This is a genomic window from Massilia sp. GCM10023247, from assembly GCF_042653325.1.
In the GTDB taxonomy this organism is placed as follows: Bacteria; Pseudomonadota; Gammaproteobacteria; order Burkholderiales; family Burkholderiaceae_D; genus Telluria.
Genome location: NZ_JBHSIB010000007.1, coordinates 569,303 through 626,973, shown reverse-complemented (window position 1 = coordinate 626,973; position 57,671 = coordinate 569,303). Strand labels below are relative to the sequence as shown.

Here is a 57,671-nt window from a genome sequence, read left to right as displayed (position 1 = left end):
ACACGCGCAGCGCCGCCATGCGCTCGGCATTGAGTTCGACCCGCACTTCGCGGTCGGCGCCGCCGACCCGCTTGATGGCGCCCATGCCGGGCACCGAGAGCAGGCGCTTGGCGACCGCATTGTCGACGAACCAGCTCAGTTCCTGGTCGCCGAGCCCGCCAGTACCGGGTTTTGGCATGACCGTAAAGGTCAGGATCGCGCGCCCGGCGGTCGCCGTCTTGGTCACGCTCGGCTCGCGCATCTCGGCCGGCATGTCGGAGCGCACCTGGGAGACGGCGTCGCGCACGTCGTTGACGGCGTCGGACAGGTTCTTGTCGAGGATGAATTCGACGGTGACCGTGGCCACGCCGTCGAGCACCTTGGTATAGATGTTCTTGACGCCCTGCAGCGTGGCGACCGAGTCCTCGATCTTGCGCGCGACCTCGGTTTCCAGCTGGGCCGGCGCGGCGCCGTCGAGGGTGGCGGTGACGGTCACGATCGGCAGTTCGATATCGGGGAAGAACTGGACCTTGTTGGCGTTAAAGGCGAGCAGGCCGGCCAGCGTGAGCAGGGCGAACAGCAGGATCGCCGGAATCGGATTCCGGATGGAGAGCGCGGAGAAATTCATGATCGATCCTTAGCGTGCCGCCACCTTGGCCGGCGCCGCCGGGGCTGCAGCCGCCGCAGGTACATTGCGTACCAAATCCCCGTCGTTGAGGAAGCCCGCGCCGCTGACGACGATCTGCGCGTCCGGCGCCAGGCCCGTCACCACTTCGATGCGCTCGCCCAGGCGGCGTCCCGTGTTCACCTTCAGCTGGCTCACGCGCCCGTCGGGATTGAGGCGGAACACGTAGCTGAAGCCGTCGCGTACCGCGATCGCCTGCTGGGGCACGGTCAGGGCGTTCGACTCCCCGAGCGCGAACTCGCCGCCGGCGAACATGCCGGCTTTCAAAGGGGCGCTGCTCGACAGGGCAGGCGGCAGGTCGACGTACACCAGCGCCGTGCGGGTTTGCGGGTCGATCGTCGGCGCCACCATGCGCACCTTGCCGGCGACCTCGCTGCCGTTGGCCGCTTTCACCGTCACGCGGGTGCCCGGCTTGATGCGGGCCAGTTCGTTCGCCGTGACTTCGGCGCGCCATTCCAGGCGGCCCTGGCGGATCAGGCGGAACAGTTCGGTGCCGACGCCGACCACCGCGCCCACCGTCGCGCTGCGCGCGGAAATGATGCCGCTGTCGGGCGCGACGACTTGCGTGTATTTCAGGCGCAGGTTCTGCTGGGCCAGGGTGGCCTTGGCCGCCGCCACCCGCGCCTGCGCGGTGCGCTCGGCGGTGACATATTGCGTCACCTGCTGCTCGCTCATGGCGCCCGAACTCTTGAGCGATTGGGCGCGCCTGGCGTTGGCGGAGGCTTCCGCGGCGTTCGCCTGCGCTTCCTGCAACGCGGCGCGCGCCTGCTCGACATCGGCGTTGACGGTGTCGGCCGAGAACACGGCCAGCACCTCGCCCTTGTCGACCACGTCGCCGACGTTCACCCGCACCTCCGTCAGGCGCAGCCCGGCCGACTCGCTGCCGATGATCGCTTCCTGCCAGGCGGCGACGTTGCCGTTGGCGCCCAGGCGCAGCGGCAGGCTGGCCGAGCTCGGGCGCGCCGTGGTCACGGTCAGCGCCGGCGTGGCCGGTGCAGCCTGTTTCTCTTCCTTGCCGCAGCCGGACAGGGCAAGAACAAACAGGGGAAGGAGCAGATAGGCCGAACAGGCGCGCGGCGGGTTACGTGGTGTCGAGGAGGGCATGTGCGTGGATTTCCAGGGTGCGGGTTCGGGCCAGGCGCTCGCTGCGAGCGCAGCGATGCAGTTTATCAAATTGCACGAAACGTTGATGCGAGTTCAACGATGCTGGCGGCAAAGGCCGGGGCGGCCACCCGCGCGTGGCGCCGCCGGCCGCGCGCGAGGACTAGAATAGGGGGCTCGACGGAGGTCACGATGAACAAGCCATTCCTGATTGCTGCCGTATGCGCCGCCCTGCCGGCCTGCGCCGCGCCCGACCCCGCCGGGCCACCGGCCGAGGCCGCCATGGCCGCGCACTGCGCCATGCCCGAGCAACCCCCCGCATCGGGCGCCCTGCCGGCGCGTGCCGCCACCCGGCCCGCGCCGCAGATGGGCTCGGTCGCCCCGAATACCCGCGTGCCCTCGCATGTGATGACGCCCTCCATGCGTGCCATGGAACAGGCCATGGCGGAGCAGGGCGGACAGATGGCGCAGATCGACAAAAACGGACAGATGCACTGCGGGAAGATGCCGGGCCGGCCCGCGTCGGAAGCGGGCGCTGGCGGGGCTGCGCCGCAGACAGGCGACAAGCACTGATTGCGTGCGCGGCGCAGGCCCGAAGCACGCTTATGGTGCGGTGCGTCATAAAACTGCGGCGCTTACATGGATCGTCGGAGGAGTCTTACGCAGACAGAGCGTCTAGTCTCAGGAGTGCGGTAGTTTTACTGTATTGCGACGCACAATAAATCCGGTTATATTGAACCTGTCTCCTCCAGTTTTTCTCCGGAATACTGGATTACCGCCCGCTACCCCCAGGTAAGCGGGCGTTTTTTTTTGCGTGATGGCGCAACCTGAAACGCAGGGAGGTAGGGTGGGCGGCTCCACCCGGGCAGCAGATGTACCCGTGTGCTTGGGCGCCGCCCACGCGTTCAGCCGGCGGGGATAATGCCGTAGTGGTGTTTCTGTCGTGCGTTGAACGCGTGGGCGGCGCGTACGTTACGTGAATGCAGAGGTTCGGGTGGAGTCGTCCACCCTACGGTGTGCGACCAATCACACTCCCTCGCCCTGGAAACTTCCCGCACGCCAGGTCAGCACCAGGGTATCGCGATAGCCGTGCTCGCCCAGTGGCTGGATCGGCGTCGACTCGTGGATCACGCGCGCGTCGTCGAGCAGCAGCAGGGTCCAGGGCTCGAGCATGGTGAAGCGCAGGCCGCGCGGGCCGTCGGCTTCGAACATGCGCGTCTCGCCGCCTTTGATGTCCTTGCGTCCAATCAGGATCACGGCGACGAAGTCGACGCCGTCGCGGTGCGCGCCTTCCGGGGTCGGGCGGCCGATGCCGTCGGCGGTATCGATGCGGAACTGGTGCGCTTCGACATACCAGGGACGCGCTGCGCGCACGCTCGAGCAGACCGCGCCGAGCGCGCGCAGCAGGCGTTCCCACGCGCCTTGCGCGATCGTGGCCGGTTCGATCGGCTCGAACAGGCGGTGCATGCCGCCGTGCAGGGCGTTGTACTCGACCGGCTGCCAGTGGGCGCGGTGCGGCGTCTGCGCCAGCGTGCTGCCGTCGTCGATGAAGCAGGAGTGGCGGCGGCGCCGGTAGCGGCCGCCGTCCTTCAGGTAGTTATCGAGTTCGAGGCGGTCCCAGCTGGGCACGAGTGCCGCCAGCTCGTCGAGCGAGCAGCCGGCCAGCGCGGCAAGGTCGGCAGGGCGCAGCAGGCCGTAACCGTCGCCCTGCAGGGCTTCGTGGAGACGGGAAGGATCGGTGTAGAGTGGTTCGGGTGTGGTCATCCCGAGAGCGTAGCACTTTTTGCGCGGGGCGGTCAGTGCCGCCCCCGCGCAGACTCCTGGTCCCTACCAGGTCTTGGTGACGCTCACGCGCAGGGTGCGCGGCTCGATCGGATGGAAGTGGATGTCCTCGCGCGGCCCCGCTTCGCCGGCCAGTTGCGAGGCATAGTAGTAGTCGATGGCCGAGTCGCGCCGGTTGGCGAGGTTGAAACCTTCGATCTCGAGCTGCAGGTCGCGCCCGATCCGGTAGCCGATGCGGCCGTTGAGCGTGGTGCTGGCCTGCGAGCGCACGCTGTTGTCTTCGACCAGCGGGCGCGGGCCGAAGTAGCGCAGGCGCAGCGCGCCCGACCACGGGCCGAGCTTGTCCACGCCGAGCGCGAGCTGGCCGACGCCTTCGACGGCCCCCGGTATCCGATCCGCGTTGATCGAACGGGCCCGCGCAAAGGCCGCGTCGAAGTCCACCGACAGCCATTTCAGCGGCCGCCAGTAGTGCGAGAACTCGATGCCGACGCGGCGGCTGGCGTCGCCCGCCTCGGTCATGCCGGCGTCGCCGATATAGGTCAGCTCGGAGTCGAAGTCGAGCCGGTACAGTGCCACCGCCGTCTGCATCTTCGGAATGGCCTCCGTGCGCAGGCCCACTTCCATGCCGCGCGAGCGCACCAGGCCCGGGGCGCGTTCGATCGCTTCCAGGCTGGCCGGGTCGATCGCCGCCACCGTGCCGCGCGCGTCGTTGCTGTGGAAGCCGTGGCCATAGTTGACATAGAACTCGCTCGTGGCGGTCGGCGCGAGGATCAGGCTGAACGAAGGGCTGAGCTGGGTGTCGTAGGCGCGGCCCGTATTCGCCGCCAGGTCGCTCGCCACGTCGAAGCGGTAGCGGTCGGCGCGGACCCCGGCCATGGTGCGCACGACCTGGTTCCAGCGCGTGGCGCTTTCCACGAACAGGGCGCCGCTGGTCTCGACGATGTGGTCGGCGCGCGTGGTCGACAGCACCTGGCGCGCGCGCGTATTCTGCAGGGCGTTGAAGATGTTGTCGTTCTGCAGGCGCGCGCCGAATGTCAGGTCGGACGCCATGGTCTCGCCGCGGTGCACGTGCAAGGTGTGGGCGGCATCGACGCCGCTGGTGACGCGCCGGTCCGGCTGGGCGAACTGGTCGCCGTTGACCGGGTCGTTGAGAAAATAGGTGAAGTTCGAGAACAGCGCGAGCTGGTTGCGGATCACGTAGGCGCTCAGCTTCGAGGCCGAATCGGCGCCGGTCTGGCGCCAGACCCCGGACAGGCTGTATCGGCGCGCACTGCCGCCGTCGGTGGCGTCGATCGCATCGAAGCGGCCGAGCGAAGCGCTTTGCACCGCGCGCAGCGGGATCTGGTCGGTGGCATTCCACCGGCCGCGGTAGGCCATCGCGGTGACGCTCCAGCCGTTGTTGGCGTAGCCGCGGCTGTAGCGCAGCACGCCGTTGGCCTTGCGGTAGTCGTCGGGCCGGGTCCAGGGGCCGTCGTTGCGCATGCCCTCGAGCGCGTACAGCAGGGTGCCGCCGGCCAGGTCGGGCGAGCCGGCCACCAGCGCGCGCGCAAAGCCGTCCTCGCCCAGCGTGAGGCTGCCGACGTCCTTGACGAGGCGGCTGGCGTAGCCGATTTCGGCGCTGCCGGCCGACGAAAAGTCGCCGCTGCGGGCCGAGTAGGGGCCCTTCTTGTAGTCGAGGCGGCCGACCAGTTCGGGAATCACGAAATTCACGTCGGTCCAGCCCTGGCCGTGGGCGTGGCTGCGCTGGTTGACCGGCATGCCGTCGACGAAGGTCGACAGGTCGGTGCCATGGTCGAGGTTGAAGCCGCGCAGATAGAACTGGTTGGCCTTGCCTTCGCCGCTGTGCTGGCTGGCGATCAGGCCGGGCATCGCCTCGAGCATTTCGCCGGGGCGGTAGGCGGGACGCGCGGCGAGCTCTTTCTGGCCGACGCTGCCGGCGCCGGCCGAGTCGGCCAGGCCGAGCTGGCTCAGGCGCGCGCCTTCGACCAGCACCCGTTGCAGCACCAGGTCGTCGGCGTGCGCGGCGGCACAGGAAAACAGCGCCGCGATCGCGCAAGTCAGGGGTCGAATGGTCAGCATCGGTCGATCAGCGCGTCGGCTGCTCCAGGTTGTTACGCTCGAAGGTCAGGGTGCGCACGGCATTGCCGTCGTTGAGGTTGACGGTATTGACCTGGTCGGGCAGGAAGTCGATCAGCACGGCGTTATGGAGGGCGGTTGCCTTCCACAGCGGGGTCTGTTCGATCTCCTGGTAGATTGTGACGTTGGTCGGGTCGATCGTGACCCCGACCCAGCGTACCTTGAGGGGCGCATTGTCCATACCGCGCAGCACGAAGCGCGGCTCGACATATTGGCGCAGCGCTTCCTGGTCTTCGGGATCGGTGAGGTCGAACTGGCGCCCGTACAGGTTGGCCAGCAGCGCCTCGACATCGTGCGCCATGTAGGTGTGCACGATCTCGGTGCTGCCGGTGCGCGCGTTGAACGAGATGTCGGCAATGCCCGCATGGAAGCGGTGCGCGCAGGCTGCCGTACTGCCGAGCAGCAGCAGGACGGCGATCCAGGCCTTGAGTAACAGCTTCATTCGGCCGCCTTCGGTGCCGCAGCCTCGGGCTTCGCATCAAGCTTCTTCAGCGGCGCCTGGAAGTCCTTCATCATGTCGTTACCCGGCGGCTGGGACTTGAACAGCTCCAGGCGCGACGGGGTCAGCTTGCGCGGCCAGGCGTTGTTGTCGACGTTGATATCGGCCGTTTCCCAGTACGGGTCCTGGGTCAGCGCCACCATCGGCTCGTCGGTGACGATCAGCTTCGTGATCTTCTTGGGCGAGTAGCGCCACACTTCGGCCGGGATGCGTTCAATGTACTTCTTGCCGCTCTTGAGTTCGATTTCCAGTACCAGCGGCGTCACCAGCCCGCCGAGGTTGGAGAAATCGACCAGGTACAGGTGCTTGCCCGATGCCAGCAGCGCCTTTTCCCAGTCCTCCAGCTTTTCCTGGGTCTCGTTGAACTTGTTGCGGTCGGCATTCGTGACCGTGAACTCGTCGTGCTCGTTATAGAAGTCCTTCAGCTCCGGGTGCGCATCGACGCGGCGCGGCATGCCCTGGTTGCGCTGGTCGGAGAGCGAGACCGGCTCGGCCTGTTTCAGCTTGCGCCGCCAGGCCTTTTCGATTTCCGGATTCTGCGAGCTGACCGTGTATTCGCTGATGCCGTCCACGCTCACGTCGACTGCATCGGTCGTGTAGAACCAGCCGCGCCAGAACCAGTCGAGGTCGGTGCCCGAGGCGTCTTCCATGGTGCGGAAGAAGTCGGCCGGGGTCGGGCGCTTGAACTTCCAGCGGCGGCCGTATTCCTTGAACGCGAAGTCGAACAGCTCGCGCCCGAGGACCGTTTCGCGCAGGACGTTCAGGGCCGTGGCCGGCTTGGCGTAGGCGTTCGGGCCGCGCTGCAGCACCGACTCCGAATTGGTCATGATCGGGTTCTGGTTCTTGCTGCGCATGTAGTCGACGATGGCGCGCGGCTCGCCGCGGCGCGACGGGTAGTTTTCTTCCCAGGCCCCTTCGGCCAGGAACTGCAGGAAGGAATTCAAGCCCTCGTCCATCCAGGTCCACTGGCGCTCGTCGGAGTTGACGATCATCGGATAGTAGTTGTGGCCGACCTCGTGGATGATCACGCTGATCAGGCCATACTTGGTCGCCTTCGGATAGGTCAGCTCGCCGGTCTTCTTGTCCTTGGTCGGGCGCGGGCCGTTAAACGAAATCATCGGGTATTCCATGCCGCCTACCGGACCGTTCACGGAAATCGCGGCCGGATACGGGTAGTCGAAGGAATACTTGTTGTACTGCTCGATGGTGTGGACGATGGCCGGGGTCGAATAGCGCTCCCACAGCGGATTGCCTTCCTTCGGGTAGTAGGACATCGCCATCACCTCGTGTTCGCCGCTCTTGATGCCCTGGGCGTCCCAGATGAACTTGCGGCTCGAGGCGAACGCGAAATCGCGCACGTTCTTCGCCTTGAAGCGCCAGGTTTTCAGCGCGCCGTTGCGAACACCTGCACGCGCTTTTTCGGCCGCTTCCGCCTCGGCCTGGGTGACGATCAGCACCGGCTTGTCCGACTTGCGCGCCGCTTTCAGGCGTTCGCGCTGGGCGCCGGTGAGCACATCGCCCGGGTTCTGCAGTTCGCCGGTCGAGGCCACGATGTGGTCCGAGGGTACCGTGATCTCGACCTCGTAGTCGCCGAATTCGAGCGTGAATTCGCCGTCGCCGAGATACTGCTTGTTCTGCCAGCCGGCCACGTCGTAGTAGGCGGCCATGCGCGGGAAGAACTGGGCGATCTCGAAGATGTCGTTCTTGTCTTCCTTGTCGAAACGTTCGTAGCCCATGCGGCGGCCTACCACGTTCGCTTCCGGAATATTGAAGCTCCACTCAAGCGCGAACGACACGCGCGCGCCCGGTTTCAGGGGCTGCGGCAGGTCGATGCGCATCATGGTGCGGTTGATGACGTGGGGCAGCGGGCGGCCGTCCGCGGCCTTGACGCTTTTGATGCTGAAACCACCGCCAAAGGCGCGGCTGTCGAAGTTGGCGCGGATCGCGTCGAATTTCACGCCCTCAGCGCCGCTCTTCTGCCAGGCTTCGCGCGACGGGATGGTCGAGATGTTGCGGTTGTCCGAGTCGCCCCGGAACATGTTCTGGTCGAGCTGCACCCACAGGTAGCCGAGGGTGTCGGGCGAATTGTTGTGGTAGGTGATGGTGCCGGAACCGCTGATGGCGCGTTTCGCTTCGTCGAGCGTGGCGCGGATCTTGTAGTCGGCGCGCTGCTGCCAATAGGCGTGGCCCGGCGCGCCGGAGGCGGTGCGGGTGGTGGTCGGCGTCGGCAGCAGTTCGTCGAGCTGGCGGAACTTGTCGTCGAACTGGTCGGCGGCGTGGGCGCTGGCGGAGAGGGCGAAGGTGAGCGCAACTGCGCGAGCGAGGTGTTTCATGTTCATGTCTGTGTCTGGGTATTGTAAAAATACGAAACCGGCGGACGCGCTGTCACGCGGCCACCGGTTCAATGCAGGGTGGACGGCTCAGCCGTCCACGCGTTCGACGCACGTTCGATGCTCGGCTGCTCCGAGGCTGGTTGAACGCGTGGACGGGAAAACCCGTCCACCCTACGGTTATTACTGCACTGCCGGCACCGTCTCCTTCTTCGGCTGCTCGGCGGTCGCGGCCTTTTCGTCCTTGGTCTTCAGCTTGGTGTTGAAGTCCTTCATCATGTCGTTGCCCGGCGGCTGGGACTTGAACAGTTCCAGGCGCGACGGGGTCAGCTTGCGCGGCCAGGCGTTGTTGCTCTGGTCGATGTCGGCCGTTTCCCAGTACGGGTCCTGGGTCAGTGCCACCATCGGCTCGTCGGTGACGATCAGTTTCGTGATCTTCTTCGGCGAGTAACGCCACACTTCGGCCGGGATGCGCTCGACATACTTCTTGCCGCTCTTGAGTTCGATTTCCAGTACCAGCGGCGTCACCAGCCCGCCGAGGTTGGAGAAATCGACCAGGTACAGGTGCTTGCCCGATGCCAGCAGCGCCTTTTCCCAGTCCTCCAGCTTTTCCTGGGTCTCGTTGAACTTGTTACGGTCGGCATTCGTGACCGTGAACTCGTCGTGCTCGTTATAGAAGTCCTTCAGTTCCGGGTGCGCATCGACGCGACGCGGCATGCCCTTGTTGCGCTGGTCGGAGAGCGAGACCGGCTCGGCCTGTTTCAGCTTGCGCCGCCAGGCCTTTTCGATTTCCGGATTCTGCGAGCTGACCGTGTATTCGCTGATGCCGTCCACGCTCACGTCGACCGCGTCGGTCGTGTAGAACCAGCCGCGCCAGAACCAGTCGAGGTCGGTGCCCGAGGCGTCTTCCATGGTGCGGAAGAAGTCGGCCGGGGTCGGGCGCTTGAACTTCCAGCGGTTCGCGTATTCCTTCAGGGCGAAGTCGAACAGCTCGCGGCCCAGCACCGTCTCGCGCAGCACGGTCAGCGCGGCGGCCGGTTTGGCATAGGCGTTGTTCCCGAACTGCAGCAGCGACTCGGAATTGGTCATGATCGGCACCTGGTTGCGGCTCTTCATGTAGTCGGTGATCAGGCGCGGTTCGCCGCGCATTTCCGGCCACTGCTCTTCCCAGGCCTCCTGGGCCAGGGTCTGGACGAAGGAATTGAGACCCTCGTCCATCCAGGTCCACTGGCGCTCGTCCGAGTTGACGATCATCGGGAAGTAGTTGTGGCCGACTTCGTGGATGATCACGCCGATCAGGCCATATTTCGTGCGCTTCGAATAGGTCAGCTCGCCGGTCTTCTTGTCCTTGGTCGGACGCGGGCCGTTAAACGTGATCATCGGGTATTCCATGCCGCCCACCGGGCCGTTCACGGAAATCGAGGTCGGATACGGATAGTCGAAGGAGTACTTGTTGTACTGCTCGATGGTGTGGACGATGGCCTGGGTCGAGTAGCGCTCCCACAGCGGGTTGCCTTCCTTCGGGTAGTAGGACATCGCCATCACGTCGTTATCGCCGCTCTTCATGCCCTGGGCGTCCCAGATGAACTTGCGGCTCGAGGCGAACGCGAAGTCGCGCACGTTCTTCGCCTTGAAGTGCCAGGTCTTGGTGGCGCCGTTGCTCACGGCTGCGCGGGCTTTTTCGGCCGCTTCCGCCTCGGCCTGGGTGACGATGATCACCGGCTTCTTCGCGGTTTTCGCGCGCGCCAGGCGCTCGCGCTGGGCAGAGGTCAGCACCGAACCCGGGTTTTGCAGCACGCCGGTCGAGGCCACGATGTGGTCGGACGGCACGGTGATCTCGACGTCGTAGTCGCCGAATTCGAGCGTGAATTCGCCGGCGCCGAGGAACTGCTTGTGCTGCCAGCCGTAGACATCGTAGTAGGCGGCCATGCGCGGGAACCACTGGGCGATCTCGAACAAGTCGTTCTTGTCGTCGAATTTCTCGTAGCCGGAACGGCCGCCGAGCACCTTCTGCTCGTTGATCTTGTAATTCCATTCCACGCTGAACGAGAAGCGCTGGCCCGGTTTCAGGGGCTGCGGCAGGTCGATGCGCATCATGGTGCGGTTGATGACGTGGGGCAGCGTGCGGCCGTTCGCCTTCACCGAGGTGATGTTGAAGCCGCCCTCAAAAGTCAGGCCTTCGAAGGTCGTGCGCAGCGCGTCGAACTTCATCCCTTCTTCCGGACTGCGCGGCTTGACCCAGGCCTCGCGCGACACCGAGGTGGCCGACATGCGGGCATCCGAATTCGGCTTGTAGATGTTCTGGTCGAGCTGCAGCCAAAGGTAGTTCAGGGTATCGGGGGAGTTGTTGTGATACGTGATCGTCTCGGCGCCGCGGATCGCGCGGTTCGCCTCGTCGAGCGTGGCCCGGATCGTGTAGTCGGCGCGCTGCTGCCAGTAGGCGTGGCCCGGCGCGCCGGAGGCGGTGCGGACAGTCGTTGCGGTCGGCAGCAGCTCGTCGAGCTGGCGGAATTTGTCGTCGAACGGATCGGCCGCGAAAGCGGACATAGTCAAGCACAGCCCCGCCAAGGCGATTGGCAAACGTATCATGTTTCCCCTGTTTTTATAGATGGAATAGGAGAAACTATTCTAATGGTATCTTTCAGGCAAGCCTTCGGCGGATTTGTAAAAAAGCTGATACATGATGCATATGTATGAGCGGCCCAACAGTCCGCCGCGCCGGCCTTGCCCTGCTTTATTCCGCTTTCTTGAACGGCAGGTCCGACGAGCCGGACACGATGCGTCCGCCATCGCCGTCGATGCGCAATTCGAGCTCGCGCGAGAGCACGAACAGCACCGTCGGCGAAGCCGCATGCAGGGGTTCCCAGGCATCGGGGCGCAGGGCGATCATCAACTGGCCGTCGCGGCGCGCGATGACGAAGTTGCCCAGTTGCCTGGTGGTGTAGCGCCCGGCGAGTTTTTCCTGCTCCGCCGCCGGCAGCGCAATCGCCTCGCGCAGTTTGACCTGGTAGGTCGGCCACTTGTACTCGAAGGCGACCGCGCGCGCGATGGCGCCGGCCAGCGCGCCGCCGTTGGCGCCATTGGTCATCACGACCACGCCGTCGCCACCTTCCTTGCCGCTGCCCGCGTAGGCAAACAGCGTGTTCTGGTAGCCCGTGTTGCCGCCGCCGTGGGCGAAGCTCAGCGTGGCATCGCTCCCGTCGACGTTCACGCCGAGGGCGTAGCCGTTTTTCACCGGCTGCAGCATGGCGCGCGCCATGGCGGGCGAGAGCACGCCCTTGCCGCCGCCGAGGCTGCGTTGCAGGTCGATGGCGAAGCGGGCGATGTCGGTCGGGGTGGTCCAGAGGCCGGCCGCTGCCAGTTCCGGATAGGTGTAGGGGCCGCCGGCATAGGGCTTGCCGCTGCCGTCGTGCGGCAGCGCGGCGCGCGCCAGCAAGGTGGCCGGCAGCGGCTGGGAGAAGCGGCTGTCCTTCATGCCGATCGGCCCCAGGACGGTGTCCGCGAGGAGCACGTCGAAAGGCTTCCCGCTGCGGTCGATCAGCGCCTGCTGGACGATGCTGTAGCCGCCGCCCGAATAGCGGAAGGCGCTGCCCGGCGCCGCATCGACGCGCACCGGTTTCGTATTCGCCGGACCGGCGCCGTCGAGCACCTGCACCAGGGTCGGCACCGGCTTGCCGGCAGCGTAGCCGGGGAAGCCGGACACGCTGGTGCCGCCGGTGTGCGACAACAGCTGGCGCAGGCTGACCTTCGTGTCGCCATTCGCGCCCTGCGGCAGTTTCCAGGAGTCGAGGAGGGTGTTGACGTCGGCATCAAGGTCGAGTTTCCCCTCCTGTACCAGGCGCAGCGCGGCCATCGCCGTGACCGGCTTGCTGATCGAGGCTGCCTGGAACAGGGTGTCGGCAGTGACGGCCGGGCCGCCGGCATGGGTGATGCCATAGCCCTGCGCCCAGGCGATCTTGCCGCCGCGGATGACGGCGATGCTCGCGCCGGGCACGTTCAGCCGGCGCATCTCGTCGGCCAGCGTGCGTGTCGATTCCTGGCCGGCCAGCGCGACGGGCTGGCGCAGGCCGCGCTCGATGCGGGCGATTTCGTCCTTGGTCGCGGCGAAGGTGGGCAAGGTCACAGCGACTGCGCATACCGCGGCGGCGCGGGCCAGCATGTGCAAGGCATGCCGGGCCTCACGGCGCGGGGCAAGGGCGGGATAACGCAGGGTCTGGAACATCGCTTCCTCCGAATGGCTTATCGATAAATTGTTATTTTCGAGAAATATTTTATCGTTAACAATCGGTCATTAGTCATTTTAGTTTTATTGAAACAAATGCATCATTTCTTCAAACCTGTATAACTCGGCGCTTCCCTGCCAGCCGCTGCTGGCCGGTCTCCCGTAGACCCTTACGCCTTCTTCTGGCTCGATACCAGCAGCCCCGCAAGTCCAATCGACAGGATGGCAAGCGTTCCCGGCTCCGGCACGCCTTCTTGCGGCGCCGGCAGCACGGCAGTGGCGCGCATGGCGCTGCCGGCGGCGGCCCACCTGCCAGGCGTGTAGGCGCGGCTATCGTGCTCAGGGTGATCGTGGGCAGACCCGAACGCGCTGCCTGCAAGGCTCTTCGCAGCCGGACCGGCGGCCGACAGGTCGACCCCGTAAAAACCCTTGAAGCCCACCGGCGTGGCGGACAGGGTATCGGCTGCCGTGTCGGCGTGCAGGCCGCTTGGCTGCAAGGGCTGCTTCAGCGGCTCGGGTAGCTGCACGCCGGCGCCGGCGTCATCGTGCCGGATGCTGGCGGCATGTGCAGAGGTAAACGACCATGCGGCGGCGGCAACCAGCCATGCCAGGGCGGTGTTCATGTGGACTCCTTCAGATTTCTTATTGAATTATTGTTCCCTTTCTTTCAAGAAGCATATTCCGTGCCGCAACTTTAATTGCTATAGGAATCAGCAAGTTGGCGCGCGTCGCCATTCGGAAAGGCCGCCCACTGTAAGAAAATCCGACAGCGAGCGGCGTGGCCGCTAGGCCATCAACTGCAGGTCGAACGCCCGTTCGGCCAGCCACACCAGCGCCACCAGGGCGATGCATACCGAGCCGCCGGTCATCACCACGCGCCGGTAGAAGGGGCCGCGGCGCAGTGCGAAGGCGAGCGGCAGGAAGACCGCGACGATCGCCAGCTGGCCCAGTTCGACGCCGACGTTGAAGCCCACCAGCGACACCACCAGCGCGTCCCGCGGCAGGCCGAGGTCGGCCAGCACGCTGGCAAAGCCGAAACCGTGCACCAGGCCGAAGCCGAAGGCGACGACCGCGCGCCAGCGGTGGTACACGGGCCACAGGTTGTTCAGGGCGGCCAGGATCACCGATGCCGCGATGGCCGACTCGACCAGGCGCGAAGGCAGGGACAGGGCGCCGAGCACGGCCAGGCTCAGGGTCAGCGAGTGCGCCAGCGTGAAGGCGGTCACGATCTTGAGGACGTCGAAGGTCGCCGCCTTGAGCGTCTCGCGGCCCTGCCACTGGCCGTCGCGGCGCACCAGCACGGCCGGCAGCAGCAGCGAGAGCAGGAACAGGATGTGGTCGAAGCCGATCCAGATATGCCAGGTGCCGTGGCGCAGGTAGTCGGCGAACTGGCGCCAGCGCCCGGGCTGGGCGACCGCCAGCGTCTGCCGGCGGGCGTCGGGCGCGAAGATCGCGCTGCCGGTGGACTGGCCGTGCGTCAGGCGCAGCAGGCCCTTGTGCTGGGGATCGATGTCGAACAACAGGCTGTAGTCGAGCGTCAGCGCATCGACCGGGGCGGCGCAGGCGCCCTCCAGGCGCAGCACCGAATAGGCGCCGTCGGTATGCTGGTCGACCAGCTGTCCGGTCACGCGCAGCAGGCAGGGCTTGCCGTCGCCGGCGAGTTTCAGGCGCGCCAGCGCGTAGGCGGCAATCGCCTCATGGCGGGCGCGCACTTCGTCCCAGGTCAGGGCCGCGTCGCCGTCGGCGTCGATGCCGACCGCCATCTCGAGGTCGCGCAGCGCGATGTCCCACTGGCCCGTGATCCGTTCCTGTTTTACGTCGAGGGTCAGGTAGCTGTCGCTCGCCTTGTGGGCCTGGGCCGGCAGGGCGCATGCCCACAGCAGGGCCAGCAGCGCCAGCACGTTCGAGCAGGTCCTCATGCCTTGCCTCCCAGCCGCGCCACGGGCGCGGCAATGGTGGCGTCCTCGATCCGGCTGCGCGCCAGCCAGGCCAGCACGAAGGCGCGCGCCTCGGAGTCGCCGCTGGCAGCGGCTGCTTCGGCCAGGATGCGCAGGTCGGCCGGCTCCTTCTGCACTGCCCAGTTCAATTTGGCCAGGCGCACGGCGGCGGCGGGATCGGCGCGCAGCGCCAGTTCGAAGCGCGCCTGCTCGCGCTGGTGCACGTTGTCGCGGCGGCGCATGGCCGCGTCGAAGCGCGCCGCCAGCTCGCCCGAGGCCCGGCCCGCCTCCGGCATGCGCGCCGCCTTCAGGGCGATCGTGTAGCGCAGCAGCAGGGCGTCGGCGGCCGTCTTGTCCTGCAGCAGGCGCACGACCTGCTGCGCGCGCCCGGCGTCGAGCAGGAAATCGGCATACGCCGCCAGCAGGTAGCTGTCGGCCGGGTCGAGGGCGAGCGCTTCGCGGAAATGCGCTTCGGCCGCGGCGCCGCGGCCAAGGCGCGCCGCCATCTCGCCGAGCAGGGTGGCGGCCCAGGTGCGGATGGCCGGCCCGCTCTCGGAGCGCGCGGCATAGGTGCGCAGCAGGCGTTCGTAGCTGGCGCCGGCCTGGCCGCTGACGCTGCCCACGTTCGACAGGCAGCTCTGTACCACCAGCTCGGGCGCGCGCGAATACAGGCGCATGCAGCTGGCGCGGGACCCGGCAAAATCGCCCGTGATCAGCTGCACGGTGGCGCGCGTGAGCCAGGCCTGGCTGTTGCCGCTGTCGCGCGCCAGCACCTGGTCGAGGTCGGCCAGGGCGGCGCCGAACTGGTGGGTGCTCTGGCGCAGCGTGGCGCGCAGCACCAGCACTTCGGAAGGCGGCTGCGTCTGCGACCACCAGGGCGCCAGCGCCGCTTGCGCATAGCCGAGGTAGCGCGGGTCGCCGTCGCGCCGGCTTTGTTCGATGTAGCGCTGGGCCAGCAGCGTGGCCTGGCCGAGGTCGCCCGGGTTGGTGCTCACGGTCGTGCGCAGGCGCTGCAGTTCGCGCCGCGCCGGACCGGCGCCGCCGGGCAGGCGTTCGAGCACCTGCGCGCCATTGGCGGGAATGTACGGCGCCGCGCCCGCGCTCCCGACGGCGCAGGCGAGGACGATCGGGATCAGGGTCTTGCCGGGCATGGCGGCTCCGAATAAGGGTGACGGAAGCGAACGCGGCGGGACGGCGCACCGTCCCGCGCGGATCAAACGATTCAACCGACCGGCTCGGGCTCGGTGTTCTCGGGTTTGGTCTCGGTCACGGCGTCGATCGACTCCGGCTCGCTGTCGTCGAGCAGGCTGCCGACGCGCGCCATCACGTAGGCAAAGAAGGAGTCGGCGGCGGCCGGCGGCGGCGGCGGCGCGCCGGCATCCGGCGGTGCCTGCGGCGGTGGATCGTCGTTGCTGCTGCCGCAGCCCGTCAGGGCAAGCGCCGCGCACAGCAGCGCCGCGGCAAGCGAGCCGCGCTGGTATCTGGAAAGGAGGTGGTCGGACATGGCGCGCTCCTTACTGGTTGCCCGGCAGCGGCGTGTTCAGGTAGGGGAAGCCGGCCTTGAAGCTGGCCGCATCCTTGCGCACGCCGTCGGTCAGCGGCAGGGCGCCGGCCGGCGCATCGCCCGGTTTGCAGCCGACGCCGAGCGTGTCGCCGGCGCCCGTCAGGACGCACAATGCACCCATGGCCACGCGCAGCGAGACGTCGACGATATCGTCGCCCGGACGGCGTCCGTTGGGAAAGCCCGCGTTGTCGCCGGCGGCCACGCCGAGCGGATTCTGCGCTGCCTGGGCGGTGGGCTCGATGCCCGTGTTCAGGCGCAGCATTTCCGAGGCGACCACGTTCTTCGGCTGGTTCACGCCCGGGAGGCCCTTCAGGAAGGCCGTCACCAGGTCGGTACGGGGGAAGTTGGTCGGCGCCTTGGCCGAGGGGAACAGGGTCTCGACGACCGCCGGCAGCACCGGATTGGTGACATAGTTGGCCCACTGGGCGTCGTCCTTCGGCTTGGAGGTGTTGAAGCGGTCCTTGTCGTCCATGCCGATGATGACTTCGTTCACCAGCGGCATGCCCACGCGCGACACCTGGGCCCAGGCGCCGCCTTCCTTGACGGCGGTATTGATGCCGGAGGCCGGATTCGGGTTGATCAGGCGGGCCTGGCGCATGCTGGCCGTGGCAAAGGCGCCGATCACCGGTTCGCCGGCGGCGACCAGGCAGCCGACCGGCAGCTCGAGGGCGATCGAGCTGACGTTCTTGTTTTCGAGGTCGTTCTTGTTGCCGCCCGCTTCGGCGCCGAGCGGGTTCAGGTTGAACAGGTCGAAGATCTTGCCGACCGCGATGTAGAAGGGCTCCTTGCGCTGGCCGACGAACACGCGGCCCGTGCCGCAGCCGGGCACGGCGATGTCGTAGATGTGCTGGTTGGCATAGGTTTCGTAGCCGCCGGCGCCGCCGAACACCTTGTCGCCGATGTTGTCGACCGGCTTGTCGAATTCGGTGGCGCCATTCGCCCCCGCCAGGCGGGTGCGGGTGCCGCTGCGGCGGTCGCCGCGCACCATGTCGATGCTGTAGGTTTCGCGCACGTTGAGCGAAGCCGGGTTGACGCCGCTGATCGTGGAGGAATTGATCAGGGGGATGAGTACCTGCTTGCCGCCGATGTTCAGCGCGGTGCGCTTGGAGGTGTTTTTAAAGCGGATCTGGAAGGTGATGTCTTCTTTCGCATCACCATTGTTGTCGACGTGGATTTCGTACAGGGCGTTCTGGTCGAACTGGTAGAAGTTCGGGCCGCCCTGCGGATCCTGGAATGGAATGTAGTTCGCGATCATCGTCACGAAGCCGGCGCGTCCCGGGGCATAGCTGCGGAACATGTAGAAGTCGGTGCCGTCCACTTTCGGCGAATTTGTCAAAAATGGCGCCTCCCTGTGACTGGATGCATAGCTAGGCGCGGACAGCGCAAGGAGCGTGGTTCCAGTGAAAACGGCGGCCGCCCATAGGGATTTTTTCTGCATTTGTCTCATCTTGCTCTCCGGTTAACTGCACAATTTAATTGCTTGTTATGTTGCAAATTTGATGATACTGAGTATGCGGCAGGCCTGCCGCGCGATTGGATCAACAGGGAAATGTTCCCCCCCCGTATGCAGGCTGCATGGAGATATACGCAGGCGCAGGCAGACTGGATTCAATTTATTTTTTGTTAGTACGCGAGCCCAGCTGTGGTATTTTCGATACCGACATCACAAGGGCCACGACCATGCTTCCATCGACAGGTACGAATTGAGCACCGCTGCGACTCCCGTCGATCCGGCGCAGCTGCGGGCCTGGCTGCAGGCGGCGGCGCGCCGCGACCGCAGCGCGTTCCGCTCGCTCTACGACGCCAGCTCGCCGCGGCTGTATGGCCTGGCCTTGCGCATCCTCGGGCGCCGCGAGCTGGCCGAAGAGGTGGTGCAGGAGAGCTTCGTGGCGATCTGGCACCATGCCGCCGAATACGAGAGCGCCCTGTCGGCGCCGATGACCTGGATGACGACCATCGTGCGCAACCGCGCTTTCGACCTGTTGCGCCGCAACCGCCAGGAGGCGGCCGGCGACGCCGGCACGCTCGACGGCAAGGCCTTCGGGTCGCTGGAGGAGCTGGCGATGACGCCGGCCGATACGGTCAGGATGAGCGGCGAAGCGCAGGCGCTGGCCGACTGCATGGCGGCGCTGGAAGAGAAGCACCGGCAGGTGGTCGGCATGGCCTTCTTCCACGACCTGTCGCATAGCGACGTCGCCCACAAGCTGACGCTGCCGCTCGGCACCGTCAAGACCTGGATCCGGCGCAGCTTGGCGCGCCTGCATGCCTGCCTGAGCGCGCGGGGGGCCGCATGAACCTGCGCGGCAACGAGACCTTGCGCGAGCGCCTTGCCGCCGAATATGTGCTGGGCACGCTGCGCGGCCGCGCCCGGCGCCGCTTCGAGGGGTTGTTGCACGACGACGCCGCCTTGCGCCGCACGGTGCGCGAATGGAACGGACACCTCGGCGCGATGGCCGAATTCGTGCCGCCGGTACAGCCGCGTCCGCAAGTCTGGCGCGCGCTCGAGGCACGCCTGGGCTGGCAGGCGGCCGCACCACGCTGGCAGTTCTGGCGCCGCGGTTCGCTGGCCTGGTGGCGCGGCGTCGCACTGGCCTCGTCCGCGCTTGCCGCATTGCTGCTGGTGGCCGTGCTGCAGGCGCCTCCGGACGCGCCGGTGGTCACCGACATCGCCAGCCTGGCCGACGAACAGGCGCGGCCCGCGCTGGTGGTCACGGCCGACCGCGAGCGCGCACGGATGACGGTCAAAGTGGTGGCCAGCGTGCCGCTGACGGCGCGCCAGGCGCTGCAACTGTGGGCGGTGCCGCGCCAGGGCAAGCCGCGCTCGCTGGGTGTGCTGGGCGCCGGCCGCGAACTGAGCTTGCCCTTGCCGGCGCACGCCATCGGCGAGGAGGTCGCCGTGCTGGCGGTCAGCCTCGAGCCCGCAGGCGGCTCGCCGAATCCCGACGGGCCGAGCGGGCCGATTCTCTACAAGGGAAGCTGGGTCAGGCTGATGTAGGCGCTGCGTGCCGCGCGATGCGCGCCTTGCCGCCGGTGAGGGCGTCGAGCGTGGCCAGGATGGTGTCGAGCTGGACCGGCTTGACGAGGTAATCGTCGAAGCCTGCCTCCTGCGCGAGCCGGGCCGAGTCGGGGGACAGGTAGCCGGTGATGGCGACGATCAGCGCGGTAGCCGTTTCCGGTGTGCTGCGCAGTGCCGCGCACAGGTCGAATCCGCTCCCGTCCGGCAGGAAGACGGCCGTGAACACGGCATCGGGACGGAAGCTTGACGCGGCGCGGCGCGCCTCGGCGACACTTGTTACGGTCTGGACCGTATGACCCATTCCGGCGAACAGCGTCGTGAACAGGTCGCGCGTTTCCTCGCTGCGGTCGGCCAGGAGAATCCGCAACGCCTGCTTTCCACATGTGTTTGGAAGCATGTCGGCTGCCCTGTCGTTAACATCGAAACCCAGTATGGGCGCTGCGGCAAGGAAAATACAAGGAATTTGTGTTTACTTGAGGTAATAAAGCGGGGAGATAGACGTCTTCGGCGCTATTAACGACAAAATGTCACCGGGCGACACATTGCGCGCTGCCGCGACGGGCAGGGCGAGGCACTGCTCGCGCAGTGCTGCCGGCAGCCGCTACACGGTCCAGGCGCCGTCCGCGTACACCTGCTCGTCGCCCAGGTAGACGGCGTCCGTCACGGCGAACACGTCGATGTGATAGCGCGCGTCCTTGCGCTTGAAGCCCGGTTTCGGATAGACGCCATGCTTGGCGCCGAGCGAGAGGTGGATGCCGCACATGCGCTCGTAGGTGCCGATGTCGTCGACGCGCCGCTCGCGCGTAAAGGCCCGGTTCATGCCGAAGCCCAGTTCGCGCACCCAGACCTCGCCCTCGTCGGCGCGGATGATGTCGAGCACCTGCTGGAACTCGGGCGTCGCATTCTCGGCCGCGACCACGCGCCCGCGCTCGACGACGATCGTCACCGGTACCTCTGGCCGGTTCGACAGATACGAGGTATCGCCGAACACGTGCACCTGGGCGCGGCCGTTCACCGCTTCCAGGTCGAGCGCCTCGGTGAACACTTCGCCGATCGGGAACTGGCCGCCGACATTGTTCATCCCGCTGTAGTCGCCGATGTTGAGCTTGGCCGGTTCGAGGGCCGACGCAAAACTGAGCGTTTCGCCGCCGCCGCACACGCGCGCATGGGGCGCCGCATCGATCCGGCTTTTCAGGGCGCGGCCGACGCCGCGGAAGTAGGCCGGGTCGTAGGCCAGCGCCTCGATGTAGTGCTCGCCCTGCGCGCCCGGCATGCGCGACAGGTGCACGTGTTCGATCACCTTCAGTCCCAGCTTGAACAGCTCGACGCGGATGCGGAAGGCCTCGAGGCGGAAGTTGGTCGACTGCACCAGCACCACCAGGTCCTGCGGCGCCAGCGCGCGAAAGCGCGCCAGCACCGTGGCCGGCTCGACGCTGTCGAAGTCGAGGAAGGTCCCGTCCGGCAGGTTGCGGCGGTAGGCGTCGACCAGCGCGCGCGACAGGCCGGTGCGGCTGTCGAACACGACCAGCGCGCGCCGGCCGGGACCGTGTTCGATGGCGATGTCGAGGATGTTGCGCAGGTGGCCGGCGGCCGCGTCGACGGCGTGGGGCGGCAGGTCCGGGGAGGGCAGGGAAGTGGCGGTCATGGCGTGCAGCGGGCGCGAGCGGGCGGTCGGGAGAGACCGGCATTATACGGTTCTACGCCGAACTTCCTGCCACAGACCCATATTTCGCTCCCAAGGGTGCCGTCTGGCGCTACCGGGTGAACAGCGCGCCGCTTGGGGTGTGGGGGCGTTATGATTTAGACAGCAAGGACGGCCCCTGCCGGGGCCGCGGCATGCATATTTCACAGGCGGCGGAGCGATGGCAATTAGATGGGAAACGCCGGCCAGTGTCTGGCTGGAGGACGAATCGAGCGGGCAGTTTGCGCTGCAGGCCACGCAAGGCCTGGGGCAGATCGACTGGCAGGCGCATGCGCGCGGCCGGCTGCCCGACTGCGCCCACCTGCTCGGCGCCTCGCTGCCCGCCTCCTGCAGCTGCGCCCCGATCTACCCGGAAGGCTTCGCCTTCTGCCCGACCTGCGGCCGCCCGCTCGACAAGCTCGCCGGCCGCGTGCAACACCGGCCCGAGTGGTGGGGCGCCTACGGCGACCAGCGGCTGCCGCGCCATGTGCCGCACGGCTTGCCGGTTACCTCGCTGGCGCTGGGCGACAGCCTGGAGGAGCGTCCCGCCGCGCCCGCCATCGGCCGCGCCGAGCTGGCCATGCCGGTGCCGCCCAACGCCCATTGCGTGTTCGCCGCCGGCAGCTACGGTTTTCCCGAGCAGCGCCTGCTGGCATTGGCACCAAGCCGCGGCGTGCTGCAATACTGGGACCCGCTGGCCCAGCTCTGGCATGTGATGGCGGCCGAGCATCCGGGCAGCGAACTGCGTTTCGTGTCGAGCCAGTACGGCTGGCTGCCCGCCACCCACCCCGCGCGCGGCGAGGTCGGCGTCGTGCCCACCGAAGCGGGCCTGGTGCGGCTCTGGATCAATCCCGTCAACGAAAGCTATCGCACCGAAGTGCTGGTCTCGGGCCAGATCGCATCGAGCCCGGGCCTGATGCGGCGCCGCGTCGGCTGCCTGTGCGTGATCGAGGGCGCGCTGCACCTGCTCGACGCCGATACCGACTTCTCGAGCGGCGAGAACTACGAATGCGCGGACGCGCCGACAAGCGGCTGGATGCGCCCGATCGGCTACGACAACCGCCTGTTCTGGCTGCACCAGCAGGGCCAGCTGGCATGGCGTCCGGGCGAGGCGCCGCGCTGGCGGCCGTGGCCGCGCGGCTGGGCGCCCAAGCTCGAATTCGGCGGCCCGACCCAGAGCCGCGACGGCCGCCTGTGGCATATCGGTCACGATGGCCAGGCCTATTCCTTCCTCGAGCTGGGCGCCGACAACCCGCAGGTCGAGCCGATCGACGGCGCGCGCCTGGGCTTTGCCAACCTGCTGTTCCGGCGCGGCCACCCGGTGCCCGGCGAACCCTGGTCGGCCGAACACGTCGAGGACGTGAACGAGGAGGATTCCCTGGTGCTGCCGCTGCTGCGCAGTTTCAACAACAACCGCAGCCAGCCGAGCGGCCTGGTGCTGCGCTTCCACGCCTACACCGGCCGCGCCGAGGAAGCGCTGGCCGGGCGCACGATTCCCCGCACCACCATCGAATGGATCGGCAAGCGCAACGTGATCCTGGACGAGGTCGCGCGCCTGGCGCGTCCGCTCGAGTGCGTGCCCTTCGTCTACGACGGCGCGCTGTGGCTGCACCATCCCGACTGGAACGCGATGCGCGGCTGGCGCCTGGAAGAGTTGTCGTGATGGCGTTCCTGGTGCGCCTGTTCGCCTGTCTTGCGCTGCTGTGCGGCGCAGGGGCGGTGGCGGCGGCGCCGCATGTGTTCCTGGTCCAGAACTCGGGCTGGATGGAACCCTTCTACAGCGATCCCGCATCGCCCTTCAAGCCGCTGGTGGCCGAGCTGGCGCTGGCCGTCGCCCGGCCCGGCGACGCGCTGGTGCTGGCCGCCTTCAACCAGTCGCAGCCGAACGCGCCCTCGCCGCGCGCGCTGGTGTCAAGCACGGTCGGCAAGGACACGCGGGCAGAGGTGAGGCAGGCGCTGGCTGCCCTCGACACCGCCCGCAAACCGGGCGGCGCGCTGGCCGACACCGACCTCGGCGAAGCGGTGGGCGCCGCCATGACGCAAGCGCTGGGCGGCAAGGACGGCATCGTCTGGCTGGTGACGAACAACCGTAACAGCCCGAACAACGACCAGGCGACCGCCCAGCGCAACCGCGAGTTCTACCAGCTGATCCACGGCGGCGAACGCATCCGCACGGCACTGGCCTTCCCGCTGCGCATGCAGGTGCAAGGCCGGCACTACCGCGCCAACGGCCTGATGATCTATGCGTTCGCGATCGGCGCCGGCGGCAAGGCGGCGCTCGACAGCCTGCTGGCGTCCGGCAGCGTCAGGCAGGTCATCACCGAGCCGCCGGCGCGCCTGAAACCGCTCGACCGCGACACCGTGCGCCTGGTGCCGCGCAAGGTCGGCAACGCCCCGGGCGTGGAATTCGCCATCGGCGAAAACGGCGTGCTGCGCGCCGACATCGCGCCGGATGCGACTTCTCCGAACGCGAGGATCGACTGGCACCTCGAGAACACGATGTACCCGTACACCATCGCCAGCGCCACCCTGAGCGCGCGCTCGAAGCTGGGCGCCGAGAACCGGCCCGTGACCCTGGCCAGCACCCGCGTGCGCGACCTGGCGCCGGGCAAGCCGGTGCCGCTCGCGTCCACGCTGCAGCTGCCGGTGGCGCAACTGCCCGGCAAGTGGTCGCTGGAAGCCTTCCGAGCCGCCGGCTCGGCCTATGTGCTGCCGGGCGCGATCGAAGTGCACCTGGCGGACCAGAAGCTGGCCCTGTCGCAGGGTTTTCGCGAGCGCATGGCGGCGCTGTTCCCGGGCGATCCGCTGCCCGAGATCTTTACGCCGCCCAGCGCCATCGAAGCCTCCACCGCCGTGCTGCCGCTCGAAGTGCGCGTGCACTACGGCAGCGGCCCGCTGCTTGCGGCGGGCGCCGCCTTGCTGGCGCTGCTCGCGGCGGGCGGTGCTGCGGCCTGGGCCTGGATGCGCCCGCGCCAGGCGCTGGTGACGGTCGAGGACGAAACCCGCAGCATGCACAGCCGCGCCGGCGCCATCCAGCCGATTTACGACAAGGCGGGCAATGAAGTTGCCCGCCTGAAGACAACCCTGTTCGGCCACCAGTTGATCGACCTGCGCGAAGGCGCGCAGGTCCGACTGGGACGCTGAACCATAAGGAGAACCATCCATGCAAGCGACCGCCCAGACCGACCCCGGCTTCAAGCTCCCGGCCGACAAGAACACGCCGGACGACCCGCTGCCGAAAACCAGGCCCGAGACGGCCGACACCGGCACGCTGGAGGTGCAGCCGGGGGTGCCGGCGCCGGCCAAGGACACCTCCACCCGCGACGTCGCCATCGGCGGCGCGATCTTCCTGGTGCTGCTGATCGTGTTCTTCTTCGCCCGCAACGCTTATGTGCACCACCTGGTCGTGCGCCGGGTGGCGCCGTCGACGGCCGGCAGCGCCGGCTGGCTGCTGTACGTCGGCCTCGGTTTCATCACCGGCGCGGCGGTACTGGCGGTCGTCAACGCCAGCAAATACCTGACGCTGGGCGTCACCGGCCCGCTGGTGTTCGTCGGCCTCGTCGCGCTGGTCGCGGCCCTCTTCATCGGCCGCCGCTAACAGCGCGTCCACGCAATCGAAAGAAACGACATGGCAGAACTACCGAACCCCGCATCCCTCGATAGAAAACTCGGCAAGTCCGAACTGAAGGTGGACCTGCGCCCGACGCTGTTCATCGGCGCCGGCGGCACCGGCATGGAAGTCATGATGCGCATCCGCCGCCGCATCCTGTCGGCGGTCTGGAACCGTCACAACCCGACCCGGGTCGAATCGATCGCCGATTTCCCGGTCGCGCGCTTCCTGCACTTCGACCTCGACTCGAACGCCGTCATCGACGAGGGCAAGTCGCAGCGCACCGATCCCTGGTACGAGCTGGTCAAGCTGACCGATGAAGAGCGCCTGGTGGAACCGCTCGATCTGCCCCAGTACCACGAGTCCGACGACAGCCTGGCGCGCTTCCCCTTGATCGAAAAATGGATGCCGCTGCGCCCGAAAAAACTGCGCTCGCTCGGCATCGACCCGTCGAAAGGGGCGGGCCAGATCCGCGCCGTCGCGCGGCTGTACTTGTTCGACAAGTATCCGAAACTGCGCGGGCGCATCAAGGGTGCGCTCAATTTCCTGGGCAGTAATGCCGGCATCGAGCGCAAGGACAACTACCAGCGCCTCGGCCTGCAGGTGGACACCTCGAAATTTCGCATCGTCGTGATCGCCTCGAACGCGGGCGGCACCGGCGCCGGCAGCGCCATCGACCTGGGCTGGATGGCAAAGGCCATCGCGCGCCAGGAAGTGGCCGACAGCCAGGTCGACCTGGTGATGTTCCTGCCCTCGGGCTTCGCCAAGGCCAACAAGGAGCGCACAGAGGCGAATGCCTACGCGACCATGATGGAGCTGGAAACGACAATGCGCGACATGAACGCGCAAGTGAAATGGATGGACCCGGACAGCATCGTCGGGCGCGGCGCCCCTTTCGATGACGTGTATTTCGTCGACACCGCCAACCTCGCCAACAAGGCGACCCAGGACGTCAAGGACGTCTACCAGATGGTGGCCGACACCTTGTTCGAGGATTTCGCGTCGGCCGATTTCGCCAATCGCAAACGCTCGGTCGCGGTCAACCAGCAGCAGCATAAACTCGGGCCCTACAACCCGCGGGTGCCGGAAGGGCGCTTCGGCGACATGCGGTTGTCGTATTCGAAGGTGTATTCGGCCTTCGGCCAGTCCGTGCTCGACACCCAGCAAAGCCTGCGCGAGGACATCCGCGCCTACGAGCTGGCGGCGCTGATGGTCAAGGAGTTCTTCGGTCTCGTGGGACGCGACGGCGCCTTGGCGCGCCGCGCCGGCGACCAGGAACGCGACGCCTTCATGCGCGAGCAGATGGACATGCGCGAGCTGCCCTTCGACGAATTCCCGGATTTTAAAAGGGGGACGGTCGACGTCACCCCGTTCCAGGAATATGCGCTCACGGGCCTGCTGTTGCGCGACAAGGAAGGACGCTCGCTGCTCGAGCGCGTCGAGAGCAAGGTGCAGCTCGAGATGGACCGCATCATGGCCGCCTTCGACATCCCGCAGTGGCGCGAGCGGGTGGCCGAGCTGCTGCCGAACCTGGAGCGCGATGCGATCCGCGAAGCCGGCGCCACCGCCGAGACCAGCGAGGACCGCATCAAGCGCCATACGATAGAGCTGACCGGGCGCCTGAAAGGGCGGGTGCGCGAGCGCCTGTACGCGCTGCTCGACGACCGCAAGCAGGGCGGGCTGGAATTCGTGCTGTCCTTGCTGGAGCAGGTCAAGGCGCGACTGCTGCAGCGCGACCTCGCCAACGCCGAGCGCAACGGCCGGCGCTACCGCGACATCCGCGACGCGCTGCGCACGCGCCAGGTCGAGGAATCGCTGAACAACCTGGGGCAGGCGGCGGGACGCTTGTTCGGAAAAGACGCGCAGGCGCGGGAAGTGATGGCGCACCTGAAGCGCGACATCGCCGACTACCTGCGCTTCCACCTGCTGGCGGTCAGCGCCGGCCAGGCGATCGAGGTGATGCGCGGCATGTCGAGCTGGCTGGGCGAGCCGCAGGCTACCGACGAATACGGCAACGCCCAGTGGAGCGGCATCGCCGGCGAATTCCAGGAAGGGCGGCGCCACGTGCAGGAAATCCTGCACGCGGTCGACGGCCGCATCGCCCAGCTGCGCGCCGACGCGCGCCAGGAGCACGCCACCTACATCAAGCTGGCGGGCGACGTGATGCCGGCGCCGGTACGCCTGAGCGGGGACGTGAGCGCCTGGAGCGAGGAAGTGCTGCTCGAATTCGGCGGCTCCAGCCGCCTGTTCCCGCAACTGGGCGACGAGCGCACCCGCGCCGAGCTCTTGCTCAAACTGTTCAGGCGCGCCCAGACCCAGCTGTCGAACGCCGAGCTGGCCGGCAGCGAGCCGTCCGACCCGCTGCTCGACCGGCTGAACGCGATGACGCCGCAGGAGCGCCAGCGCGTGTTCGCGGAGTGGATCCGCAGTGCCATGCCCTGGATCAACGCGCGCTTCTCGGCCGAGTTCACGCCGAATGCGGACCAGTTCAAATGCTTTATCGGCGTCGGCGATACCGGCGCCTGGCGCAAGATGGAAGGAGAAATCCGCGCTTCGATCCCGACCGGCTTCTTCCATGGCGACCTGGTCTCGATCGTCAACACCGGCGTCCCCGGGCGCGCGGTCTGCTATATCGAGCTGTCGGGCTACCCGATGACGGTGCTGCGCGGCCTGCCGACCTGGCGCGCTTCGTACCAGATCGAAAACCCGAAGATCCCGACCCACCTGCACTTCGATTCGACCCGTTTCCGCCATCCGATTTCGCCATCGATGGACGAACTGAACCGCCTGGCGGACGATTACGAATGGTTTTTACAGGCGATCGCGCTGGGCGTGATCCGGCGCAAGATGGACGCCGGCGACCGCGAGGCCGCCTTCCAGCCGCGCGGGCAATACCTGTTCGAGGTGGAGCCCGGTTCCGGCGAGTGGCTGCAGATCGGTAACGAGTATGCGATCCGATCGAACGGCCTGCCGCCGTATTACCGCGAGCAGGTGATCGCCGCCGTGCGCAACCGGCTCGCTTCGCTCGGGCCGCACCAACTGCTGCTGCTGGCGGCCCTGATGCGCCACTACCAGTTGCGCGTCTACGAGCCGCGCCTGGAGACCGACGAGACCGGCGCCCAGCTGCCTTCGCCCTCCCTGCCGAACATCACGGCGCGCCGCCTGTACGACAGCTGGCTGCGGCGTGCGATGGCGCTCGACCCGGCGCTGTCGAATGCGTCGGTCGACGCCGTGCTGGCGACGATCGGCGAGTGGACGGAAGCCGTACCGGATTCCGCCCTCGATGCCTACAGCTGGGAGGTCGAGCGCCCGCTCGACAAGCGCATCCTGCGTCCGGAGGTCCTGGCCGGCGACGCGCGCGCGGCATCGGTGATCGCAGGCCGCGGCCAGGATGCGGCTACGGCTGCGGCCGCGATTCCCGATCCGGCCCCTGCAGGGCAAGGCGCGCGCTATAAACTGTTCGTCGCGGGCGCGCAGCGCGGCCCGTTCGCGCTCGACGAGATCGCCGGGCAGCTGGCGCGCGGCGAAGTCGACCTCGCTACCCGTGCCTGGAACATGGCGCAGGATCCGCGGTTCGGCAAGTGGCAGGTGCTGGCCGAGATTCCCGGCATCGACGCGCTGCGCGGCCCATCCATTCCCGATCCGGATGACGGCATCCCGGATCCGCAATAACAGGGGAGGGCCGTGCAACACGATTCGATCTTCCGCTGTATCGACCCGGCCTGTGGGCGCACGCTGCCGCGCAGCGTGAACTTCTGCCCTTACTGCGGCACGGCGCAGGCGGAGCGGGCCGCGCCCCCGCCGGCACATGCCGCCGTGCCTGCCGTACCCGAGGCGGCTGTGCCGCAGGCTGCCGCCGCAGTTCCAGCAGTTCCAGCAGTTCCAGCAGCCGCGGCAGCCGCGGCACCCTTGCCGCCGGCGCCGGCGCCCGCCAGCGCGGAGGTGCGCCCGGCCGCGCCGCAGCCGGTCGCGCCGGCCACCACCCCGGGGAGCCGGGCGGCTGCCCCGAGCGGACGGCCCTTGCCGCCGCCACCGCAACTGCCGCCCTTGCCGCCGCTGCCGCCGGCGTCCGGCGCGCGCGCGCAAGGCGCCGGCCCGGCCGCGCCGCCGAAACGCGAGCCGGTGCGCCTGCGCTGGTGGATCCTGGCCCTGGCCGTGCTGTGGGGCGTCTGGCTGCTGGCGAAACCCTCCACGCGGCGCATCGAAGCGCAGATGGACAAGGCCATCGCGCTGGCGCGGGAGTGCAAGCCGCGCGATGCCCAGACCGAGCTGATCGCGCTGCGCAAGACCAAGGCGACCGCGGAGCAGTTGCAGCAGGTGCAGACGGCCCTGAACGACGCCGCCGGCATGTGCACCCGCAAGCGCCAGCGCGACAAGGCCTGGCGCGAGGCGAAGAGCGCGGTCGAGGCGGCCATCGGCGCCTCGTCGGCCGAGCGTGCCCGCCAGCGCCTGCGCGCCTTTACCAAACGCTGGGGTGAAGACGCGGACACGCGTGCCCTGAAACAGGAAATCGACGCGCGCTGGCCGGAACACCGGCGCGCCGATGAATTCTAATTACGAGGTCTCGGGGCGCCTTGCGTGGCGCATGCCTTTTTTGCAAGGTGTATGCTTGCGGAAACACGATCACAGGAGCGAATCATGAAAGCAACTACCCTGTTCGGTGCGCTGCTGGTGCTGGCGGCCGCCGCCGGCTGTTCGCGCGACGACGAGGCCATGGGACCGGCGCAGAAGGCCGGCAAGGCGGTCGACGAGGCCGGCGACAAGGTGGCCGAGGGCCTGCGCGCACCGCTCGAAAAAGCCGACGAGGCCGCGCAGCAGGCGCGCGAACGCGCCGAGGAAGCGCGCCGCAACCTGGCCAAGCGCACCGAGGAGGCGCGCGACAAGATCGTCGACGCAACCCAGGAGGCCGGCCGCGGGCTGGAGAAGGCGACGGAAAAGGTCGGCGAGAAGGTCGAGAAGGCGGGGGAGAAGATGCAGGAAGCGGCGCATTGAGCGCTCGCTGGACGTGGGGCGGTTGCCTGTGCCGTTCGTGGTGTGCGTACTGCGCGTGGGCACGGAGCGCCCACCCTACGCAGTACGCCGCGGACGGGTCCGTAACGGACTTCGTTCGCGCTCGCCGATAACGCATTTCGTCGGGTGGGCACTCGTGCCCACGCGGGTTCAATGCGCCGATAACGTCACAGGCAACAGCCCCGCCAGCCCGGCTCACGCGCTCGCGCGCAATTCCGGAAACCCGGCCGTCACGATCGACATCTGCACGAAGCCTTCGCGCCAGGCCTGTTCCAGGTTCTGCTCGATCTCTTCCATCGAGGTGCGCTCGAATTGGGCGAAGCCGGTCACGCCGTAGGCGCGGTTGCGGCCGTGGCCCTTGGCCATGTAGAGCGCCATGTCGACCAGGTTGACGGTGCGCTCCCAGGACAGCGGCTCGCCGCCCGGGCTCAAGGGGAAGGGCGCGAAGCCGACCGATACGTTGGCCGACAGGCGCGCGCCTTGGTATTCCACCTCGGTCGCGGCGATGCCCGATAGCAGGCGGCGCGCCACCTCGTCGAGGCCGCTCTTCGGGATCGCAGGCAGGAAGGCCAGGAATTCCTCGCCGCCCCAGCGCACGATCATGTCGGTCTCGCGCAGGATCTCGCGCAGGCTGTCGGCAATCTTGATCAGGACCGCGTCGCCGGCGCCGTGGCCCCAGGTGTCGTTGATGTGTTTGAAATGGTCGACGTCGAGCAGGAACAGGGCGCTGACCATCTGCTCGCCCGAGGTGCCGGCGCCGCGCTGGTCGGCTAGCTGGCCGGGCGCCGGATCGCCGCGCATGAATTCCTGGAAGTGGCGGCGGTTGTACAGGCCGGTGAGCGGATCGCGCACGCTCTGCTGCTTCAGCTCGAGGTTCTTCCGGTACAGCTGGGCGTTGGCCTGGCGCACCTTACGGTACAGCAGCCCGACCACGACCGAAGCCAGGGCGAAGACGACCGCCAGCAGCCACCAGACGCGCTGCTGCAGGCGGCGGTTGTCGATCTCGACCGACTTCACCTGGTTCTCGCGCTGCAGCAGTTCGATCTGGCGCTGCTTGCGGTCGGCATCGTATTTTTCCTGCAGTTCCAGCATCGCCTTCTGGCGCCGCTTTTCGAACAGCTCGTTCGACAGGCCGCGTTCGCGGTGATAGGCCGCGATCGCGCCCGCATAGTCGCCCGCGCCTTCGAGCGCGTCGCCGTACTCGAACAGCAGGGCCTGCAGCTGCGGCTTGTCGCCGAGCTTGTCGAAGATCGCCAGGCCCTGTTCGACGCTGCGCTTGCCCTCAAGTACGCGGCCGGCGGCGAGGTGGGCCTGGCCGATGTTTACGCGCGCGACGGCCACCAGGTTCTCGTTATTGATGGCGCGCGCCGCCTCCAGCGCCTGCAGGCCATAGGCCAGCGCGCGGCCATGATCGCGCAGTTTCAGATAGCAGTCCGACAGGTTCACCAGCGACCACGGCACGGCCGAATGCGCGCCAAGCTGGCGCTGCAGCGCCAATTCGGCCAGCTGCGCCTTCAGGGCGCGCCCCATCTGGCCGCTGGCGACGGCGAGCCGGTATTCGGTTGCCTTCAGCAGGGCCAGCCGGCCCGGGGAGACGGTTTGCGCGGCCAGCGCCATCGCTTCGTCGAGCGCTTCGAAACCCTTGCCGTACTCGCGTGTCGTGGCATACAGCCTGGCCAGCGAATTGAGCGCCACCACCAGCTGGGTCTTGTCGCCATGCTGGCGCGTCCAGGTCACGATGGCCTGCATGCCTTCGAGCGCGCGCGGCAAATTGCCGCTCTCGGCATGGGCCTCGGCCGACGAGATGCCGGCGCGCATGCGCAGGTCGACGTCATCGGTGGTGTTGGCGAGGCGCTCGGCCTCCCAGATCAGCTCGTGCGAACGCGCCAGCTCGTTCAGGTTGTATTTGATGTAGCCCTTGCGCAGCAAACCCTTGGCGAGCGCGGCGTTATTGTTCTCGCTGCGGCCCAGGTTGACCAGCTCGTCGCAGGCGGCGAGCGCCTCGTCGTATTTGCCGAGATAGCTGTGCGCCATGCACAGCTGGGCCAGCAGCTCGCCCTTGTCGTCCACCGACGCGTCGCGCGCCTGCGCCTCGATCGCGCGCAGCATCGGCAGCGCCTTCTCGGGCACGAAGCGGTTGATTTCGCGGATCTCGGCCAGGCGCTCGGCCAGCGGAGAGGCAGCCTGGCCCCAGGCGCAGGAGGAAACCAGCAAAAGCGCCGCCAGCAGCGCCGCAGGGCGACGGCCCGACTGTCTGATCTCGCGTGCTGCCGGCATAATGATCCCTCGATGGGTTGCGGGGCGCCATTTCCGCGCCGCCATCGGTCATTATATTCTTGTTGCAGATCAGAAATATCAGATTTTTTGCAGGGTTATCGCAAAAAAACGACGTTAAAACATTAACATTGTCGTCGTAGCAAAAGGCTGTCCGCGCTGGGGGCAGGGCTAGACTGCCAGCTGCTGCAATAAATACAAGCGCTGATACAAGCCGCCCTCGATCCGCATCAGCTCTTCGTGCGCGCCCGCTTCCGTGATGCGCCCGTGATTGAGCACGATGATGCGGTCGGCGTCCCTGATCGTCGACAGCCGGTGCGCAATCGCGACGATCGTCACCGTGCCGCGCAGTTCGTCGAGCGCTTCCTGCACGATTTGCTCGGTGGCGCTGTCGATGCGCGAGGTCGCTTCGTCCAGCAGCAGGATGCGCGGCTCGCCCGCCAGGGCGCGCGCGATCGCGATCAGCTGCTTCTGCCCCGAGGACAGGCGCGAACCGCCTTCGCCGAGCGCGGTATCGTAGCCCTCTTCGAGCGCGGCGATGAATTCGTGCGCGTGCGCGGCGCGTGCCGCCGCTTCGATCTGCGCCTGCGGCAGGCCGCGCCCCATGTCGATGTTTTCGCGCGCCGAGGCGGCCAGCAGGAAGGGATCCTGCGGCACCAGGCCGACCTCGTTGCGGAAGCGCTCGTTGTCGATGCCGGCGATCGGCTCGCCGCAGATCTCGATGCGGCCAATCTCGGCCGGGTAGTAGCGCAGCAGCAGCGAGAGCAGGGTCGACTTGCCGCTGCCGGTATGGCCGACGATGCCGAAGAAGGCGCCTTGCGGGATATCGAGCGAGATGTCGTGCAGGACGTTCTGGCCCGGCACATAGGCAAACGAGAGGTCGCGCACGCGCACCGCCGGGGCGCCGGCTTGCGGCGCCAATCGGGTGCCCGCGGCGCGTCCGGCCGCGTGTTCGGCCGCGCCGGCTTCGTCGAGCAGGTTGGCGACGCGCGCGGTGGCGACCACCGCCTGCTGCAGGCCGCTGAACTGCATCGTGATCTGGATCAGGGGCTCGACCACGCGCGCGATATAGCTGATGAAGGCATACAGCACGCCCACTTCGACCGCGCCGATCTCGCGCCGGCCGAAGCTGAAGATCACCACCGCCAGCAGGATCACGTTGAGCAGGTCGAGCGCCGGGCGCAGCAAGAACGCGTTCGCCTTCAGCTCGGCCAGGCGCGCCGTGTAATGGGACTGGTTGGTGTGGGCGAAGCGCTCGCCGAAGCGGCCGGCCGCGTTGCTGGCCTGGAGCACCGTCATGCCGCCGATCGACTCGGCCATCTGGCCGTTGATCTCGCTGCGCAGGGCGCGTGCGCGCGTCACCGCCGGCGCCGACAGGCGCTGGTACAGCCAGACGATGACCAGCACGGCCGGCAGCAGCGCCAGCACGATCAGCATCAGGCGCCAGTCGAGCCAGGCCATCGCGATCGTGGTGCCGATCAGGACGATGGTCGAATCGAGCAGCACGAACAGCACCTGGATGTACAGGGTCTTGACGGCCTCGGTGTCGTTGGTCACGCGGCTGACCAGCTGGCCGGTGATGGCGCGGTCAAAAAACGCCATCGGCAGGCGCATCACGTGGCCGTACACCCATTCGCGCAGGCGCCGCACCGAGCGCATCGCCATGCCGGACAGGCGCACCAGCTGCAGGTAGCGCAGCCAGGACGCGGCCCAGCCGGACAGCAGGGCGCCGCCCAGCAGCAGCGCCATGCGAGTCCAGTCCGCATGGCGCGGGACCAGGTGGTCGTCGATCAGCGCCTTGCCCAGGATCGGGCCCATTACTTCGAGTGCCGCGGCGAGGATCAGCCACAGGGTCGCGACGACCAGCTGGCGGCGGTCGGGCCAGGCCGCGCGGCGCAGCAGGGCCGCCGCCTGCGTGGCGGGCGCCGTTTTTGCCGCGGCGCCGGCTTTGTCGACTGTATCAGCTTGCATCGAGGCTGGCCTCCAGTTGTTGGTAGCGCCACTGGCTGGCATACCAGCCGTCCAGCAGCAGCAGGGTGTCGTGGTCGCCCGATTCGACGATGCGGCCATCCTTCAGCACCACGATCAGGTCGGCGTTGACGACGGCCGAGAGGCGGTGGCTGGCGATGATGGCACTCAGTTCGGGGCGGGCCGCGCGCAGCTCGGCCAGATGGTCGAGGATGCGCGTCTCGGTGCCGGTGTCGACCGCCGACAGCGCATCGTCGAGCAGCAGCAGCGAACTCTCGGCCAGCAGCGAACGGGCGATCGCGACCCGCTGGCGCTGGCCGCCGGAGAGTGTGATGCCCTTTTCGCCGACCGGCGTGTCGTAGCCCTGCGGGAAGCGCAGGATGTCCTCGTGGATGGCCGCCATGCTCGCTGCGTGCTCGATCTCGGCGCGGCTTGCGCCGGGGCGCGCCAGCGCGATGTTCTCGGCGATGGTGGCCGAGAACAGGAAGGATTCCTGCGGCACCCAGCTGATGGCCGCGCGCAGGGCGTCGAGCCGGTAGCTGGCCAGCGGAGGGCCGCCCCAGCTGACCGTACCCTGCTGCGGCGTGGCCTGGCGCAGCAGCACGCGCAGCAGCGTCGACTTGCCGGCGCCGGTCGGCCCGACCAGGCCCAGCGTCATGCCGGGACTCAGCGTCACCGACACCCCGTCGAGCGCGGGCCGCTCCGCGCCGCCGTAAGCAAAATGGACGTCGCGCAGCACCAGCGGGCCGTCCTCGATGCGGTCCAGTTTTCCCTCGTCCTCGACCGTCAGGGGCGCGTCCAGCATCGGCTGCAGGCGCGCCAGGCCGGCGCGTCCGCGTTCGATCAGGGACAGCACCCAGCCGGCGGCGAACATCGGCCAGATCAGCTGGCCCAGGTACATGGTAAAACTGGTCAGCGCGCCGATGGTCAGCTGGTTGTGCCAGACCAGGTAGCCGCCCAGGCCGAGCGTCAGCGCGCTGGCCGCGGCCAGCGTCAGGCCGACCGCCGGCTCGTAGGCGGCTTCCCATTTCTGGGCGCTGAGGCTAGCCTCGGCGGCCTTGCCGGCCAGTTCCGAGAACTGCGCGGCGCTGCGCTGTTCCAGGCCGAGGGCGCGCACCGTGCGCACGCCCGCCAGCGACTCCTGCACATGGTCGTTCAGCGCCGAGAAGCGCTTCAGGGAATCCGTTTCGGCCGTGTGGATGTGGCGCGAGATGTACCAGAAAGCGAGCCCCATCAGGGGGAAGGGCAGCAGCGCGATGCAGGCCAGGCGCCAGTCCACGCCGAGCAGCATCACGCCCAGCACCATCACCAGGGTGAGCGTACCGTCGAAGCCGGCCAGCATCGCTTCGCCGGCCGCCATCTCGATGGCGTCGATGTCGTTGGTGCCGAGCGCCATCAGGTCGCCGGTGCGCTGTTTCTGGTAGAAGGCCGGGCCCTGGTTCGACAGGCGCGCGTACAGGCGCGTGCGCAATTCGACCCCCAGGCGGTACGCCGCCCCGTACAGGCGGATGCGCCAGCTCACGCGCAGCACGTAGATCGCCACCCCGAGCGCGAGCAGCTGCAGGATCCCGATCGTCAGGTCGTGGCTTGACAGGCGGTGCGCCGCCAGGCCGTCGATCATGGCCCCGACCTTGCGCGGCACCCAGACGCTGCAGACCGCGACGCCGGCCAGCATCACGGCCGACGATGCATACGCCTTCCAGTGGCGCAGCACGAAGCCGCCCACTAACCTGCCTAGACTCATTTGGTATTCCTAGCGTTTGAAAGAGCTGAGACGCTCCATGGGCCCGAAAAAAAACTAGCGGGCCGAAGCCCGCTAGTGTACTTTTTTTCATCCGCCGGCGCAGCGCCGGCGCCGGATCAGTTCTGCTTGCGGCGGCCCTTGGTGCCGCGCGTCTCGGTAGGACGGGTGGTGCCGGCTGCCGGCGGCGGCGTGGCCTCGACCGGCTCCACCTTCGGCAGTTCGATTTCGACCGCCACTTCGACCGGGACGCTGGCGGCAACCGGGTGCGGCGGAGCGACCGGCGCGTCGAGCGCCTCGCTGGTGGCCTTGGCGATGGTCGTCGGCGCGGCGTCCGGTTCGACGTCGGAGGTGACGACCTCGACGCTGCCCGCCTCGGCCGGGGTCTCGCCCGGCAGGGCGAAGTCGGTGGCGTCGCTTGCGACCACGGACTCGGCTGCCGATTCGGCGGCAGCAGCCGTGGCCGACGCGGTGTCGCCGCCGATCCGCTCGAAGGCCTCGGCGGCCACTTGCGTCGCCGCCGTTGGCGCCATGGCCGGCAGCGCTGCCTGCTGCGGCGCAGGCTCAGGCGCGGCCTGGCCAGGCAGCCCGGCGGAGCGCAGCATCGGGATGCTCATGCCGGAGGTGGCAATCGAAAACAGCTCGCGGCTATAGTCGAGCATGGTGCTCAGGTGCTGCTGCGACTGCGAGCCGAGTGCCAGCAGGTCGCGCGGGTCGCGCGCGGCCAGCAACTGGCGCATGGCCTGCGAGGATTGCTCGACAGCGGCGCGCGAGGCATGGAGCTGGAGCGCGAGGACCCGGCTGGTACGGTCGAGTGCCTGGTCGCTGAAACTGCGGATCAGCTTGAAGCTATTGTCGAGCTGGGCTTGGCGTGCTGCGGAGAACTGTTCTGGAAGCGAAGTCATCGATGGTCCTTATCGTTCGGTTATGGCGCACTGCAACATAGCTTAGTGTAGCTTCGGCACTGAGCCTTGCAAAGCGAAATTTGTCACTGTGTCATCAGTGCAATATTGCGGCGCAGCATCGTTACAAATGGACACCTAAAAATCCCGTTAAATTCAGCGGAACCCGGTCACGAACTCGCTACAATCAGTTGCCCTGAACAGGAGACTCCATGGATCTGGTCATTCGCAATGCCACGCTGCCGGACGGCAGGCAACACATCGATATCGGCGTCGAGGGCGAGCGCATCAGCGCTGTCGCCACGGGGCTGGCAGCGCGCGGCGCGCGCGAAATCGATGCCGGCGGCGACCTCGTCACGCCGCCCTTCGTGGATGCCCATTTCCACATGGATGCAACGCTCAGTGTCGGCTTGCCGCGCGTGAACGAGTCGGGCACCTTGCTCGAAGGCATCACGGTCTGGGGCGAGCTGAAGCCGCAACTGGCGCAGGAAGCGCTGGTCGAACGGGCGTTGCAATATTGCGACTGGGCCGTGGCGCGCGGCCTGCTGGCGATCCGCACCCACGTCGATATCTGCGACGACCGCCTGCTCGCGGTGGAAGCCCTGCTCGAGGTCAAGCGGCAGGTGGCGCCCTACATCGACCTGCAACTGGTCGCCTTTCCGCAGGACGGCCTGTTGCGCAGCCCGGGCGCCTTCGACAACCTGAAACGGGCGATCGGCATGGGCGTCGACGTGGTCGGCGGCATTCCCCACTTCGAGCGCACCATGGCGCAAGGCGCCGAGTCGGTGCGCCTGCTGTGCGAGTTCGCGGCCGAACGCGGCCTGCGGGTGGACATGCATTGCGACGAGACCGACGATCCGATGTCGCGCCACATCGAAACCCTGGCCTACGAGACCTGGCGTACGGGCTTGCAGGGCAGGGTGGCCGGCTCGCACCTGACCTCGATGCATTCGATGGACAATTATTACGTCAGCAAACTGATTCCGCTGATCGCGGAGTCCGGCGTGGCGGCAATCGCGAACCCCCTGATTAACATTACGCTGCAGGGCCGCCACGACAGCTATCCGAAGCGGCGCGGCATGACACGGGTGCCGGAGCTGCTGGCGGCCGGCGTCGACGTCGCCTTCGGCCACGACTGCGTGATGGACCCGTGGTACGGCCTCGGCTCGGGCGACATGCTGGAAGTGGCGCACATGGGCCTGCACGTGGCCCAGATGACGGGGCAGGCGGCGATGCGCCAGTGCTTCCTGGCGATCACGGAAACCCCGGCGCGCATCCTCGGGCTGGACGGCTATGGCCTCGCGCCCGGAAATTACGCCGATTTCGTGCTGCTCGACGCCTCCAGCCCGGTCGAAGCGATTCGCTTGCGGGCAAGCCGGCGCGCCGTCGTGCGGCGCGGCGCCGTGGTGGCCGAGGCGGCGCCGGCGGCGCCTGCCCTGCGCCTGCCCGGGCGTCCGGAGCGGGTCGATTTCCGTATCAGGCGTTGACGCCGGCAATGCCGGTGCTAGAATCGCCAGCCCATGTAGTATTGATAAAACTTCCCGAGCCGTGAAAGATATCCAGATCCGTCCCGCCACCAGCGCCGACTTCGAGGCCATGTGGACCATCTTCACCGCCCACATCGAAACGGGCGAGACCTATCCGTTCGAGCACGAGGCCACGCGCGACACGGCGCAGGCCTACTGGTTCGGAAGCGGTGTGACCTGCTGCGTCGCCGTGCTCGGCGAACGCGTGCTGGGCATGTACCGCATCGTGCCGAACCAGGTCGGGCGCGGGCGCCACGTCGCCAACGCCTCGTTCATGGTCAGCCCCACCGCCCAGGGCGTCGGCGTGGGCCGCCTGCTGGGCGAGCACTGCCTCGCCGAAGCGCGCGGCCTGGGCTACCTGGCCATGCAATTCAACTACATCGTCAGCACCAATACCGCCGCCGTCATGTTGTGGAAGAAACTCGGCTTCGCGATCGTCGGCACCCTGCCCAAGGCATTCCGCCACAAGCGCCTCGGCTATGTCGACGCCTATGTGATGTACCAGTTGCTGCAGGATCCCGACCACTGGCCGACTGCGGACCAGTAGGCTTGCCGTCATGCCTGGCAGCACGCCTTCCTGCCGTGCTGCGGGCGTTGCTGGCCGGTGGTAGGATGGAACCGCCAGTTACACCATCCCTGAAAGCAGCCGCAACGCGATGCCAAGTATCGAACCTCCTCGCAACGCCGCCTTCTACGTCGTCCTGAACGCCGGTTCCGGTCATTCCGAAACCGAGCTGCGCTGCTCGACCATCCGCAACGTGCTGGCCGAAGCGGGGCGCACCTGCCATCTGGAGATCGTCGACGACCCCGCGCGGCTCGGCGACATTGCCTGCCGCATGGCGCAGAAGGCCAAGGAAAACGGCGGCGTGCTGGTGGCGGCCGGCGGCGACGGCACCATCAATACGGTGGCGCACCAGGCCGTGATGCAGGGCTGCCTGTTCGGCGTGCTGCCGCAGGGGACCTTCAATTATTTCGGTCGCACCCACGGCATTCCCGAAGACCTGGACGAGGCGGTGCGCAGCCTGGTGAGCTCGCGCGTGATGCCGGTGCAGGTCGGATTCGTCAACGACCGCATCTTCCTCGTCAACGCCAGCGTCGGCCTCTATCCGGAACTGCTCGAAGCGCGCGAGCACGACAAGCGCGAGTTCGGGCGCAGCCGCATCGTCGCCATCCTGTCGGCCCTGAAGACCGCCCTGGGGCGGCACCGCGCGCTGCGCATCACCCTCGAGACCGAAGGCATCGTGCGCAAGCTGCGCACCGCTACCCTATTCGTCGGCAACAACCGGCTGCAGATGGAACAGGTCGGCATGAAGCCCCTGACCATCGCGCTCGAAGAGGGACAACTGGCCGCCATCGCCCCGCGCCGGGTCGGCAAGCTGGCCATGCTGGGGCTGCTGCTGCGCGGCGCCCTCGGGCGCCTGGGCGAGGCGGAGAATGTGCTCGCCTTTTCGTTCAAGCGCCTCGTGGTGCGCCACGCGCGGCTGTCGCCGCGCCGGACCATCAAGGTCGCCACCGACGGCGAGGTCACGCGCATGGCGATGCCGCTCGAATTCCGCGTGCTGGAGGGGCGCCTGGCGCTGCTCAAGCCGCCCGATGCAGCGCACGATTCGCGCGACGCCGACGCCAGCGCGGCATAAGCAAGCTGCTCTAGTTCACCCGCAGCACACGCACGCCATACAGGTCGAAGCGGTTCGATGGCCCGCTTGTGCCGCCCGCGGCGCTGAAACTGGCGTTCGCTTCCAGGTAGCTCATGTTGTAGAAGTCGCTCATGCGAATGCGATAGGCGCCCGCCGCCAGGCGCGCGGCCAGCGGGGTCGACAGGGCAGGAGCGTTCCCCGGCTTCGTGTGCGGCAGCTGCACCACGCCGGCGGCCACGGTGCGCCCGCCCGCATCGAGCACTTGCAGCCATTTCACGCCGGCGCTCACGCCCAGGTTGATCGCGTTGGCCGTGTTCGCGTAGCGCAGCTGCAGCCGGTAGTTGCCGGCCGTCTCGATGCGCAGGTCGCGCAGCTCGAAGCGATCCGACGGACGGCCCCAGCCGGCCAGGTGCGGCGCCTTGCCCGGCGCGGGCTTCAGGTTCGACACCACGCGCGCGTCGGTCACCGCGATCTCCTGCGCCGGCCCCAGGCAATGCGGCGCGCCGTGGTGGCTGCGGTTGCCTGACGCCGTGAATTGCGCCTCGACGGCGTAGCAGGCGTGCGGCGCGACCTCGTGATCAAACCAGGCGCCGGCGGCCAGGTTCCTGGCCACCGGCTGGCCGTCGCGGTAGACGTGATAGACGACGCCGCTGCCGCTGCCGTCGCCGGCGGCTATCCACAGGCGCGCGCGGCCCTGCGCATCGCGTTCGATGCGCTCGATGACGGGTTCGCGCGGCCCGAAGACGCGCGGCGACTCGGCATAGGGATCGGCATTCACGCGGCGAATCGCCGCTTCGCCGGCCACCGGGGCGCCGAGCACCAGCTCGATGGTGTCGCCGTCCTTGATCCGCGCCCAGGGAATGATCGCCGGCGCCGGCGCGCCATTGAGCAGCACGCGCTCGAGCCGGTGGTAGCCCTGCGCCGTGCTGGCCGGCGGCAGCAGCAGGCGCACGTCGACCCGCTGGCCGCGCAGGCGCAACTGGTGCAGGGTTGCCTGGCCGCTGCCGGCAAAGGCCTCGCGCCGCAGTTTGGTGGTGACGAAAGGCCGCAGGGCGAGGCCTTCGTCCTGCGCGCGCACGCCGAACACCTGCTCGACGACCATGCCGAGATAGGCGCCGACCGACCACAGCTGGCGGCGCGAATTGATGACCGGCCCGCTCAAGGAAGGATGCGCATCGTCGAGCAACAGCGGCTGGCCGGACAGCCATTCCAGGTTTTCCATGTTCGACATGTTCAGCGCCGCGCCGCGCATCAGCGTATCGTAGGCGGCGTCGGCGACGCTGGCATTGCCGGCCAGGGCCGCCGCTTTCAATCCATAACCCGTCACGAAGGGCCAGATGGCCCGGTTGTGATACACCGGCACGCCCGGCTGCTGGGGCCAGGTGACGGGCGCGCCCATCGGGCCGTGCGGATAACGGGCGAGAATGCTGCGCGCACGCGCGCCGTCGGCCACGCCGGTGACGATGGCCAGCGATTGTCCCAGCCAGTCGAAGCGGTGCATCGGCGCGCCGTCGAGGTGGCCGGCGGTGAGGCTGCTGTACATGCCGGCGTCAAGCAGCCACAGGCGCTCGTTGATCGCCGTTTTCAGCGCGCTCGCCCAGCTTTCGTAGCGCGCCGCGCGCGCGGCCTCGCCGGCCTCGCGCGCCAGCTGCGCCGTGAGGGTCAATGCCTTGTAGTGGGCGACGTTGGTCGACACCGCCTTGGCGCTCGCCATCGAGGCCAGGTCGTCCGTGATCCAGGCCGCGTAGCTCTGGTCGCGCCAGTCGAGGAAGGATTGTTCGCCCGTGTACAGCCCGTCCCGCGGATCGTAGGCGGCGACGCGGTCGATCTCGATCGTGTTGCTCAAGGCCTGCAAGGCGCGCGCGGCAAAGACGGCGCGCTCGCTCGGGGGCAGGTTGCGCAGGGTTTCCTCGGCCGCGAAGGCCCAGGTAACGCGGTCGGTGCTGACCGGCCAGCTGCCGCCGCTACCCGTGTCCTGCACCAGTTGCAGGCCGTCCGGCGTGCCGGCGACCGGCGGCGCCTTGACGACACCCTTGCGGTAGCCGGCCAGCTTGAAATCGAGCGAATTGCGCACCCGCGCCGGGTCGAGCAGGGCCAGGCCCAGGTCGGCCGCATACGACAGGTCGCGGGTCCAGACGTAATGCCACTTTTCCCCGGTCTCGAAGCAGTCGCAGGCGATGGCGCCGCCGCCGTTGTAGTTGCCGTCGCGGATATGGCTGACCGCATCCTGGCGCATCTCGCTGCCGGCCAGGGCGAACAGCGCATCGAAGGCGAGGTTGCCGCTGCGCACGTATGGCAGGTCGGCGCTCTCCGCGTAATCGGTATGCTGGGGCACCGGGTCGCGCAGCGCCATGGTCGTCGAGTGGGTATATCGGCGCAGCTGGGCTTCGGGGTCCTGCAGCGAGAAGCGGGCGGTCTCGATCTTGCCGTCGTGGGTCGGAAACGCAAGGCTCGCCACGCGTGCATGGCCGGCGTGCGGGTCCGGCGCCGGGCCGCTTGCACCGCCCTCCAGGCGCAGCACCCGCAGCAGCGTTGTACCGGGCTTGCCGGCGTCGAGGGTAAAGCGGTAGGTGCCGGTCCGGCGCACCAGCAGCGTCGCCTCCGGACCGGCGCTGGTGGCAAAGCGCACCGGCTCGTCCGGTTTGATGGCGGCGCCCGCAGGATCGCCCGGCACCCATTCCTGTTGCCAGTCGCGGCTGCCGAGCTTGAAGCCGTGGTTGCCCGGGCCGATCAGGATGTCGGCCGTATAAACGCCCTGGCCCTGGTGGCGTAACGGGTGTTCCGTGCCCCAGCCGTTGAAGCCGCCGCGCACGAACATCTCCGTGTTGAATGGTCCGGGCGCCGCCTTTGCCGCCGCCGCGGGCAGGCCCGGCTGGCTGGCCGCGCCGGCCAGGCCGCAGGCGAGGGCGCAAGCAAGGGCGATCAGGGAGCGCCGCATCATGCCCCCGGCAGTTCGATGACGAGGGTCGCCTTCGGTGCCAGGCGCAGCGCCTCCCTGAGGTCGACCGTCTTGCCGGTCAGGAAGTCGACGCCGGACGGCGTCCCTTTCAGCATTTCCTGGAAGCGCGCGGTGGGCAGCACCATGTCCTTGTCGTTGTTGTTCATCGCGACCATGATGCGCTTGTCGTCGCTGTAGCGGAAGTAGACCCAGGTGTTGTTCTCCGGGCCGAAGTGCATCAGCTTGCCCTTGTGGATGACCGGCTCGCCCTTGCGCCAGGTGGCCAGCTTGCGCACCAGTTCCTGCGCCGCGCGCTGTTGCCTGGTCAGGCCCTTGCCGGTGAAGGCATCGACCTTGTCGCCGGCCCAGCCGCCGGGGAAGTCGACCCGGTAGCTGGCGTCGTCGCGCTCCTTCGTCGGGCTGGTCATCAGGATCTCGTCGCCGGTATAGAACTGCGGGATGCGCGGCATCGTCATCAGGAACACCAGGTTCATGCGGTAGCGGTCGAAGTCGGCGCCGGAGACGCTGAACATGCGCGCCATGTCGTGGTTGCCGCCGAACAGGACAAGATTGTCCGGCTCCGGGTACAGGTAGTCGAGCGAGAGCGTCTGGTAGACGTCGTTGAATCCCTTGCCCGGAGTGGACAGCGCGCCGCGCATCGCTTCGACCAGCGGGAAGTCCATCAGGCTCGGCAGCGACGAGGTATAGCCGTCGAAATTGCGCTTGCCGCGCTGCCAGCGCGCCACCACCGGCACCAGTGTGCTCCATTCCTCGCCGACCAGGTTCAGGCGCGGGTATTCGTCCATCACGCGCTGCGTGTACTGCGCCAGGAAGGCGCCGTCCGAATAACCGTAGGTGTCGATGCGCAGGCCCGACAGGCCGGCATACTCGATCCACCAGATGTTGTTCTGGATGAGGTAATTCGCCACCAGCGGATTGGTCTGGTTCAGGTCGGGCATGGTCTCGACGAACCAGCCGGCCGTGAAGTTGTGGCGGTCGACCTTGGCGGCATACTTGTCCTGCACGGCCACCCGGTGGTGCTGGGTGGGTACGAACTTGCCGCCGAAGTTGATCCAGTCCGGGGTCGGCATGTCCTTCATCCACCAGTGTTCCTTGCCGATGTGCGACAGCACCACGTCCTGGATCAGGCCGATGCCGCGCTTTTTCGCCTGCATCGACAGGCGCACGAAGTCCTCGTTGCTGCCGTAGCGCGGATCGATCCGGTAGTGGTTGGTGGCGGCATAGCCGTGGTACGACCAGGCGGGCATGTCGTTCTCGACCAGGGGCGTTGGCCACAGCTGGGTGAAACCGAGGCCGGCGACGTAGTCGAGGTGCTGGACGATGCCGGCGATATCGCCGCCATGGCGCCCGCCGCCGAGCTTGCGGTTGGCCTTCTCGGCCATGCCCGCGACGCTGTCGTTGGCCGGGTCGCCGTTGGCGAAGCGGTCCGGCATGACCTGGTAGATCGCGTCGGCGCTGGTAAAACCTTGCCGGTTGCGCGAACCCGCTTCGCGCGCGCGCAGCTCAAAGGGGTGGCGTTCAAGACGGCCGTCACCGGCGAACACGATGTCGAATTTGCCCGGCTGCGCCTGCTCGTCGATCTCGAGGTCGATGAACAGGTAATTCGTATTCGGCACCCGGGTGCTCGATACCAGGCGCACGCCCGGGTAATCGATGCGCGGCGCGAGCTGGCCGATGCCGGCGCCGTGCACCATCAACTGCAAACCCTTGTGCTGCATGCCGGTCCACCAGAAGGGTGGCTCGAGGTGCTCGATGGCGGCCGGTGCGGCCAGCGCGCTGCCCAGCAAGGCGGTGGAAAGGAAGAGGGTGGCGGCGATACGTTTCATGGCGGCTCGGCGGGTGGGTGAGCGGAGGGAGATTCCGCTGAATCTGTAGTTACACTACGCGTATCAGGAGGTATCGGGGCATATTGCTGCGCAATCCCTCTCCTGTTGAGGAAAGAATACTACAGCGTCAAGGCAGGGGCAACGCTTATGCGGCTGGCATAGGCGCGGCGGCCGAGGCTGTCCGCCGGGTCCGGCCGCGAAACCGATGGCGGACCGGCGCAACTGCAGGCTGGCGCCGCGCGCCCCGTTTGCGGGCCTCGGCGCACCAAGTTGGTGCAAAGCATGCGGTTTGTAGTCCGACTACAACCATGCATACGTGTTTCTGTAGCTCAAATACAACGATCATCCGCTCCGCTCTATATAGCGGGGCATAGCAATGTAGATTGACGTAGTTGCAAGAGACGCCCGTTGACAGTGCATCTAGTTTTAGTACAGAATTCTTGATAGAACGTCTAAAAAGCCGTTGAAAACCGATCCCGTGCCGTGGCTGTGCAGCTGTCTTCGGGAAACTACATTGTTTTGATCTGAGGGGACAAATGAAATACTTCGCTAACAAGCGCGCTGCGAACACGGCCACCCGTGCGTTCCAGCTGAGCCCGGTAGCAGCCGGTTGCGCGATTTTCCTGACCGCCTTTGCCGGCAGCGCCTACGCGCAGCAGGCTGTCGACGCCAGCGCCACCCAGGCGCCGACGGTCCAGACCACCGACACCACCAACAACACCCCGAACTCGGCCGTGACGACGGGCACCGACGCCACCGTCAGCACCACCGCGACGCCGGTCCAGACCGTGCGCGTGACGGGTATCCGCCGCGGTATCGAAGCGGCGATCTCGATCAAGAAGAACTCGACCTCGATCGTCGAGGCCATCTCGGCCGAAGACATCGGCAAGCTGCCGGACCAGAGCGTCGCCGATTCGATCTCGCGCCTGCCGGGCGTGTCGGCCCAGCGCGGCCGCAGCTCGGGCAAGTCCTCCGACATCTCGGTGCGCGGCCTGTCCCCAAGCTTTAACGGCACCCTGCTCAACGGCCGCGAAATGGCCTCGACCGGCAACGCCCGTTCGCCCGAGTTCGACCTGTTCCCTGCCGAACTGATGGGTTCGGTCGTGATCTACAAGACGCCTGACGCATCGGTGATCGGCCAGGGCCTGGCCTCGACCATCGACCTGCGCACCGTGCAGCCGCTCGACTTCGGCAAGCGCACCGTCGCCGTCAGCTACAAGAAGAGCCGCCTCGGCGTGAAGCAGCGCAACGGCCTGCCGGAAGGCGACGGCGACCGCGCCACCCTGTCCTACATCGACCAGTTCGCCAACCGCACGATCGGCGTGGCGATCGGCCTGACCCGCTACGAAGAGATGGGCGGCGGCCAGGCGAAGTTCAATTCGTGGGGCGTCGCCGACGAGGTGTACGTTCCTGGCGTCAAGGACAAAGTCAAACTCAAGGTGCCGAACGGCTTCGGTTATGACACCGAGCAGAACATGCACAACCGCGACGGCGCCTTCGCCTCGCTGCAGTTCCGTCCGAACAAGAACTTCAAGTCGACCGTCGACCTGTTCTACTCGGCCGGCGAAACCGGCCTGAAAAAGACCGGCTTCGAAGGCGGCGTGGCCGGCAACGCCGGCGGCAAATACGAGCTCGATCACGTCCTGACCCAGGCCACCGTGTCCAACGGCGTCGCCACCAGCGGCACGATCAGCAACTGGAAGGGTGTGGTCCGTAACCACTACGAAGGCGCGGAAGACGACCTCAAGAGCGTCGGCTGGAACAACGAGCTCAAGATCGGCGAGTGGACCACGTCGGCCGACCTGACCTGGTCGAAGGCAACCAAGCTTGGTTCGCGCTATGAAACCACGGCCGGCACCCTGCCGAACCAGCAGGATACCTTGTCGTATAGCGGCTTCAACGGTTCCAACGTGACCCAGGTGAAGTACACCCCGGGCCTGAACTATTCGGACCGCAACGCAGTGCGCCTGACCGACACCATGGGCTGGTCCGGCGGCGCGGCGTCGCCGCAGGCCGGCTACCTCGGCCAGCCCTACGTCGAGGACGAAGTCAAAGCGCTGCGCCTGACCGCCAAGAAGAACGTCGAGTGGGGCCCGGTGGTCGCCACCACCTATGGCTTGAACTACACTGCGCGCGACAAGGAACGCACCGGCCAGGATGGCCGCCTGATGATCATCGGCGGCGACCCGTTCGGCTCCGCTGCGGTGCCGGGCAGCGACATCGCCCAGGCCGGCGCCTCGGGCTTCAACGTGGTCAGCTGGGACCCGCGCGGTTCGCTGGGCACGGTCTATGAACTGGCGCCGAAGGTCGATGCCGACATCCTCAACAAGATGTGGGATGTCCAGGAACGCATTTCGACCGCCTATTTGATGGGCGACCTCGATGGCGAGATGTTCGGCCTGCCTTACCGCGGCAACGTCGGCGTGCAGGCAGTGCACACCGACCAGACCGGCGCCGGCTACCAGGTCGACAACGGCCGCTGCAAGGGCAATACCGCCCAGACCTGCCCGGCGCTGCGCGTCACCGGCGGCGACAAGTACTGGGATGTCCTGCCTAGCCTGAACCTGTCGTTCGACCTGGGCAGCGAGCAGTTCCTGCGCTTCGGCGCAGCCAAGGTCGTCTCGCGCGCCAACCTGGATGACCTGCGTGCGGGCCAGAACGTCACGCTCGGCAACCAGCAAGGCGTCTCGCTGCTGACCAGCAGCGGCGGCAACCCGACCCTGAAGCCGTTCCGCGCCAAGACGCTCGACCTGTCGTACGAAAAATACTTCGGCAACAAGGGCTATATCAGTGCCGCGGCCTTCTACAAGAAGCTCGACACCTACATTTTCCGGATGGCACGCGACTACGACTTCGCCGGCACCATCACGCCGGGCACGACGCTGCCGGCGGACGGTTCGACGATCGGCCGCTACACCCAGCCGCAGAATGGCGATGGCGGCAACCTGTATGGCTACGAACTGGCGGTGAACCTGCCGTTCTCGATGGTCTCGCCTTACCTCGATGGCTTCGGCGTGCTGGTCAACCACTCGGACACGAAGAGCAGCATCGAGCTGCCGCGTGAAGGCTTCGCCAACGTGACCGGCAGCTCGGTGAGCATTCCGCTGCCTGGCCTGTCGCGCAAGGTGACCAACCTGCGCCTGTACTACGAGAAGAACGGCTTCCAGATCGCCGCCGCGGCGCGCAAGCGTTCGAACTTCCTGGGCCAGGTGTCGGACTTCCAGGACAACGCCCAGCTAACCTTCATCAAGGGCGAGTCGATCGTCGACCTGCAGGTCTCGTATGAAATCCAGAGCGGCTGGCTGAAGGGCACGAGCCTGTTCGCCCAGGCGCAGAACTGGAACAACGCACCGTTCCTGGAGTACACCGACGACGCAAACAACCCGACCAACCGCGTCGACTATGGCCGCACGTACCACTTCGGCGCCAGCTACAAGTTCTAAGCTGGCTTGAGCTGAAGCGGACCTGCGCTACAGTAACGACCCCTGCCGGGCTCCCGCCTGCCAGGGGTCGTTTTTTGACCCTCCGGGACGACTACATATGCAGAACCAACCAATCAAGGACATCGTCATCGTCGGCGGTGGCACCGCCGGCTGGATGACGGCCGCCGCGCTCTCGACCATCCTGAATGGCCGCTACAACATCCGCCTGGTCGAATCCGACGAGATCGGCATCGTGGGCGTGGGCGAGGCGACCATTCCGATGATCCAGCGCTTCAACCGCGTGCTCGGCATCGACGAGGCCGAGTTCATGCGCGCGACCCAGGGCAGCTTCAAGCTCGGCGTCGAGTTCGTGAACTGGGGCAAACCCGGCGAGCGCTACATGCACGGCTTCGGGCGCCTCGGCCAGGACCTGGCCACGGTGCCCTTCGAGCAGTACTGGATGAAGATGCGCCGCCTCGGCAAGGCCGCGCCGCTCGAGGAGTATTCGATCACGCGCATGGCCGCGAAAGCGGGCAAGTTCATGCCGGCGCGCTTCGATGTGCCGAATTCGCCGCTGCGCGACATCGCCTACGCCTATCACTTCGACGCCAGCCTGTACGCGCGCTTCCTGCGCAAGCTCTCCGAGTCGCGCGGCGTGACCCGCATCGAAGGCAAGATCCTGCGCGCGCGCCAGAGACAGGGCGACGGTTTCATCGAGGCCGTCGAGCTGGAGAACGGGACGAACGTCGAGGGCGAGCTGTTCATCGACTGCTCGGGCTTCCGCGGCCTCCTGATCGAACAAACCCTGCAGACCGGCTACGAGGACTGGACAGGCTGGCTGCCGGCCGACCGCGCCTTGGCCGTGCCCTGCGAGTCGGTATCGACCATGACCCCGTTCACCCGCGCCACGGCGCATCAATCCGGCTGGCAGTGGCGCATCCCGCTGCAGCACCGCACCGGCAACGGCATCGTCTACAGCAGCCGCTACCTCAGCGACGACGAGGCGGCCAGCACCCTGCTGGCCAACCTGGACGGCAAGCCGCTGGCCGACCCCAGACAGATCAAGTTCCAGACCGGGATGCGCAAGCAGGCCTGGAACCGCAACGTGGTCGCCATCGGCCTGGCCGGCGGCTTCCTCGAGCCGATCGAATCGACCAGCATTCACCTGATCCAGTCGGCGATCGCCCGCCTGATCGATTTCTTCCCGGACCGCGCATTCGACGAGACCGAGCGCAACGAGTTCAACCGCCAGTCGCGCTTCGAGTACGAGCGCATCCGCGACTTCATCATCCTGCACTACCACCTGAACCAGCGCACCGATTCCGCGTACTGGCAGGCCTGCGCCCACATGGCGATTCCCGAGACGCTGCGCGAGAAGATGGACCTGTACCGCGCGCGCGGCAAGGTGGTCCGGGTCGCCGACGAACTGTTTTCGGAAGTCGGCTGGACCCAGGTGTTCGAAGGGCAGAACATGCCCTTCGAGGGCTATCACCCGCTGGTCGACGCCCAGTCCGAAGCCGACATCGCCGACTACCTCGACAGCGTGCGCGGCGTGATCGCCCAGTGCGTGGCCGTGATGCCGTCGCACGAGGAGTACATCGCCCGGCACTGCGCGGCGCCGAAAATCTAGGTTGTACGTCTTTCCCAGAAGCAGCCTCATGCGGTTTGCGCATGGGGCTGTTTTTCTTTTGCAGCCCTGTCGCTGCGCCCCGTTTTTCAAATTGTGCCCGCCCGTTCCCGTCGAGGGAGTAAACTGGCGGTTTAGTATCGTTTTTCGAAAGTCATCCATGTCAGACACACCCATCCCATCGTTTTCCGACCTGAACATCCCGGCGCCGGTCCTCAAGGCGCTCAAGGACGTCGGTTACGAGACGCCGTCGCCGATCCAGGCCGCCACCATTCCCTTGCTGATGGAAGGCCGCGACGTGCTGGGACAGGCGCAGACGGGCACCGGCAAGACCGCCGCCTTCGCGCTGCCGGTGCTCTCGCGCATCGACACCAAGCAAAGCGCGCCGCAGGCGCTGGTGCTGGCGCCGACGCGCGAGCTGGCGATCCAGGTGGCCGAAGCCTTCCAGAGCTACGCCGCCCACATGAAGAACTTCGCGGTGCTGCCGATCTACGGCGGCCAGAGCTACGGCCCGCAGCTGCAGGCGCTGCGCCGCGGCGTGCAGGTCATCGTCGGCACCCCGGGCCGCGTGATCGATCACATCGAGAAGGGTTCGCTCGACCTGTCGCAACTGAAGACCCTGGTGCTCGACGAAGCCGACGAAATGCTGCGCATGGGCTTCATCGACGACGTCGAGCAGATCCTGCAGCAGATCCCGGAAGAGCGCCAGATCGCGCTGTTCTCGGCGACCATGCCGCCCGCGATCAAGCGCATCGCCAAAACCTACCTGCGCGATCCGGCCGAAGTGACCGTCGCCGCGAAAACCGGCACCGCCGACAACATCACCCAGCGCTATTGGCTGGTATCGGGCATGCAGAAGCTCGAGGCGCTGACCCGCATCCTGGAGGCCGAGCCGTTCGACGGCATGATCATCTTTGCGCGCACCAAGCTCGGCACCGAAGAGCTGGCCACCAAGCTGCAGGCGCGCGGCTTTGCCGCCACGGCGATCAACGGCGACATGGCGCAGGTGCAGCGCGAGCGCACCATCGAGCAGCTGAAAAACGGCAAGATCGACATCCTGGTCGCCACCGACGTCGCCGCGCGCGGCCTCGACGTCGAGCGCATCAGCCACGTGATCAACTACGACGTGCCCTCGGACCCGGAAAGCTATACCCACCGCATCGGCCGCACCGGCCGCGCCGGGCGCAGCGGCGACGCGATCCTGTTCATCACGCCGCGCGAGCGCGGCCTGCTGAAAGCCATCGAGCGCGCGACGCGCCAGCCGGTCGCGCCGCTGACGCTGCCGACCATCAAGGCCGTCAACGACGTGCGCATCGCCAAGTTCAAGGAACAGATCACCGAAACCCTGGCCGCCGGCGGCCTCGACCAGTTCCGCAGGCTGATCGAGGAATACGAGCAGGAGCAGAACGTGCCGGCGGTCGACATCGCCGCCGCGCTGGCCAAGCTGGGACGCGGCGAAGTGCCGCTGCTGCTGGAAAAGCCGGACCGCGAGCCGAAGGCATCGACCTGGGAAGAGCGCCCGGCGCGCACCGACTTCGTCGAGCGATTGCCGCGCCCGTCGCGCGACGACGCCGGCAGCTGGGAAGAGCGTGCCCCGCGCGCGCCGCGTGAATCTGGCTTCAAGAAGGAGCGCGTCATGCGCGCGCCGGAAGACGGCATGGCCACCTTCCGCATCGAAGTCGGCCACACCAACGGCGTCAAGCCGGGCAACATCGTCGGCGCGATCGCCAACGAGGCCAACATCGACTCCAAACTGATCGGCCGCATCGAGATCTACGACGACTTCAGCACGCTCGACCTGCCGGCCGACCTGCCGAACGACCTGCTCGACCACCTGAAAACGGTCTGGGTGGCTGGCCAGCAGCTGCAGATCACCCGCGACGGCGAAACCCCGCCGCCGAAGAAGGCGGGCTACCCGAAGAAGTCGTTCGGGGCCGAGCGCCGTTATTCGGAAAAGCCGGGCTTCAAGTCGGACAAGCCGGGCTTCAAGAAAGCGCGCAAAGAGTAATTCTCCCGCTGCATGTGCCGGAAGGACGTAGGGTGGGCGGCTTTGCCGCCCACGCGTTCAACCGGCGTCCGAATGATCCCGACATTATTTCGCCGGCGCGAACATCCACAACAGCGCTTCGCGCAATTCCCCGGCCCAGAAGGCCTCGTTGTGCCCGGCCTCGGGCACGATTTTCAATACCGTATTGCGCGCCGGATGCCCGCTGGCGCGCACCACCTGCGCCATGCGCTCCACGTCCGGCGCCATCGTCTCGCCTTCCTTCCCGCCCATCAGCAGGTAGACCCGCGCGTCCTTCGGCAGCGGGCGCTGCGCCATGAACTCGAACGCGGGCGCCGCCGTCCAGTAGGCCGGGGAAAACACGCCGGCCTTGCCGAACACCTGCGGATACCGGGCGATCGCGTAGTGCGAGGCCAGGCCGCCCATCGAGCTGCCCATGATGGCCGTGTGCGCGCGTCCCGGGAGGGTGCGGTAGCCGGCGTCGACCAGGGGCTTCAGGGTCTTGACGATGAAGTCCGTGTATTCCCGCCCTTCGGCCGCGCCGAAGCGCGGGTTGTCCCAGGCATTCAATTCGGTCATGCGCTTGTCGCCGCCGTTGTCGATGCCGACCACGATCAGTTCCAGCTTGCCTTCCTTCGACAAGGCGTCCAGCGTCTCGTCGACCTTCCATTCGCCGGCATAGGCGGTGGCGTTGTCGAACAGGTTCTGGCCGTCGTGCATGTAGAGCACCGGGTAGCGCTTGCCGGAGCTGGCGTAGCCGGGCGGCAGGTAGAGCCGTACCTGGCGTTTGCGGTCCAGGCCGGGCATGGCCAGCGCTTCAGGCAGCAGGCTGACGCCGGGCAGGGCGGTCGAGGCTTTGGCGGGCGCGGCGGTGTCGGCCGCCGCGGCCGGCCCGGACAGCGCCAGCATCAGCAGGCAGGGGAAGAGGGCGCGGATCGATGGCATCAGGCAGGTCCTTTATGATTGGAATCAGTGTGAAGCGGCCAGCGCCGGCGCGCCGGCCTGTGCGCCCTGGTGCTCGCGCACCAGCAGCCACAGCACGCTCGAGACGGCCAGGCAGCCGCCGCAAATCATGAACAGCAGGCTCTTGTCGAGGGCGTCCTTGAGCACATAGCCGACCACGGTGGTCGCCAGCTGCGGCAGCACCACCGACAGGTTGAACAGGCCCATGAAATAGCCCATGCGGCGCTTGTCCACCTGCTCGCTCATGATCGCAAACGGCAGGCTGACCACCGCCGCCCAGCCGATGCCGACCACCGCCATCAGCAGGTACAGCATGCCCGGCGTGCGCGCGAACAGGGCGATGGCAAAATAGGCCAGCGCCATGATGCCGATGCAGGCCGCTTGCGTGCGCACGCGGCCGAAGCGCGCCGCCAGCGGCGCCAGCACCAGCGCCGGCAGCAGGAAGCCGACCACGTTCATCACCGCGAACGAGATCGCGATCACGTGACCGGACTGCGCCGCGGCCTGTTCAGGCGTGGCACCGGGCGCGACCACGTGCTGCTGGATGAAGGAAATGATGTAGACGAACATCGACTGCACGCCGAACCAGGTAAACGCATGCGCCGCCCACAGCCGCCACAGCTGGCCCCAGTCGGTGCGGTCCGCCGCCGCGGGGTCCGCCACTGCGGTCGTCGCCGTGACGATGTCCTCCTTGCCTGGCTCCAGCGTGCGCGGCTCCTCGACCAGGAACACCGGCAGCACCGAGAAGGCCAGCACGATCACGACGCCGACCGAGATCAGCGCGTAGTTGTCGATGAAGGCGCCGATCAGGTAGGCCAGCACGCCGAAGAAGCCGGAAATCGTCTGCATCCAGGTATAGCCGCGGGTGCGTGCGTCGCCGTCCGGGGTGACGTCGGCGATCAGCGAGCGGGTCGGATTGAAACTGATGTTGATCGACAAATCGAGCGTCAGCGCGATGATCACGGCCACGACCAGCAGGTTGCCGATGCCGAGCAGATCCGCCACGACCTCGATACGCGGCAGCAGGAACACGGAGAGGGCGGCGAGCACGCCGCCGATCAGGATGAAGGGCCGGCGCCGCCCGCCCCAGAACCAGGTCTTGTCGCTGATGAAGCCGATGATCACCTGGCCCAGGATACCGGCCAGGGGACCGGCCGCCCAGACGATGCCGATCTCGTGGATGTCGAGGTGGTATTTCGTGCTCAGCAGCCAACTGAGGGCGGAAATCTGGATGCATAGCGCGAAGCCCATCGCCGTGGCCGGCAAGCTGGTCAACGCATAAAAGGGTTTGCTCAGCCGGCGCTGCATGTCGAGCATGATGTCTCCGTGTCGTTATGTTATTTGACTACAAATGCGCTTTAGTCAATTGTCGCTGCGCTGATTCTACCCTGACTGTCTTCGATTGACACTCGGAAAACACCATGTTATTTTGCTACAAACTCACCTTGCAACAGCCCGTCCTCATGGCCTTTCGGACGGGGACGCTCCCCAGCCAGCTTACCGATCCCGTGCCCGGCCCGGCATCGAAGACGGCTGGTTGCGCGTTCGCCACACATAACAGCGCCTGGATGCCGGGCCGACTGGGGACAAGAATGGAAGTACAAGCAAAAGCGGAAATGCACGCCAACGCGCTCAAGCCGCGCCTGTCGTTCTGGCAGCTGTGGAACATGAGCTTCGGCTTCTTCGGCATCCAGTTCGGCTTCGCCCTGCAAAACGCCAACACCAGCCGCATCTTTTCGACCCTGGGCGCCGATCCGGACGACCTGGCCCTGTTCTGGCTCGCCGCGCCCGTCACGGGCCTGCTGGTGCAGCCGATCGTCGGCTACCTGAGCGACAACACCTGGCACCCGAAGTGGGGCCGGCGCCGCCCGTTCTTCTTCATCGGCGCCGTCCTGGCGATGATCTCGATGTTCCTGATGCCGAACTCCTCGGCGCTGTGGATGGCGGTGGCCGTGCTGTGGATGATGGACGCGGCCATCAACGTGTCGATGGAGCCGTTCCGCGCCTTTGTCGGCGACAAGCTCGACGTCTCGCAGCAGACCGCCGGTTACGCCATGCAGACCTTCTTCATCGGCTGTGGCGCGGTGATCGCGTCCCTGCTGCCGACCCTCTTCACCAGCCTGGGCGTGTCGAACGTGCCGGTCGACGGCAGCATTCCCGAGACCGTCCGCTATTCGTTCTACGCCGGCGCCCTGGTGTTCATGCTTGCTGTCAGCTGGACCGTCTTCACGGCCGACGAACTGCCGCCGCCGGACCTCGACAGCTTCCAGAAGGAGCGCCAGCACGCGCGCAACATCAAGGTGGCCTTCGCCGAAATCCTGGGCGGCTTCGCGCGCATGCCGAAGACCATGGTGCAACTGGCCTTCGTGCAGTTCTTCACCTGGATCGCGCTGTTCGCGATGTGGATCTACACCGGCAGCGCGATCGCCGATTCCGTCTACGGTACCCGCGACGCCCAGTCGGCCGCGTTCCAGGACGCAGGCAACTGGGTCGGCATCATGTTCGCGGTCTACAGCGGCGTGTCGGCGCTGGCCGCCTTCATCCTGCCGGTGTTCGCGCGCGCCACCAGCCGCAAGACCGTGCACGCGGTCTGCCTGGCGATCGGTGGACTGAGCCTGGCCAGCATCGCCCTGATCGATACCCGGGAGATGCTGATGCTGCCGATGATCGGCGTCGGCATCGCCTGGGCCAGCATCCTGACCATGCCGTATGCGATCCTGGCCGGCTCGCTGCCGGCCAAGCGCATGGGTTATTTCATGGGCCTGTTTAACTTCTTCGTGGTGATCCCGCAGATCGTCAGCGGCCTGCTGCTCGGTTTCGTGACCCGCGAATTCTTCAACGGCCACACGGTGCAGACGGTCGCCCTGGGCGGCGCCTGCATGGGCATCGCGGCCTTGCTGACCCTGGCGGTGACCGACAAGGCCCGGAACTGAGAGCGCCAAACAAACCCCCCATGGCTGCGTTGCACTCGTCTCGCCGTACTAGCGTACTGTCTTCGACGAGGCGCCTTGCCCTGGGGGCTTTGTTTGACGCTCAAGGCCGGGCCTGCGCGCCACCGTTTTTGCTCCTGGCGTATCGTAGCGTTTTACTAACAAACGACGAATCCAGCTACAGGAGCGAAGCATGACGATCCAGACAGTGGCGACGCAGCCGTTCGCCGGGCAGCGCCCTGGCACCTCGGGCCTGCGCAAGAAGGTCACCGAATTCCAGCAGCCTGGCTACCTCGAGAACTTTGTCGAAGCGATTTTCCAGACCCTGGGCGATTGTTCCGGGCGCACGCTGGTGCTGGGCGGCGACGGCCGCTATTTCAACCGCAGCGCGATCCAGACGATCCTGCACATGGCGGCCGCCCACGGCGTGGCGCGCATGCTGGTCGGGCGCGGCGGCATCCTGTCGACGCCGGCGGTAAGCTGCGTGATCCGCAAGCACGGGGCGTTCGGCGGCATCGTGCTCTCGGCCAGCCACAATCCGGGCGGCCCGGACGGCGACTTCGGCATCAAGTACAACATCGACAACGGCGGCCCGGCCCCGGAAAAGATCACCGAAGCGATCTTCGCCCATACCCAGTCCGTCTCCAGCTACCGCATCAGCGACGCGCCGCCGGTCGATCTCGACGCCGTGGGCACGACCACGCTCGAAGCCATGCAGGTCGACGTGATCGACCCGGTGGCGGACTACGCCGAGCTGATGGCACGCCTGTTCGACTTCGATGCCATCCGCGCCCTGTTCGCGCGCGGCTTCACGATGAAATTCGACGGCATGAGCGCCGTCTCCGGCCCGTATGCGAAAGCGATCCTGGAAGGCGTGCTCGGCGCCCCGGCCGGCACCGTGATCAACGGCGAGCCGCTGGAGGATTTCGGCGGCCACCACCCCGACCCGAACCCGGTCAACGCCGCCGAACTGATCTCGCTCATGTCCGCCCCCGATGCGCCACACTTCGGCGCCGCCTCGGACGGCGACGCCGACCGCAACATGATCGTCGGCCGCGGCATCGCGGTCACGCCATCGGACAGCCTGGCCATCATCGCCGCCAACGCGACCGTCGCCCCCGGCTATGCAGGCGGCATCAAGGGCATCGCCCGCTCGATGCCGACCTCCCAGGCCGCCGACCGCGTCGCCAAGGCCCTCGGCATCGACTGCTTCGAGACCCCGACCGGCTGGAAGTACTTCGGCAACCTGATGGACGCCGGCCTGGTGACCCTCTGCGGCGAGGAAAGCTACGGCACCGGATCAAACCACGTGCGCGAGAAGGACGGCCTGTGGGCGGTGCTGTTCTGGCTGAACATGCTGGCCGCCACGAATAAATCGGTCGAGCAGCTGGTCGGCGAGCACTGGGCGCGCTTCGGGCGCAATTATTATTCGCGCCACGACTACGAGGCGGTCGACGCCGGCGCCGCCGACGCCATGATGGCCGCGCTGCGCGAAAAGCTGCCGCAGCTGGCCGGCCAGGAGCTGGGCGGGTTCCGCGTGGCGCAAGCCGACGATTTCGTCTATACCGACCCGGTCGACCAATCGGTCGCCTCGCGCCAGGGCGTGCGCATCATCATGAGCGACGGCTCGCGCATCGTGTTCCGCCTGTCCGGCACCGGCACCGAAGGCGCCACCATCCGCGTCTACCTCGAGCGCTACGAGGCCGACCCCAGCCGGCATGCGCTCGACACGCAACAGGCCTTGGCCAGCCTGGTGACGATTGCCGACGCGGTGTCCGGCCTGCGCCGGCGCACCGGCCGCAACATGCCGAGCGTGATCACCTGATTTTTCAATTCCTCATTTACGGATATCCATGAAACTGCCCGCACTTGCCGTCTCCCTGCTGCTCGCCTTCGGTTCGGCCCACGCCGCCGCGCCCTGGAACGCTCCAGCCAAGCCTTTCGTGTGGGAGAACGCGACCGTCTACTTCCTGCTGACGGACCGCTTCAACAACGGCAATCCGGCCAACGACCTGGCCTACGGCCGCAAGGCCGACGCGGCCACGCTGCGCGGCTTCATGGGCGGCGACTTCGCCGGCATCACGGCCAAGATCAAGGAGGGCTATTTCACCGAGCTGGGCGTGACCGCGCTGTGGATCACGCCGCCGGTGGAACAGATCCACGGCAGCACCGACGAAGGCACCGGCAAGAGCTACGGTTTCCACGGCTACTGGGCGCGCGACTTCACCAGCATCGACGCCAACCTCGGCACCGAGGCCGAGTTCAAGACCATGGTCGACACGGCGCACGGGCACGGCATCCGGGTGCTGCTCGACGTGGTGATGAACCATACCGGCCCG

General features: G+C 67.2%; 41 protein-coding genes (2 of these 41 running past the window's edge). 18 read left to right on the top strand and 23 right to left on the bottom strand.

The features are described 5' to 3' along the window. Positions 1–607, bottom strand: the 5' portion of a protein-coding gene (locus ACFPAH_RS06435) for an efflux RND transporter permease subunit (RefSeq protein ID WP_379742357.1). It extends 2,510 nt beyond the left edge of the window; the window shows 607 of its 3,117 coding nt (coding positions 1–607); the start codon lies at positions 605–607; the stop codon falls past the left edge of the window. Positions 608–616: 9 nt separating this feature from the next. Further along, complete coding sequence (locus ACFPAH_RS06430) at positions 617–1,768, bottom strand: efflux RND transporter periplasmic adaptor subunit (RefSeq protein WP_379742353.1); 1,152 nt, start codon at positions 1,766–1,768, stop codon at positions 617–619. A gap of 189 nt (positions 1,769–1,957) precedes the next feature. Here ACFPAH_RS06430 and ACFPAH_RS06425 point away from each other — a divergent pair, with 189 nt between their 5' ends. Then, positions 1,958–2,338, top strand: a complete 381-nt coding sequence (locus ACFPAH_RS06425) for a hypothetical protein (RefSeq protein ID WP_379742350.1) — start codon at positions 1,958–1,960, stop codon at positions 2,336–2,338. Positions 2,339–2,791: 453 nt separating this feature from the next. Here ACFPAH_RS06425 and ACFPAH_RS06420 read toward each other — a convergent pair whose 3' ends face one another. The 11 genes from ACFPAH_RS06420 to ACFPAH_RS06370 all read right to left on the bottom strand — a co-directional run bounded on the left by ACFPAH_RS06420 (position 2,792) and on the right by ACFPAH_RS06370 (position 17,673). After that, complete coding sequence (locus tag ACFPAH_RS06420) at positions 2,792–3,529, bottom strand: 2OG-Fe dioxygenase family protein (RefSeq protein WP_379742347.1); 738 nt, start codon at positions 3,527–3,529, stop codon at positions 2,792–2,794. Between the two features lie 63 nt (positions 3,530–3,592). Next, on the bottom strand, positions 3,593–5,626 hold the full coding sequence (locus ACFPAH_RS06415; RefSeq protein WP_379742344.1) for a TonB-dependent receptor: 2,034 nt from the start codon (positions 5,624–5,626) through the stop codon (positions 3,593–3,595). 7 nt (positions 5,627–5,633) lie between these two features. Beyond that, positions 5,634–6,125, bottom strand: coding sequence for a DUF6702 family protein (locus tag ACFPAH_RS06410; protein ID WP_379742341.1), 492 nt, complete (start codon positions 6,123–6,125; stop codon positions 5,634–5,636). Then, entirely contained in the window at positions 6,122–8,521 is a 2,400-nt protein-coding gene (locus ACFPAH_RS06405; protein ID WP_379742338.1) for a M1 family metallopeptidase, read from the bottom strand. The genes ACFPAH_RS06410 and ACFPAH_RS06405 overlap by 4 nt, the downstream gene beginning before the upstream one ends. A 174-nt stretch (positions 8,522–8,695) precedes the next feature. Further along, the gene (locus ACFPAH_RS06400; protein ID WP_379742335.1) at positions 8,696–11,101 is read right to left on the bottom strand and encodes a M1 family metallopeptidase; all 2,406 of its coding nucleotides are present in this window, start codon (positions 11,099–11,101) and stop codon (positions 8,696–8,698) included. A gap of 145 nt (positions 11,102–11,246) precedes the next feature. Next, a complete protein-coding gene (locus tag ACFPAH_RS06395; RefSeq protein ID WP_379742332.1) occupies positions 11,247–12,734 on the bottom strand; it encodes a serine hydrolase domain-containing protein in 1,488 nt (495 codons plus the stop codon). A gap of 170 nt (positions 12,735–12,904) precedes the next feature. After that, positions 12,905–13,357 carry a PEP-CTERM sorting domain-containing protein gene (locus ACFPAH_RS06390; protein ID WP_379742329.1) on the bottom strand — a complete coding sequence of 151 codons (453 nt, stop codon included), beginning with the start codon at positions 13,355–13,357 and terminating at the stop codon, positions 12,905–12,907. A 162-nt stretch (positions 13,358–13,519) separates the two neighbouring features. After that, positions 13,520–14,653: a HupE/UreJ family protein gene (locus tag ACFPAH_RS06385; RefSeq protein WP_379742326.1), complete on the bottom strand. Its 1,134-nt coding sequence runs from the start codon at positions 14,651–14,653 to the stop codon at positions 13,520–13,522. Then, positions 14,650–15,822 (bottom strand): hypothetical protein, encoded by a 1,173-nt coding sequence (locus ACFPAH_RS06380; protein WP_379742323.1) that lies wholly within the window; start codon positions 15,820–15,822, stop codon positions 14,650–14,652. The genes ACFPAH_RS06385 and ACFPAH_RS06380 overlap by 4 nt, the downstream gene beginning before the upstream one ends. Positions 15,823–15,893: 71 nt before the next feature. Next, positions 15,894–16,175 carry a hypothetical protein gene (locus ACFPAH_RS06375; protein ID WP_379742320.1) on the bottom strand — a complete coding sequence of 94 codons (282 nt, stop codon included), beginning with the start codon at positions 16,173–16,175 and terminating at the stop codon, positions 15,894–15,896. Between the two features lie 10 nt (positions 16,176–16,185). Then, positions 16,186–17,673, bottom strand: coding sequence for a DUF4331 domain-containing protein (locus ACFPAH_RS06370; protein ID WP_379742998.1), 1,488 nt, complete (start codon positions 17,671–17,673; stop codon positions 16,186–16,188). Positions 17,674–17,938: 265 nt separating this feature from the next. Here ACFPAH_RS06370 and ACFPAH_RS06365 point away from each other — a divergent pair, with 265 nt between their 5' ends. Then, positions 17,939–18,529 (top strand): sigma-70 family RNA polymerase sigma factor, encoded by a 591-nt coding sequence (locus ACFPAH_RS06365; RefSeq protein ID WP_379742317.1) that lies wholly within the window; start codon positions 17,939–17,941, stop codon positions 18,527–18,529. Beyond that, positions 18,526–19,230, top strand: a complete 705-nt coding sequence (locus ACFPAH_RS06360; RefSeq protein WP_379742314.1) for an anti-sigma factor — start codon at positions 18,526–18,528, stop codon at positions 19,228–19,230. Before ACFPAH_RS06365 ends, ACFPAH_RS06360 begins: the two co-directional genes overlap by 4 nt. On the opposite strand, the gene ACFPAH_RS06355 is transcribed toward ACFPAH_RS06360, so the two are convergent. Continuing rightward, complete coding sequence (locus ACFPAH_RS06355) at positions 19,217–19,618, bottom strand: response regulator (RefSeq protein WP_379742311.1); 402 nt, start codon at positions 19,616–19,618, stop codon at positions 19,217–19,219. The genes ACFPAH_RS06360 and ACFPAH_RS06355 overlap by 14 nt on opposite strands. Positions 19,619–19,852: 234 nt before the next feature. Continuing rightward, complete coding sequence (locus ACFPAH_RS06350; protein WP_379742308.1) at positions 19,853–20,896, bottom strand: hypothetical protein; 1,044 nt, start codon at positions 20,894–20,896, stop codon at positions 19,853–19,855. A 217-nt stretch (positions 20,897–21,113) separates the two neighbouring features. Between ACFPAH_RS06350 and ACFPAH_RS06345 the strand changes: the two genes are divergently transcribed. The 6 genes from ACFPAH_RS06345 to ACFPAH_RS06320 all read left to right on the top strand — a co-directional run bounded on the left by ACFPAH_RS06345 (position 21,114) and on the right by ACFPAH_RS06320 (position 29,534). Then, positions 21,114–22,595: a hypothetical protein gene (locus ACFPAH_RS06345; protein ID WP_379742305.1), complete on the top strand. Its 1,482-nt coding sequence runs from the start codon at positions 21,114–21,116 to the stop codon at positions 22,593–22,595. Further along, entirely contained in the window at positions 22,595–24,076 is a 1,482-nt protein-coding gene (locus ACFPAH_RS06340) for a hypothetical protein (RefSeq protein WP_379742995.1), read from the top strand. Before ACFPAH_RS06345 ends, ACFPAH_RS06340 begins: the two co-directional genes overlap by 1 nt. Positions 24,077–24,095: 19 nt before the next feature. Continuing rightward, entirely contained in the window at positions 24,096–24,530 is a 435-nt protein-coding gene (locus ACFPAH_RS06335) for a hypothetical protein (protein ID WP_379742302.1), read from the top strand. Between the two features lie 30 nt (positions 24,531–24,560). Further along, a complete protein-coding gene (locus ACFPAH_RS06330; protein ID WP_379742299.1) occupies positions 24,561–28,214 on the top strand; it encodes a tubulin-like doman-containing protein in 3,654 nt (1,217 codons plus the stop codon). A gap of 12 nt (positions 28,215–28,226) precedes the next feature. Beyond that, positions 28,227–29,096, top strand: coding sequence for a hypothetical protein (locus ACFPAH_RS06325; protein ID WP_379742296.1), 870 nt, complete (start codon positions 28,227–28,229; stop codon positions 29,094–29,096). Positions 29,097–29,180: 84 nt separating this feature from the next. Beyond that, the gene (locus ACFPAH_RS06320; protein ID WP_379742293.1) at positions 29,181–29,534 is read left to right on the top strand and encodes a hypothetical protein; all 354 of its coding nucleotides are present in this window, start codon (positions 29,181–29,183) and stop codon (positions 29,532–29,534) included. Between the two features lie 213 nt (positions 29,535–29,747). Here the strand turns inward: ACFPAH_RS06320 and ACFPAH_RS06315 are convergent, their stop codons facing one another. The 4 genes from ACFPAH_RS06315 to ACFPAH_RS06300 all read right to left on the bottom strand — a co-directional run bounded on the left by ACFPAH_RS06315 (position 29,748) and on the right by ACFPAH_RS06300 (position 36,440). Continuing rightward, positions 29,748–31,829, bottom strand: a complete 2,082-nt coding sequence (locus tag ACFPAH_RS06315) for a diguanylate cyclase (RefSeq protein ID WP_379742290.1) — start codon at positions 31,827–31,829, stop codon at positions 29,748–29,750. A gap of 168 nt (positions 31,830–31,997) precedes the next feature. After that, positions 31,998–33,797, bottom strand: a complete 1,800-nt coding sequence (locus ACFPAH_RS06310; protein WP_379742287.1) for an ABC transporter ATP-binding protein — start codon at positions 33,795–33,797, stop codon at positions 31,998–32,000. Next, positions 33,787–35,538: an ABC transporter ATP-binding protein gene (locus ACFPAH_RS06305; RefSeq protein ID WP_379742284.1), complete on the bottom strand. Its 1,752-nt coding sequence runs from the start codon at positions 35,536–35,538 to the stop codon at positions 33,787–33,789. The genes ACFPAH_RS06310 and ACFPAH_RS06305 overlap by 11 nt, the downstream gene beginning before the upstream one ends. Before the next feature lie 116 nt (positions 35,539–35,654). Further along, on the bottom strand, positions 35,655–36,440 hold the full coding sequence (locus ACFPAH_RS06300; RefSeq protein ID WP_379742281.1) for a phasin family protein: 786 nt from the start codon (positions 36,438–36,440) through the stop codon (positions 35,655–35,657). A gap of 209 nt (positions 36,441–36,649) precedes the next feature. Between ACFPAH_RS06300 and ACFPAH_RS06295 the strand changes: the two genes are divergently transcribed. The 3 genes from ACFPAH_RS06295 to ACFPAH_RS06285 all read left to right on the top strand — a co-directional run bounded on the left by ACFPAH_RS06295 (position 36,650) and on the right by ACFPAH_RS06285 (position 39,600). Continuing rightward, positions 36,650–37,924 carry an amidohydrolase family protein gene (locus tag ACFPAH_RS06295; protein ID WP_379742278.1) on the top strand — a complete coding sequence of 425 codons (1,275 nt, stop codon included), beginning with the start codon at positions 36,650–36,652 and terminating at the stop codon, positions 37,922–37,924. A 61-nt stretch (positions 37,925–37,985) separates the two neighbouring features. Beyond that, positions 37,986–38,510, top strand: a complete 525-nt coding sequence (locus tag ACFPAH_RS06290) for a GNAT family N-acetyltransferase (RefSeq protein WP_379742275.1) — start codon at positions 37,986–37,988, stop codon at positions 38,508–38,510. Between the two features lie 109 nt (positions 38,511–38,619). Further along, on the top strand, positions 38,620–39,600 hold the full coding sequence (locus tag ACFPAH_RS06285; RefSeq protein WP_379742272.1) for a diacylglycerol/lipid kinase family protein: 981 nt from the start codon (positions 38,620–38,622) through the stop codon (positions 39,598–39,600). A gap of 10 nt (positions 39,601–39,610) precedes the next feature. On the opposite strand, the gene ACFPAH_RS06280 is transcribed toward ACFPAH_RS06285, so the two are convergent. Beyond that, positions 39,611–42,541 carry an esterase gene (locus tag ACFPAH_RS06280; RefSeq protein WP_379742269.1) on the bottom strand — a complete coding sequence of 977 codons (2,931 nt, stop codon included), beginning with the start codon at positions 42,539–42,541 and terminating at the stop codon, positions 39,611–39,613. Next, positions 42,538–44,385: a glycoside hydrolase family 13 protein gene (locus ACFPAH_RS06275; RefSeq protein ID WP_379742266.1), complete on the bottom strand. Its 1,848-nt coding sequence runs from the start codon at positions 44,383–44,385 to the stop codon at positions 42,538–42,540. The genes ACFPAH_RS06280 and ACFPAH_RS06275 overlap by 4 nt, the downstream gene beginning before the upstream one ends. 536 nt (positions 44,386–44,921) lie before the next feature. Between ACFPAH_RS06275 and ACFPAH_RS06270 the strand changes: the two genes are divergently transcribed. From ACFPAH_RS06270 to ACFPAH_RS06260, 3 genes are all read left to right on the top strand, one after another. Continuing rightward, entirely contained in the window at positions 44,922–47,828 is a 2,907-nt protein-coding gene (locus tag ACFPAH_RS06270; protein WP_379742263.1) for a TonB-dependent receptor, read from the top strand. A 97-nt stretch (positions 47,829–47,925) separates the two neighbouring features. After that, positions 47,926–49,437 (top strand): tryptophan halogenase family protein, encoded by a 1,512-nt coding sequence (locus tag ACFPAH_RS06265; protein ID WP_379742260.1) that lies wholly within the window; start codon positions 47,926–47,928, stop codon positions 49,435–49,437. Positions 49,438–49,594: 157 nt separating this feature from the next. Beyond that, on the top strand, positions 49,595–51,442 hold the full coding sequence (locus ACFPAH_RS06260; protein WP_379742257.1) for a DEAD/DEAH box helicase: 1,848 nt from the start codon (positions 49,595–49,597) through the stop codon (positions 51,440–51,442). 84 nt (positions 51,443–51,526) lie between these two features. Here the strand turns inward: ACFPAH_RS06260 and ACFPAH_RS06255 are convergent, their stop codons facing one another. Continuing rightward, positions 51,527–52,384 (bottom strand): alpha/beta hydrolase, encoded by an 858-nt coding sequence (locus ACFPAH_RS06255; RefSeq protein ID WP_379742254.1) that lies wholly within the window; start codon positions 52,382–52,384, stop codon positions 51,527–51,529. Between the two features lie 24 nt (positions 52,385–52,408). Beyond that, entirely contained in the window at positions 52,409–53,719 is a 1,311-nt protein-coding gene (locus ACFPAH_RS06250) for an MFS transporter (RefSeq protein ID WP_379742251.1), read from the bottom strand. Positions 53,720–53,994: 275 nt separating this feature from the next. Between ACFPAH_RS06250 and ACFPAH_RS06245 the strand changes: the two genes are divergently transcribed. The 3 genes from ACFPAH_RS06245 to ACFPAH_RS06235 all read left to right on the top strand — a co-directional run. Continuing rightward, positions 53,995–55,335 (top strand): MFS transporter, encoded by a 1,341-nt coding sequence (locus ACFPAH_RS06245; RefSeq protein WP_379742248.1) that lies wholly within the window; start codon positions 53,995–53,997, stop codon positions 55,333–55,335. Positions 55,336–55,525: 190 nt separating this feature from the next. Further along, entirely contained in the window at positions 55,526–57,157 is a 1,632-nt protein-coding gene (locus tag ACFPAH_RS06240) for an alpha-D-glucose phosphate-specific phosphoglucomutase (RefSeq protein WP_379742245.1), read from the top strand. Between the two features lie 28 nt (positions 57,158–57,185). Next, positions 57,186–57,671, top strand: the 5' portion of a protein-coding gene (locus tag ACFPAH_RS06235; protein ID WP_379742242.1) for an alpha-amylase family glycosyl hydrolase. The gene runs 1,179 nt beyond the window's last position; the window shows 486 of its 1,665 coding nt (coding positions 1–486); it begins with the start codon at positions 57,186–57,188; its stop codon lies off the right edge, out of view.

What these genes read in the sequence shown, in the direction of transcription:
- ACFPAH_RS06245 (WP_379742248.1), top strand. Translation starts at nt 53,995, where the DNA reads ATGGAAGTACAAGCAAAAGCGGAAATGCACGCCAACGCGCTCAAGCCG.
- ACFPAH_RS06250 (WP_379742251.1), bottom strand. Translation starts at nt 53,719, where the DNA reads ATGCTCGACATGCAGCGCCGGCTGAGCAAACCCTTTTATGCGTTGACC.
- ACFPAH_RS06310 (WP_379742287.1), bottom strand. Translation starts at nt 33,797, where the DNA reads ATGCAAGCTGATACAGTCGACAAAGCCGGCGCCGCGGCAAAAACGGCG.
- ACFPAH_RS06375 (WP_379742320.1), bottom strand. Translation starts at nt 16,175, where the DNA reads ATGTCCGACCACCTCCTTTCCAGATACCAGCGCGGCTCGCTTGCCGCG.
- ACFPAH_RS06305 (WP_379742284.1), bottom strand. Translation starts at nt 35,538, where the DNA reads ATGAGTCTAGGCAGGTTAGTGGGCGGCTTCGTGCTGCGCCACTGGAAG.
- ACFPAH_RS06425 (WP_379742350.1), top strand. Translation starts at nt 1,958, where the DNA reads ATGAACAAGCCATTCCTGATTGCTGCCGTATGCGCCGCCCTGCCGGCC.
- ACFPAH_RS06370 (WP_379742998.1), bottom strand. Translation starts at nt 17,673, where the DNA reads ATGCAGAAAAAATCCCTATGGGCGGCCGCCGTTTTCACTGGAACCACG.
- ACFPAH_RS06415 (WP_379742344.1), bottom strand. Translation starts at nt 5,626, where the DNA reads ATGCTGACCATTCGACCCCTGACTTGCGCGATCGCGGCGCTGTTTTCC.
- ACFPAH_RS06360 (WP_379742314.1), top strand. Translation starts at nt 18,526, where the DNA reads ATGAACCTGCGCGGCAACGAGACCTTGCGCGAGCGCCTTGCCGCCGAA.
- ACFPAH_RS06285 (WP_379742272.1), top strand. Translation starts at nt 38,620, where the DNA reads ATGCCAAGTATCGAACCTCCTCGCAACGCCGCCTTCTACGTCGTCCTG.
- ACFPAH_RS06315 (WP_379742290.1), bottom strand. Translation starts at nt 31,829, where the DNA reads ATGCCGGCAGCACGCGAGATCAGACAGTCGGGCCGTCGCCCTGCGGCG.
- ACFPAH_RS06265 (WP_379742260.1), top strand. Translation starts at nt 47,926, where the DNA reads ATGCAGAACCAACCAATCAAGGACATCGTCATCGTCGGCGGTGGCACC.
- ACFPAH_RS06330 (WP_379742299.1), top strand. Translation starts at nt 24,561, where the DNA reads ATGGCAGAACTACCGAACCCCGCATCCCTCGATAGAAAACTCGGCAAG.
- ACFPAH_RS06320 (WP_379742293.1), top strand. Translation starts at nt 29,181, where the DNA reads ATGAAAGCAACTACCCTGTTCGGTGCGCTGCTGGTGCTGGCGGCCGCC.
- ACFPAH_RS06405 (WP_379742338.1), bottom strand. Translation starts at nt 8,521, where the DNA reads ATGAACATGAAACACCTCGCTCGCGCAGTTGCGCTCACCTTCGCCCTC.
- ACFPAH_RS06380 (WP_379742323.1), bottom strand. Translation starts at nt 15,822, where the DNA reads ATGCCCGGCAAGACCCTGATCCCGATCGTCCTCGCCTGCGCCGTCGGG.
- ACFPAH_RS06390 (WP_379742329.1), bottom strand. Translation starts at nt 13,357, where the DNA reads ATGAACACCGCCCTGGCATGGCTGGTTGCCGCCGCCGCATGGTCGTTT.
- ACFPAH_RS06385 (WP_379742326.1), bottom strand. Translation starts at nt 14,653, where the DNA reads ATGAGGACCTGCTCGAACGTGCTGGCGCTGCTGGCCCTGCTGTGGGCA.
- ACFPAH_RS06350 (WP_379742308.1), bottom strand. Translation starts at nt 20,896, where the DNA reads ATGACCGCCACTTCCCTGCCCTCCCCGGACCTGCCGCCCCACGCCGTC.
- ACFPAH_RS06270 (WP_379742263.1), top strand. Translation starts at nt 44,922, where the DNA reads ATGAAATACTTCGCTAACAAGCGCGCTGCGAACACGGCCACCCGTGCG.
- ACFPAH_RS06430 (WP_379742353.1), bottom strand. Translation starts at nt 1,768, where the DNA reads ATGCCCTCCTCGACACCACGTAACCCGCCGCGCGCCTGTTCGGCCTAT.
- ACFPAH_RS06240 (WP_379742245.1), top strand. Translation starts at nt 55,526, where the DNA reads ATGACGATCCAGACAGTGGCGACGCAGCCGTTCGCCGGGCAGCGCCCT.
- ACFPAH_RS06395 (WP_379742332.1), bottom strand. Translation starts at nt 12,734, where the DNA reads ATGTTCCAGACCCTGCGTTATCCCGCCCTTGCCCCGCGCCGTGAGGCC.
- ACFPAH_RS06255 (WP_379742254.1), bottom strand. Translation starts at nt 52,384, where the DNA reads ATGCCATCGATCCGCGCCCTCTTCCCCTGCCTGCTGATGCTGGCGCTG.
- ACFPAH_RS06345 (WP_379742305.1), top strand. Translation starts at nt 21,114, where the DNA reads ATGGCAATTAGATGGGAAACGCCGGCCAGTGTCTGGCTGGAGGACGAA.
- ACFPAH_RS06275 (WP_379742266.1), bottom strand. Translation starts at nt 44,385, where the DNA reads ATGAAACGTATCGCCGCCACCCTCTTCCTTTCCACCGCCTTGCTGGGC.
- ACFPAH_RS06260 (WP_379742257.1), top strand. Translation starts at nt 49,595, where the DNA reads ATGTCAGACACACCCATCCCATCGTTTTCCGACCTGAACATCCCGGCG.
- ACFPAH_RS06420 (WP_379742347.1), bottom strand. Translation starts at nt 3,529, where the DNA reads ATGACCACACCCGAACCACTCTACACCGATCCTTCCCGTCTCCACGAA.
- ACFPAH_RS06300 (WP_379742281.1), bottom strand. Translation starts at nt 36,440, where the DNA reads ATGACTTCGCTTCCAGAACAGTTCTCCGCAGCACGCCAAGCCCAGCTC.
- ACFPAH_RS06280 (WP_379742269.1), bottom strand. Translation starts at nt 42,541, where the DNA reads ATGATGCGGCGCTCCCTGATCGCCCTTGCTTGCGCCCTCGCCTGCGGC.
- ACFPAH_RS06340 (WP_379742995.1), top strand. Translation starts at nt 22,595, where the DNA reads ATGGCGTTCCTGGTGCGCCTGTTCGCCTGTCTTGCGCTGCTGTGCGGC.
- ACFPAH_RS06410 (WP_379742341.1), bottom strand. Translation starts at nt 6,125, where the DNA reads ATGAAGCTGTTACTCAAGGCCTGGATCGCCGTCCTGCTGCTGCTCGGC.
- ACFPAH_RS06295 (WP_379742278.1), top strand. Translation starts at nt 36,650, where the DNA reads ATGGATCTGGTCATTCGCAATGCCACGCTGCCGGACGGCAGGCAACAC.
- ACFPAH_RS06335 (WP_379742302.1), top strand. Translation starts at nt 24,096, where the DNA reads ATGCAAGCGACCGCCCAGACCGACCCCGGCTTCAAGCTCCCGGCCGAC.
- ACFPAH_RS06400 (WP_379742335.1), bottom strand. Translation starts at nt 11,101, where the DNA reads ATGATACGTTTGCCAATCGCCTTGGCGGGGCTGTGCTTGACTATGTCC.